Here is a 56,473-nt window from a genome sequence, read left to right on the forward strand (position 1 = left end):
TCCCGTGCCGGGGAGGCATGCATCACCTTGCGCAGCGCTCGTTCCAGTTCGGCGCGCAGCTGGGCAAAGTCGCGCTCGATCCCGCCCGCGCGGCCGATCAGCACATGATCGGCGCCAGCCACACCCAGCGCCGGCAGCGTTTCGCGGGCCAGAACGCGAAAACGACGCTTCATCCGGTTACGGACGACAGCGCCGCCAATCTTCTTGGTCACGGTGATGCCAAAGCGCATCGCCGGATCACCATCGCCCCGATCGCGCACCAGCAGGACAAAGCCGGGCATGGGCGCCCGCCGTCCCCGATTCGCGGCCAGGAAGTCAGCGCGCCGGGCCATGACGGCCGGCGCTGCCGAAAGCGGCTGGCTCAGGCCGACAGGCTCTTGCGGCCACGGGCGCGGCGCGCGCGGATGATGTTGCGGCCGCCCGGCGTCGCCATGCGGGCGCGGTAACCGTGACGGCGCTTCCGAACCAGATTGCTCGGCTGAAAGGTGCGCTTCATCGTTCATTCCTCAAAATGCAAATCAAGAATCGGGCATGACAAAAAAAGGCCGCTTGTGCAGCGACCGCAAGTCAGGGGGCGTCCGATAGGCAAAAGGCGACCGGAAGTCAACGGGCGGTCCCCCTATGCCTTTGCAACGGCCTCTTCGCATAGTGCCGCGAGCTGATCGGCGACTTTGCCCCAGCCTTCGGCAAAGCCCATGTCCGCATGCGCCTTCATCGAATCGGCGTCCCAGTGACGCGCGGCCGCAGTATAGCGGGTGCCGCCGTCTTCGGGTTCGAAGGTGGTGATGGAGGTCATGAAGGGCTTTTGCGGGACCCAGCCGGCGGCATAGGCGTCGGTGCTGACGATCCTGCGGCCCGGCACCACCTCCAGAAACACGCCTTCGTTCGGAAAATGCTCGCCGCCGGGGCCGTGCATCGTCAGGGCGGAGCGGCCGCCGGGGCGCAGGTCCATTTCGTCGATCGTCACGGTCCAGGGCCTGGGGCAGAACCAGTCTGCGGTCCGTTCGGTCCAGACCTGCCACACGATGTCCGGCGGCGCGGCGATGTGGCGCGTGACCGACAGTTCCAGATTGCTCTCGTTCATGCCCCGTCTCCATCGAATGCCGCCTGAAGCGCGGCGATGTCCAGTTTCTGCATCGTCATCATCTTTTGCATCATGCGCGCGATGGCCGGCTTGTCGCCGCTCTTGTACCAGGCGATCATCGCTTCGGGCACCAGTTGCCAGGAAAAGCCGAACCTGTCCCTGACCCAGCCGCATTCGACCGGCGCGCCGCCATCGGCGGTCAGCGCGTCGAAATAGCGGTTCAGTTCGGCCTGGTCCCTGCACGCCACCGACAACGACACCGCTTCTGTGAATTTGAACTCCGGGCCGCCGTTCAGTGCCTGATAGGATTGGCCGAACAGGGTGAATTCGACCAGCAGCACCGCGCCCCCTTCGAACCGGGCGGGCGAATCATGACCTTCGGGATAATGGCTGACCATGTCGACCGAGCCGCCAAAGACCGAGACGTAGAAATTGGCGGCTGCTTCGGCCTGGCCGTCGAACCACAGGCAGGGGGAAATCTTGCTCATCGGCCTGCTTCCTTGTTCGACCTCATGCCGACGACGGCGAACATGGCGCCTTGCGGGTCGGTCGCCTGCACGATCCAGGCGCCGCCCGGCACTTCCATCGGGCCGTGGAGGACAGTGCCGCCGCCGGCCGTGATCCTGTCATGCGCCGCGTCGATGTCAGCGACGGAGAAATAGAAGAGCCAGCCGGGCATGGGCATTTCGGCGGGCTTGGGCATGATCGCGCCGGTCATGCCGTCAAAGCTCGCCACCCGTTCCTGCGAAAGCAACTGGTAGCTGCCCATCGGCCCCATATCCATGGCGTCGCCCGTGACCCAGCCGAACTGGCCAGTGTAGAACGCCAGGTCGGCGTCGAAATCGCCGCTGTGCAGTTCGTGCCAGCCGACATGGCCGGGAGTCATCGGCGGCGGTGGCGTCATCCCTTCGGGGCTGGAGCCGTTGAGCAGCATGAAGGTCGCGCCACCCGGATCGCCCATCACCGCGAAGCGACCTACGCCCGGAATATCCTGCGGCGCGCGGCGGATGCTCGCGCCCGCCGCGCTCAGCCGTGCCGCGTCGGCATCGACATCGGCCGAGCCGATATAGCCGCCCCACCAGGACGACATGCCGCAAGTCGCCGCTTCCGCCGGGATCGCCATGATCCCGCCCACGCCACCATGCGCGCTGCTGACGACATGATAGACGTCGCCGTTGGGGTCACCGCCGCCGAACGGGGTGACGCTCCAGCCCACGACATCGCCGTAAAAGGCGATTGCGGCGTCGGGATCGCTGGTCATCAGTTCATACCAGAAGAATTTCCCTGCACGATCGGTCATCGTCCGTCTCCTGAGCGAGAGCCATCAGCCCTTTTGATCGAGCAGCACGGAAAAACCGCCATAGATCATGCGTGCGCCCGAAAAGGGCATGCCCTGTCCTTCGGGCGGCTTCATCCGCTCGTCGGCCATGACCTTTTCATTGCCGGCGTCGCGCGTCGCCTTGTCGGGCCATTCGATCCAGGAAAAGACGATCTCCTCGCCTTCCTCGGCGATGACGCAGGTGCGGAAGTCGTTGGTCTTGCCTTCCTTGACGTCGTCGCCCCAGCATTCGACCACGCGGAGCGCGCCATATTCCAGGAAGATCGGCGCGGCCATCGCCGCCATGTCGATATAGGCCTGCTTCTTGTCCCTCGGCACGGGGATCACAAAACCGTCCATATAGCTCATCGTGACTCTCCTTTCATTGGTCCGGGCGAGGGGCGGTCCAAGGGGGCGGCATTTACGCTAGCGTCCAGCGACTCACCGACTTGAACTTTTTGCACTCGATCATTATTTCATGCAACATAGAAGTTATAAAATATAACTAGGGACGCGCAGTTGAAGAAACGAGCCTATCAGGATGGATGCGCGACCGCCCATGCGCTCGACATCGTGGGCGATCGCTGGGCGATGCCGATCATGCGCGAATTGCTGCTGGGACCCAAGCGGTTCACCGATTTGCGCGCCGCGCTGCCCGGAATCAGCGCCAATGTGCTGACGCAAAGGCTGGACGAGCTGGAAGCCACCGCGATTCTGGCCCGCCGCCGGCTGCCGCCGCCCGCCGCGAGCCAGATTTACGAGCTGACGGCGTGGGGCCGCGAGTCGGAAATCCTGTTCCAGGTGCTTGGCCGCTGGGCCGCCCGCTCGCCGACGATGGCGCCGGGGATGCCGATGAGCGTGTCGTCGCTGATATTGTCGATGCGCACGATGATCGATCGCCCGGCGCTGGGTGATCTGCGCGCGACATTGGGCTTTCGCTTTGGCGAGGAAATGTTCCGGGCGGAGATCGCGCAGGGCGACTTCGTCATCGACCGCGCGCCGGTGGACGGCGCGGACGTGATCTTTGCCGGGGATCAGAACGGCCTCGCGGCGGTCATCTATGGCGGCGCATCGTTCGAGGCGGTGGCCGACCGGCTGGAGGTGAAGGGCGACCGCGCGCTGGCCGATCGGTTCGTGACGCTGTTCCCGCTGCCGCCCAAGGCGCCGCCGGCCGGGGCGCGTTAGGCTGCCCGCCTATCTGCCGCGATAATAGCGTTCGCGGCTGTTGCTCCAGACAATCTGGCAGACGCCGGTTATCGCCAGCAACAGCCCCCACAGCGCCCAGCGCTTGTCGTTGGCCATGAAGCTTTCAAGGAAGGCGATGTTGAGTCCCTGGAGAATCCAGACGCCGCCCATGAGGACCATGAGCAGGCCGAGCAGGGTGCTGACCGCGCGCATCACGCCGTTGAAGAGTTCGCTCATCCCGTCCTGCTCCCGTCGTTCGGGCCGCTGCGGCCCCGTGCCTATTTCGTTCGCGCCGCCGCTACCGCCGCCTTGAGCGCGTCATAACCCACCGCGCCGCTCAGCACCTGTCCGCCGATGACGAAGGTCGGGGTGCCGGTGGCCTGCAATTTCTGTGCGAGCGCGATATTCGACTGGATTTCGCCGTCGTAGCGGCTGGCCGTCATCGCCGCTTCGGCAGCCTTGCGGTCTATGCCGACGCTGGCGGCGGCGGCGAAGATGGTGTCGCGAGTCACGCGGCCGGCGCCGTAAAGCGCCTTGTGGAAGGGCATATATTTTCCCCGCTCCGCCGCCAGCAGCGAGACCTTGGCCGCGTCGCTGCTATGTTCGGACAGGATCGGCAGTTCGCGATAGACGACCTTGACGCCCTTGTCCTCGCCCACCAGCCGGGACAGATCGGGAAGCGAGGCGCGACAATAGCTGCAGGCATAATCGAAAAATTCGGCGACGACGACGTCCCCCCGCGCCGCACCTTCCCACGCGCCGGCAAAGGGCGTTTCGATCGCCTGACGATTGGCGTCGATGGTGCCGCTCATCCGCTTGGCTTGCAGCTTTTCCACCGCCTGCGGGATGATTTCGGGATGGTCGAGGATATAGTCGTGGACGATCCTTTCGATCGCAGCCCTGTCCGTGGCGTTGATCGACGCGGGGGCCTGTACGGCGACCGCGGTGCCGGCCGCCGCGGCGGAGAAGGCGAGGAAACCCAGGAGCATCTGCATCTTTCTGTTGGAGAGGGCGGCGGCGAAGCCCGGCCGGGCAGGATCGGTCATTTCTTCTTCCGCTGCTGTTCGACGGCGGCACGCGATACCATGGCGATGTCCTGCGCGCGCAGATAATCGACGGTGCCGGTCTTGAGACCCTGCATCGCCGCATCGGCGCTGCGCAGCGCCATCTGGTCCTGGCCCATCATCTGGTAGCGTTCGGCCGTCGCCAGCGCGGCGCGGGGAATGTCGCCGCGCCGTTCATAGACGACGCCCAGTTGATACCAGGCGAACGGGTTTTCCCGATCGCGCGCGACCGCGTTGCGCAACACCGCTTCGGCCTCGGCGAAATTCTTCTCGTCCTCGCTGGCGATCAGCGCATGGCCCAGCAGCACAGCGATCAACGGCTGGTTGGTCGCGGCGACCGCCCGGCGCAGCGGTGCGATGGCATCGACCGGGCGACCGCTTTCCAGCAGGATCTGGCCCTTGAGTTCCAGGAAATAGGGGTCGGCAGGCGCGGCGGCGAGCAGCGCATCGACTTCTTCCAGCGCCTTTTGCGGGTAGGCGCTTTTATGCCAGGCATAGGCGCGGGCATAGCGGGCGGGCACCGACTGGTCGGTTTCGGGATATTTGATCAGCGTCTGGGTGGGTTCGGACGCGAAGCCGACCAGCTTGGCCTTGATCCGTTCGAACCGCGCTTCGAGCGCCGGGTCGATCGGCTTGTCCCAGGCGGGATCGACGACATAGACTTCGCGCAGCACCGAAATGCGCTCGCCCGACAGCGGATGGGTGCGGCCATAGCTGTCGTCCTGGGGAATGGCGAGGCGATATTCCTGATTCTGGAGCTTCTTGAAGAATTCGAGGCTGCCCTTGCCGGACAGCCCGGCCGCGCTCAGATAGCGCGCGCCCGCGAGGTCGGCGGAGCTTTCCTGCGCGCGGGAAAAGGCCAGGAACTTGCCCATCGCCGCCTGTTGCCCGGCGGCCAGGATGCCCATGCCGGCTTCGGCCCCGCCCGCCGCCATGGCCGCGGCGCCCAGAACGAGGCTGAGCAGGGTGATGCCGGTCGCGGTCTTGATCCCTTCGGACGAGCGGATGATATGTCCGCCCTCGATATGGCCTAGCTCGTGCGCGACGACGCCCTGAAGCTGGTTCACATTGTCGGCCTGCGCGATCAGGCCGCTATGCACCCAGACATATTGGCCGCCGGCAACGAAGGCGTTGATTTCCGGGTCGTTGATGACGAGGACCTGGACGTTGCGCGGCTCCATGCCCGCCGCCTTCACCAGCGGCGCGGACATGTCGTTCATGAAGGCTTCGGTTTCAGCGTCGCGCAGGATCTGCTGCGCGACCGCGGGACGCGCCAGCATGGCCAGCGCCGCGATCAGGACGGCGCACCATCGCAGGGCGCGGCCCTTCATCGGCGGCCCGCCACGGGGAAAGCATGTCCGGTCACGGGCGAGGGCAGTGCCACCGCGCCGATGAACGCACGGTGAAAGCTGGGCAGGGAAAGCGGAGCAGGGGACACGCCGCCGATCGCCGGCGGAGCCGGGCAAGCGACGGCGCGTCCATCCTGTTCATCCTATTCGCCGAAGGTGCGCTGCCACCAGCCGCGACGGGGCGCGCCGGCCTCTTCCTCACTTTCGGCTTGGGCGGCGTTGCCATCGGCATTGTCGCCGGCCTGGACCAGCATCGGCGCCTGGGGCGCGGTCTCGGCGACAGGCTCGGCGGCCTCCGCCTGGGCCGTGGGGGCGGCCTCGGCTTCGCTCTGGGCAGGCCCTTCGACGTCGCTCGCGGCTGCCTTCTTGCGACGGGTGCGCTTGGGCTTGGCCTCGGATGCAGGCTCGGGCGCCTGCGGTTCGACCGCTTCGGCTTGGGTTGCGTCCTCGACGTCGCTCGCGACCGCCTTCTTACGACGGGTGCGCTTGGGCTTGACCGCTTCCTCCGCCACCGGATCGGCGCTGGCGTCGCCAGCATCGGTTTCGGCCACGAGCGGTGCGGGCGCTTCGACTGCGTCCGCCTCGACCGGCGCGGCCTTGCGGGCGCGCGGACGGCGGCGGGTCTTGGGCGCTTCCTCTGCGACGGGTTCGCCAGGGCCATCGGCTTCGGCACTTTGCGCTACCGGTTCGGCCGCTTCGGCGGGCGCATCCGCGCCGTCGCCGCCTTCGTCGGCAACGTCGCCGCCGGTTGCGGCATCGCCGCCACCTTCGCGCCGGCGGCGTCCGCCGCGACGACCGCGACGGCTGCGGCGACGGCCTTCCTCGGCATCGCCTTCACCTTCCGCGGTGACGTCGGCGGGGCGCTCGTCGCCCGCGTCGCCATCGGCCAGCACATCTTCAGCTTCGTCAGCCTCTTCGCCATTGTCTGACGGCGCATCGGCGCCTTCCTCGCGACCGCCCTCGCGCGGGCCGCGCCGACCGCGCCGACGACGGCGCTTGCGCCGACCGCCGTCGCGATCCTCACGCTCGCCCGTGCGCTCGGGGCGCTCCTCGCGCTCGACGGCTTCTGCTTCCTCGATTTCCTCGATCTCGTCCTCTTCCTCGGGCAGATCGTCATCGTCATCCTCGATGACGACCGGCGCATAGGTTACCACGCGCTCGGGCCGGGGCCCGCTGGCCTCCACCGACATGCGCGCGCCCTCAACCTCGCCATCGGGAAGGATGACGATGCGGACGCCGTAGCGCTGCTCGATCTCGTCCAGTTCGCGGCGCTTGTTGTTGAGGACGTAGAAGGCCGCTTCCTGGCTGGCGCGCAGGGTGATGACATTGCCACGGCCGCGCGCGGCTTCTTCCTCCAGCATCCGCAGCGCGGACAGGCCGGCGGACGAAGCGGTGCGCACGAGGCCCGTCCCTTCGCAATGCGGACATTCGCGGGTGGACGCTTCGAGGACGCCGGTGCGCAAGCGCTGGCGGCTCATTTCCATCAGCCCGAAACCGGAGATGCGACCGACCTGGATGCGGGCGCGATCGTCCTTGAGCGCCTCCTTCATCGCCTTCTCGACCTTGCGGATGTTGGAGTTCACCTCCATGTCGATGAAGTCGATCACGACGAGGCCAGCCATGTCGCGCAGGCGCAATTGGCGCGCGATTTCGCGCGCGGCCTCCAGATTGGTGGCGACGGCGGTCTGTTCGATGCCATGTTCGCGGGTGGAGCGGCCCGAGTTGATGTCGATCGATACCAGCGCTTCGGTCGGGTTGATGACCAGATAGCCACCCGATTTGAGCTGAACCACCGGGTTGTACATCGCGGCGAGCTGGTCCTCGACGCCGGCGCGCTGGAACAGCGAGACCGGATCGGCATAGCTTTGCACGCGCCGGGCGTGGCTCGGCATCAGCAGCTTCATGAAATCCTTGGCCGCGCGATAGCCGAATTCGCCCTCGACGATCACTTCCTCGATATCCTTGTTATAGATATCGCGGATGGCGCGCTTGATGAGGTCGCTGTCATTGTGGATCAGCGCGGGCGCGGCGGATTTGAGCGTATTTTCGCGGATCTCGTCCCACAGGCGAGCGAGATAGTCGAAGTCCCGCTTGATTTCCGGCTTGGTGCGCTGAAGCCCGGCGGTACGGACGATGCAGCCCATGGTGGAGGGCAACTGCATTTCGGCGATGATGGATTTCAGACGCTTGCGATCGGCCGCGTTGCTGATCTTGCGGCTGATGCCGCCGCCGTGCGACGTGTTGGGCATCAGCACGCAATAGCGGCCCGCGAGGCTGAGATAGGTGGTCAGCGCCGCGCCCTTGTTGCCGCGCTCTTCCTTGACGACCTGGACCAGCAGCACCTGGCGGCGCTTGATGACGTCCTGGATCTTGTAGCGGCGGCGCAGCGCCATGCGCTTGCGGCGCAATTCCTCGGCCGCATCGTCGCCGCGACCGCGACCGCGCCGCTGGGGCCTGCCGCCTTCGCTGCTTGCGCCTTCGCCGGCTTCGCCGCCCTCTGCCTCGCCGCCGTCCTCATCGTCATGATGGTGCGACGCGTCGATATCCTCGACATCGTTGCCGGTGGCGTCGCCGTCGTCTTCATCCTCATCGTCATAGTCGGCGCGCAGCGCGGCCTCTTCCTCGGCATGCGCGCGTTCTTCGCGCAGCAACGCCTCGCGGTCTTCGCGCGGTATCTGGTAATAATCGGGGTGGATTTCGCTGAAGGCCAGGAAGCCGTGGCGATTGCCGCCATAATCGACGAACGCCGCCTGAAGCGACGGTTCGACCCGCGTGACCTTGGCTAGATAGATATTGCCCTTGAGTTGTTTGTGTTCGGCGGATTCGAAGTCAAATTCCTCGATCCGGTTTCCCTTGACGACCGCGACCCGGGTTTCTTCCCGGTGGCGCGCATCGATCAGCATACGCATTGTCATTTATGTTTCTCCGGCGCGGGCGGCCAGCGGCACTGGGCCGGGTCGCCACGCGATCATGACGGGACGACGGGCAGACATGCGTCTCTACAGGCGCGCATTGCGCCATCGTCCACGATTGTTGTTGGGTGGGTAGCGCGTCTGCTGCCTTGGCACGGCCGGGCGACATGCCGGCTCCAAAAACGCCCATCCACGCCGCCGCACCCGAAGACGGGTGGCAGTGGAGATGGGAAAAATGCCTCATTGCAGCGTCAACCTGGTTTTTCCTTGCGCCGGCAACGCACCGGTCGGGGAATATTAAGACCCGCTCGGCCGCTGCCCAATGGGGCGGGCCGCGCAGGAATGTGAATGGCTAGCAGTCAAAGGCCGGCGGAGCAACGCCCCTGCGAAATATTGTTGCTCGATTTCGGGTGCGCTTTTCCGGCCTGTCGCGGCCTGGATAAATATCCTCAAGCCCATGTTAACCGCATCCGTTGAGCGGCGGACAAGGGGTGGATGCTTAATCCGGGATTCAGCGTGGGGATGCGCTAGAACGGGTTAGCCCTTATGGAATTTGGCTGGACGGCCAAGGCCTCTGCGTTGCACAAGCGGCGCATGCTGAACAGCTTTGCTTTGGCAGGCGCGCTTGCGGTGTCGACGCCCGGAACGGCAGGTGGCATCGCCGCTGTCGACCTGGCCGGCGACCGGGTGACCTTGCGGTTCGACGAAGCGGTGGACGGCGCGTCCGCCTTCCTGCTCGATGGCCCCCAGCGCATCGCCCTCGACATCCACGGCGCGCAGGCAAGCGCCCGCGGCCTTGGCGGCGGGGAATCGGCGATCGCCGCCGTGCGTCAGGGGCAATTGAACGATGAGACGGCGCGCGTCGTGCTCGACCTCAGCAGTCCGGTCGTGCCCGCCGACGCACGCTTTGCCGCCGATGGCAAGTCGTTGAGCTTTTCACTCAAGAGCGTGTCGGACGCGGGCTTTCGCAGCGCCATCGGCAAGGGGCGCTCGATCATCGAGGCTCCCGACACCATGGCCGCCCGCCCGCCGCGGCGCGTCCACAGCATCACCGTGCCGATCCCCCCCGCCGCCAAGGGCGTGGCGCTGCCCCCGATCGAAGGGCCGCGCGACGCGAGCCGTCCGCTGGTGGTGATCGACGCTGGCCATGGCGGCCATGATCCGGGCGCGCTCAACAAGGATCTGGCCCGGCGCGAGAAGGATGTGACGCTCGCCATCGCCAGGGCCATCCGCGACCAGTTGGTCAGGACAGGTCGGGTGCGCGTGGCGCTGACCCGCGATGACGACCGCTTCCTGGTTTTGCAGGAGCGCTATGGCATCGCTCGCCGGCTGAGTGCCGATCTGTTCATTTCGATCCATGCCGATGCCGCCGAAAATATCGAGGCGCAGGGCGCGACTGTCTATACCCTGTCCGAAACCGCGTCGGACCGTGAAGCCGCGCGACTTGCCGCGCGCGAAAACAAGGCCGACATCATAAACGGCGTCAATCTGGGCGGCCAGTCGGGCGATGTGTCTTCGATCCTGATCGACCTGACGCAGCGCGAATCGATGAACATCTCGTCCAGCTTCGCGCAACTGCTCCAGCGCGAGGCGTCGCCCTATGTGCCGTTCCGCAGCGCCTATCACCGCTTTGCCTCGCTAATGGTGCTCAAAGCCCCCGACATCCCATCGGTCCTGTTCGAAACCGGCTATATCAGCAATGCCGCCGACGCCGAATTTCTGAGTTCGCGCGAAGGGCAGGGGAAAATCGCCCGCGGCGTCGCGCGCGCGATCGAAGTGCATTTCGCGCGCAAACTGGCGATGCGGGGCAGCGACGTCGGCGGGTGATCCGGTCCGGCATGGGGAGGGGAGCCGCGTCGCGGTGGTGGACGTCCATTGTTTCCCCCTGCTGCAGGCGCCAGCGGCGCATAGGCCCGCCAGCCTCCTCCCGATGCCGGGGAAGATTCGATAGTGCCACGCATCGAGCGATCCCCACTGGCCTTGCCCGTCATTTGCCCTTAGAGCCTCTGCCACGATGGAAGAGGCTGGATCGACCCCCCCTGAAAAGCAGTTCGCCTTTCGCCTGCGCCGTGACGATGCCGGCGCCGGCAGCGGGTTGCGCACATTGTGGCAGCGCCGTCCGTTTCGCTGGGCTGTCATCGCGCTCGGCGGCTTGCTGGTCGTTATTGCGCTGTTCTGGCTGATCTTCGCGCGCGGCCTGCCCGATGCCGCGACGCTGCTCGAATATGAACCGCCGCTGCCGACCATGGTGCGCGACGTCAACGGCCATCCGGTCCACAGCTATGCGCGCGAGCGACGGGTCCAGCTGCAATATAGCGATTATCCGCCGTTACTGATCCGCGCCTATCTGGCGGCGGAGGACAAGACCTTCTTTGAACATCATGGCGTCGATATTCCCGGCTTTGCCGGTGCGGTAATCGATTATGCCAGCAAGATCGGATCGGGCGAGCGCGCCAAGGGCGGGTCCACCATCACCCAGCAGGTCGCCAAGAACCTGCTGATCGGCGATGCCTATTCCCCCACCCGAAAGGTCAAGGAGATGATCCTGGCCTATCGCATGGAAAATGTGCTCTCCAAGCAGCAGATCCTCGAACTCTACCTCAACCAGATATTCCTTGGCCGCAATGCCTATGGCGTGCAGGCGGCGGCGCGCGCCTATTTCGACAAGGACGTGGCCGACCTGCAACTGCACGAGATGGCCTATCTGGCGATCCTGCCCAAAGGCCCGGCCAATTATCGCCCGGAAAGCGAAAGCGGCCATGCCCGCGCGGTCGACCGGCGCAACTGGGCGCTGGGCGAGATGGTGAAAAGCGGCTGGATCACGGCGGCGCAGCGCGATGCCGCGGTGGCCATGCCGCTTGGCACCGTGGCGATGCACAGCTCGGGCTTCGACGCGCGCGCGGGCGGCTATTATATGGAAGAGGTGCGACGCCGCCTGATCGAACGCTTCGGTGAAAAGGCGGAGGATGGCCCCAACAGCGTCTATGCCGGCGGCCTGTGGGTGCGCAGCCCCTATGACCCCGTCATCCAGGAAGGCACGACCACGGCGCTGCGCAACGGCCTGTTGCGGTTCGACGCGGGCAAGGGCTGGTCCGGGCCGGTGGGTCGGATCAACCTCGCCAATGGCTGGCGGCGCGAGCTGGCGGCAAGCTATATCGGCGTCGATTATGCGGAATGGCAGGTGGCGGCGGTGCTCGACAAGGCCGGCGGCGCAGCGACCATCGGCCTGACCGACGGCACCACCGGCATCCTGCCCGAAAGCGCCGCGCAGATGGCCTATCGCAAGATGGGCGTTCCGGCCTTTACCGCGATGAAGCCAGGCGACCTGATCGTCGTCGCCCGAAACGGATCGAGCTGGGCGCTGCGCTCCATTCCCGAAGTGTCGGGCGGCATGGTTGTGGAAGACACGCATGCCGGCCGCATCCATGCGCTTCAGGGTGGGTTCGATTCGCGGCTGTCATCCTATAATCGAGCGACCCAGGCGCTGCGCCAGCCGGGGTCGACGATCAAGCCGTTCGTCTATGCCTCGGCGCTCGACAATGGCATGACCCCGGCCTCGATCATCGTCGATGGTCCGCTGTGCGTCTATCAGGGCGCTGGACTGGGGCAGAAATGCTTCCGCAATTTTTCGGGCGGCAGCGCCGGGCCGCAGACGATGCGCTGGGGCGTCGAACAGTCGCGCAACCTGATGACCGTGCGCGCGGCGTCGCAAACCGGCATGGAGCGGGTGGTCCGCACCATCAAGGCGATGGGGATCGGCGATTATCAGCCCTATCTGTCCTTCGCGCTGGGCGCGGGCGAGACCACGGTGGAAAAGATGACCAACGCCTATGCGACACTGGTCAATCACGGCAAGCTGCTCAGCCCCAAGGTCATGGACTATGTCCAGGACCGGCGGGGCCAGGTGATCTGGCCCGAACGCTGGCGCCCGTGCGAGGGCTGCAACATGGCCAATTGGGATGGCAAGCCGATGCCGCGCTTCGGCTTTGAAGGGCGGCAGGTGATGAACCCGATGACCGCCTATCAGGTCGTGCATATCGCCGAGGGCGTCGTCCTGCGCGGCACCGCGACGGTGCTGGCGGACCTCAAGCGCCCGCTGTTCGGCAAGACCGGCACCACCAACGGCCCGACCAACGTGTGGTTCGTCGGCGGGTCGCCCGATCTCGTCGCCGGCGTCTATATCGGCTATGATCAGCCGCGCAGCCTTGGCGGATGGGCGCAGGGCGGGCGCATCGCCGCGCCGATCTGGAAGGCGGCGATGGCGCCGATCCTGGAAGATATGCCGATCACGCCCTTTATCGCGCCGGCGGGCGTCCGCATGGTCGCAATCGACCGGCGCTCGGGCCGCAGGGTCTATGGCGCCTGGCCGACCCACGAGCCAAAGGCGGCGGTGATATGGGAAGCGTTCAAACCGGAAACCGAACCGCGCCGGACCATCCGCAAGGAAGAAGCCGAAGCCCAGGCCAAGGTCGCCGACCGCCGCGCCGACCGCATCGTGCGCCAGCGCACGGACAGCGATTTCCTGTCCGACCAGGGCGGAATTTATTGAGGTTAGGGTGGCATCGCAACCGATGATCGTCTTGCGTCGACGGCATATGATCTTTGCATAGAAGTGCGAGAGGCTGTCTCTCAGCTTCTGTCAGACGAGGACTCACGCTGATGTCAGTTGGCGCGGCGAGCTACCCCTCCGACGGCCCTTCGATCCGCCACCTCCCCCGTCAGGGGAGGATTGATCTTCCCAAATTGACAGGCCTCGGATAGGGGCAGGCGTTTAAGGCGTTCCTCAGTCGACGCATCTGCATCTGGAGACCTCCCATGCGCGCCGAAGCGCTGCAATATATTGATCGCATCGACGCCGCGCTCGCTCTGCTGCGCCAGTCGCTCGACTGGGACCGCGCGCTGCGTCGCCTCGACGAGTTGAACGCCCGCGTCGAGGACCCGACTTTGTGGGACAATGCGAAGCTGGCGCAGGAGGTGATGCGCGAGCGGACCCGGCTGGACAGCGCCATCGGCGCGACCCGCGCGATTGAGACCGAAAAGTCCGACACCGCCGAACTCATCGAAATGGCCGAGGCCGAAAATGACGAAGCGATGGTGACCGAAGCCATCGTATCATTGAAGGCGCTCGCCGACCGCGCCGACGAGGACAAGATCAAGGCCCTGCTGGCGGGCGAGGCCGATGCGAGCGACACCTATCTGGAAATCCACGCTGGCGCGGGCGGCACCGAGAGCCAGGATTGGGCCGAAATGCTGAGCCGCATGTACCGCCGTTGGGCGGAGCGACGCGGCTATAAGGTGGAACTGGTCGATTATCAGGCCGGCGACCAGGCGGGCATCAAGTCGGCGACTTTCCTGGTCAAGGGCGAGAATGCCTATGGCTATGCCAAGACCGAAAGCGGCGTGCACCGGCTGGTGCGCATCAGTCCCTATGACAGCAGCGCGCGACGGCATACCAGCTTTTCGTCGGTGTGGGTCTATCCGGTGATCGATGACGATATCGACATCGAGGTCAAGGAAAGCGACCTCAAGATCGACACCTATCGCGCGTCGGGCGCGGGCGGGCAGCACGTCAACACCACCGATTCCGCCGTACGCATCACGCACGTTCCGTCCGGGATCATCGTCGCGTCGCAGAACGACCGGTCGCAGCACAAGAATCGCGCGACGGCGATGAACATGCTCAAGGCCCGGCTGTACGAAGCGGAACTGCGCAAGCGGGAGGAAGTGGCGAACAGCGATTATCAGGCGAAGACCGAGATCGGCTGGGGCCACCAGATCCGCTCCTATGTGCTTCAGCCCTATCAGTTGGTGAAGGACCTGCGCACCGGCGTCACCTCGACCGCGCCCGACGACGTGCTCGACGGTGCGCTCGATCCGTTCATGGCCGCTGCCCTGTCGCAGAAGGTGACGGGCGAGAAGGTCGACGTGGAGGATGTCGATTGATGATCCGGGCGGGGATTGGCGTCACGCTGGTCCTGCTCGCGGCCTGCGACCTGGTGACAGACAGCAATGAGCCGAAGCGTTCGGCCGCCGCGACAGCCTTTCCCCGCGCCGACCGGCCGGTTGCGCCCATCGTTTCGACCCGCTGGTCGACCGAGGAAGCGCGCGATCGCGTCAACGAGGCGGAAGACATCATGACCCGCGCGGGCATAGGCCCCGGCATGACCGTCGCCGACATCGGCGCGGGCGAAGGCTATTACACGGTGCGACTGGCGAAGCGGGTCGGCCCCGAGGGCCGTGTGCTGGCCGAAGATATTCTGCCCGAGGTGATCGACGCGCTCGGCCGCCGCATCACGCGCGAGGACTGGACCAACGTGTCGGTGAAGCTCGGCACGGCCTATGATCCGCGATTGCCGGCCAACAGCTTCGACCGCATCCTGATGGTCCACATGTACCATGAGATTGCCGAACCCTATGCGTTCCTGTGGCATCTAAGCCCTGCATTGAAGCGCGATGGCGAGGTGATCGTCGTCGATGCGGACCGGCCGACCGACCAGCATGGCACGCCGCCGCGCCTGCTCGCCTGCGAATTTGCGGCTATGGGGTTCCGGCTGGAGGAGCTGGTGGCCAAGCCGACCGCCGGCGGCTATTTCGCGCGCTTCCGCCGCGCCGCCGCCCGACCCGATCCCGCGTCGATCGTGCCGTGCGAAATCCGCTGATGCCATAGCTGCCAAGGCCGCGTTCAGCGGTTGCGCCGCCACCGCCTGAACAGCCACAGGCCCGCAAATCCGCCGCCCAGCATGCCGGCGATGGCGCCCCCGGCGCCGAGCAGCGCCCACGCGCCCGCTGCCAGCAGCCCGGTCAGGAAATCGACGATGATCAGCGTCAGATGGATCATGCCGCGAAGGCACCAGCGCGCGCTATTGGCCCAGATCCTTGGCTTCCTGATATTTAAGTTCCAGGAACCGGTTCTGAACCGCGAGCTGATCTATATGTCCCGCCGCCAGTTCGCCGCTCACCCGGTCGATCTCGCCCTCGATCACCGCCAGCCCCTCGATCAGCTGTTTTTCGGGCACGCGCCCATTGCGCTCCTCGCGTCGCAGCGGTTCGGGGATCGACTGATAGCCGGTCACAAGTTCCGGCAGGTGATCCGACAGCAGCCGTCGTATCTCCAGCGCGGCGGGCGCGTTGGGATCAAGCTGGGCCAGCTGAGGCGCCAGCCCCTCCAGCTTCATGCCGATGCTGTCGGCCAGCGTAAGCGCAGGCGCGGGCAGAGCCTTGCGCTGATTGTCGAGCCAGATTTCGGCCTGGAGGGGGAGGGCGGCGAGGTCGGCCTGCGCCAGGCTGTGCGTCGCCACCTGGCGCTCGCCCGGCACCATCGCGATCAAGAGCAGCGCGGCGATCATCAGCCCGAGCGCGACCATGACGCCGGTGGTGCCAAGCGGCATGACGAAGCCGGCGACCGCGCTGGCGATCAGGATGGCGAGGATCGCGCCGAACGCCAGCTTCACCTTGCGGATGACCGCTGCGTTGCGCCGCTGGCGCGCGCGCGACGACAGCGAACTGCGCCTGTCCCGCGATCGATCAAGCACCTGTGCGGAGCGTGCGATCTGGCGATCGACATCGGTCACGATGAGATCACTCCTCGATCGCGCTCAACAGGGGATTGTCGGCGCGCCCCTCCTTGGCCGCCTGCGCCTGTCCCTGCGCGCGAGCGATATAGCCCTTGGACTTTTCGACCTCGCTCGACAGCGTGCCCACCGTCGTCTTCATATTTTCCAGCGCCTTCAGTTTGAAGGCGTCGATATTGTCCATCGTGTCGTAGATATTCTGGAACGCTCGCTGGAGCGTTTCGATGGGAATGGTGCTCGACGCGGCCTGTTCGTGGATCAGTGCGGTCTGGCTCTTGAGCAACTCGCCGGTCGTGTCGATCATGTTGGCGGTGGTGGTGTTGAGCGCGCTGATCTGTTGCAGCACGAGCCGCTGCCCGGCCAGCGCCTGCGCCACCGTCACCGCGGTGCGCAGCGCCGCGACGGTGGTAGTGCTGGCGCGATCGACGCCCTTGACCAGTTCGACATTATTCTTCTTCACCAGATCGAGCGCCAGATAGCCCTGCACCGTCACCGCCATCTGGGTCAGCAGGTCCTGCGTGCGCTGGCGAATGTAGAACAGCGCGCTTTCGCGGATCGCCTTGGCCTTGGCCGGGTCGGTCGCGTCCAGTTCCAGCGCCTTGGCTTCCAGCCGCGCGTCCATGGTCTTGCTGATGTGGATCATCTGTTCGAGACGACCCATGGTGGCCCACATATTCTGCCGCTCGACATCGATCGCGGCATTATCCTTGATCAGCGTATCCTTGCCGCTGGCCAGCGAGCCCAGGATCGCATTGATGTGGCTCTGCGCGCTTTTATAGCTGTCGAAATAATCGCGCATCCTGTTGCCGAACGGGATGAGGCCGAACAGCTTCCTGGGCGCCATCAGGTTGCCGCGCTTGCCGGGGTCGAGATCCTCGACCGTGCGGCGCAGTTCGGCAAGATCGGCTCCGACCTTGGTATCGCTGTCCATCGCGCGGACAGGGCGGTCGAGGAAACGGTTGCTGTGGCCGGCGGCCTCGGCGATTTCCTTGCGCCCCATATTGGTCAGCTGGTCGACCCGCGCGCCGAATTCAGGGCTGTTGGCGTCCTGCGCCACCAGGTCGGCAATGAAGGTGTCGACCTTTTCGTCCAGCTTCGACCGCTTTTCCTCGTCGATCGGCACCAGACCGGCCGCCTTTTCCGGCGCGACCGCCGGCACCGGATCGGGCGCGGTCAGGGTCAGGGGATCGGCTGTGATGGTGGGCGCGCTCGTGGCCATGTCGTCTCCCGTGTCGCCGTTGGCGTGTCGGTGTCATATGACTATAAAACACCTAGGCTGCAAGATATCGCATATAAGGCTGCCCCCCGGTGCAATGCAATCGCGCCGCCCTTGCCGCACCGCGGCATTTCCTGTAGGGGCGCGCCCGAAGCCTCTGCGCGGCCTTGTGTCGGCTTGGGTGAACCCATATCCCGAAGGCAAGACATGTCCCTGCGTAATATCGCCATCATCGCGCACGTCGATCACGGCAAAACCACCCTCGTCGACCAGCTTTTCCGCCAGTCCGGCACGTTCCGCGACAACCAGCGCGTCGAGGAACGCGCGATGGACAGCAACGACCTCGAAAAAGAGCGCGGCATCACCATTTTGGCCAAGCCGACCTCGGTCGAGTGGGAAGGCACCCGCATCAACATCGTCGACACGCCTGGCCACGCCGATTTCGGCGGTGAAGTCGAACGCATCCTGTCGATGGTCGACGGCGTCGTCCTGCTGGTCGATTCGTCCGAAGGCGCGATGCCGCAGACCAAGTTCGTGACCGGCAAGGCGCTGGCGCTGGGCCTGCGTCCGATCGTCGTGGTCAACAAGGTCGATCGTCCCGACGAGCGTATCCAGGAAGTGCTGGACGAAGTGTTCGACCTGTTCGTGTCGCTCGACGCGACCGACGAGCAGCTCGACTTTCCCGTCCTCTATGCGTCGGGCCGCAACGGCTATGCCAATGAAGATCCCACGCTGCGGTCGGGCACGTTGAAGCCGCTGTTCCAGAAGATCGTCGATCATGTGCCCGCGCCCGCGGTGGAAGTCGAAGGCGTGCCCTTCACCTTCCTGGTGACGCTGCTCGACCGCGACAATTTCCTGGGCCGCATCCTCACCGGCCGCGTGACCAGCGGTTCGGTGAAGGTCAACCAGGCGATCCACGCGCTCGACATGGATGGCAAGGTCATCGAAACCGGGCGCGCGTCCAAGATCATGGCCTTCCACGGCCTCGATCGCGTGCCCGTAGACGAAGCCAAGGCCGGCGACATCATCTCGCTGGCTGGTCTGGCGGTCGCGACCGTCGCCAACACCATTTGCGACACGTCGGTCACCGTGCCGATCCAGGCGCAGCCGATCGACCCGCCGACGCTGTCGATGCGCTTTGCGGTGAATGATTCGCCGATGGCCGGCCGCGAAGGCACCAAGGTCACCAGCCGCATGATCCGCGACCGCCTGGCCCGCGAAGCCGAATCGAACGTCGCGGTCAAGGTGACCGAAAGCGCCGACAAGGACAGTTTCGAAGTCGCGGGCCGCGGTGAATTGCAGCTGGGCGTGCTCATTGAAACCATGCGTCGCGAAGGCTTCGAACTGTCGATCAGCCGGCCGCGCGTGCTGTTCGGCACCGATGAGAACGGCAACAAGACCGAGCCGTATGAAACGGTCATGATCGACGTCGATGACGAATTTTCGGGCACGGTTGTCGAGAAGATGAACATGCGCAAGGCGGAAATGACCGACATGCGTCCGTCGGGCGGCGGCAAGACCCGCATCACCTTTTCCGCACCCTCGCGCGGTCTGATCGGCTATCATGGCGAATTCCTGTCCGACACGCGCGGCACCGGCATCATGAACCGCCTGTTCGAGAAATATGGCCCGCACAAGGGCACCATCGAAGGGCGCAAGAACGGCGTCCTCATCTCCAACGGTTCGGGAGAAGCCAATGCCTATGCGCTTGGCCCGCTGGAAGAACGCGGCATCCTGATGGTCGGCGTGGGCGAAGCGCTGTATGAAGGCATGATCATCGGCCAGAACGCCAAGCCCGATGACCTCGAAGTCAATCCGATGAAGAGCAAGGCGCTGACCAACTTCCGCGCGTCGGGCAAGGACGATGCCGTTCGCCTGACCCCGCCGTGGAAGCTGACGCTGGAGCAGGCCATCGCCTATATCGACGACGATGAACTGGTCGAGGTAACCCCCAAGACGATCCGGCTGCGCAAGCGCTGGCTCGATCCCAACGAGCGCAAGCGCATGAGCCGGTCCAAGGCGGCCTGACATGAAAACCTGACATGAAAAAGGGCGGGTGTCACGAGACACCGGCCCTTTTTCATAGCCGTCGCAATGCAGTCAGCAACGGGTCAGGCAGGGGCGGGGATCAATCCTCGCCATTGTCCTTCACGCCCACCGTGGGCACCTCGACGGTTTCCTGCTTGGTGCCGACGACGACTTCCTTGGAATCGACATCGACCTTGGGCAGTGCGCCGCCCTCGACGCTGACTTCGGGCATGTCGCCACCGGCCACGTCGGCTTTCCAGAATCCGGTCGCGAACAGCAGGCCGACAATTGCCAGAATGACAATGGCCACTATGGCCAATGTTCGTCCGCCGCTGCTCTTGCGGACCACGATCCGATCGGGGTCATAAGGATCTCTATGAACATCGGCCATTGTGCTCTCCTAATTAGCTGGTGGTGGCAGAACGGACCGCGCCGGTGATGGTTCCAGCCAGATGAGGGGGGATATTCTATGCGAATCGCCGCGCCTTCATCGCTCCCGCCATCGACCGGGTGGCTTTGTCGCGAGTCGTTTTGAGGCCCCAGGACGGTGGCCTGATCGGCGCGGGGGTTGATCGGCGATTGCGCAGTCCCGCTCCATCGTGTCAATTCAGGACGTCGCATTAACCGAATCGGCGCTGACGAGGCGGACGGTTCATCGGCCGGCTCTGTATTTTGCAGCGTCGTCCGAACGAGGAGGATTTTGGGTGCAGGAGAGCTTGCCGGCTCTTAGCGAAGGTGAGAAGCAATGCCTGCGGCTGGTCGCGCAGGGCTTCAATTCCAAGGAAATCGCGCGGAAGCTCCTGATTTCGGAGCATACCGTCGACCAGCGCGTGCGCACTGTGCTGCGTAAGCTTCACGTTCCTTCCCGCCAGGAAGCCGCTCGGCTGTTCATTATGGCCGAAAGGGAATCGCCTCATCCTGGTACATATCAGCCATTGATATATCAGCCAGACAGGCTTGCCCCGACCCACGATCCCGCGCCATCCAGCATTCAGCCGGAAAAGCCGGGATCGCAATCAAGGTGGCTAAAGCTGCTGCGCTCGATCCTCGCTTTCGGCCCGCCGCTAGGGGGATCGACCAATGAACTGAGTGTTGACGGCCGCATATTGGCGATGATCCGTGCAGCGGTTCTGACCGCGGTTGGCGTCGTTACTCTGCTGCTGCTTATTGCCGGCGTATTCAAGACGCTGGCCTGATCCTCTCACCATCGTTCAGCAGATAGCGTGCCGCTTGCAGCGGCGCGAAGGAGATGACTTGTGCTTAACCTTGACCCTGTAAAGACCCAGGCCGTTGCCGCGCATACCACGCAGGCTTTTGCCAGCTTCGATTCCGCGCTGGGCGACGCTGCACGCCTCACCACCGCCTTTCTGAACGCTGCGCAGGATTCGGGCCTGACCGCCAGCGAGAGCCAGCGTATCATCCAGCGCATTCACGAAAGCGCCGCCAAGCTGATCGAAGGGCGCAGCGACATGGTTCGCGCCACGGCGTTGCTGACCCGCTGCATCGAGCATAGCAATATCGATGTCACGGCGGTCGGCTGTCCGATCGGCATGACGCTGAAGGACGAACAGGAAGCGCCGCGCCATCTGACGCTGGTCGCCTGAAACAGCCGTCGGCACGTCCAGAAGGCTGTCGGCATCGTCTTGACGCTTGAACCCGGATTTGTTCGAGGGAACAGATGATTACGGTTACCTTCTGGCTGCTGACCCTGTTCACGTGCGGCTTTGCCACACTGTGCGGGGGACGGGACGGCCGCATGTTCGCGATCTTCCTGATCGTCAGCGTCCTCCTCACCATCCCGGCCTGGCTCGCTGGCTCCTGGCAGGGGACCCAGATCTGGTTGCTGATGGTGGACGGGCTGTTCTTCGTCAGCCTCGTATGGCTGATGCTGCGCAGCCCCAGCTATTGGCCGATCTGGGCAGCAGCCAGCCAGATGATGACGGTGCTAACCCATGTGGTGACCTTGATCATCGAGACCTTTTCCGACCGCATCTACGAAGGTCTCAGCACGGTCTGGGTCATTCCACTGCTGCTTTTCACCCTCATAGGCATCGAACAGGACCGGAAACATTCCCATGACCGCCCATATCCCGCCTGATCGCGAATTACCCAGTCAGGACGCGGTCGACCTGGTGATCGCCCTCCAGCGATGCTTGAGCAGCTTTCACGGGCAGCGCGCGGAGACGGCGATCCTGGATGCGGGCGACGATGATCGCCTGGTCATGCTCAACCGCTATATCAAGGCGCGGCGGACCCGCTACACGCTGTTCGGGCAGGGCCTGTTTTCCGATCCCGCCTGGGATATATTGCTGCTGCTCTATCGCGCCGAGCGGGACGAGCAGCCGATGTCGCTCGACCAGCTGACGGAGGTTTCGCATATCTCGATGACCATCATATTGCGTCATGTCGGGGTGATGGAGCGGCGGGGCCTGCTGCTCGGCGCGTCCGGGTCCCAAGGTGGCGGCGGTCGCCGCCGCGTGCGCCTGTCCCCGCTCGCGATGGACGCCATGACCGCATGGCTGCATCTGGCTTTCGAGGCAGAGCCACAGAAGGGCGGACAGCCGAACGGGTTTTAGCCCGTCCGGGGCCGGTGCGAACGCGCTGGCCTGCGGATACCGCGTCGCTATAGTCGGCGATCCTGCCCATAGTCGCGAAGGCGCCGCATGCATCTGCTCATCGGCCTGGCCGGCATTCTGCTGATCCTTGGTTTTGCCTTTGCCCTGTCGTCCAACCGCCGGGCGATCCGCCCGCGCGTGGTCGGAGCGGCTTTCCTGATGCAGGCGGGAATCGCGCTGCTGGTGCTGTATGTCCCCGCCGGCCGCGCGGCGATCCGGGCGATGTCCCGCGGCGTCACCAATCTGCTGGGCTATGCGCAGGCGGGAACCGATTTCCTGTTCGGCCCGCTGGCAAGGCCCGAAATCGGCGGCGCCAGCTTCGCCATCGCCGCACTGCCGGTCATCATCTTTTTCGCCAGCCTTGTTTCCATCCTCTATCATCTGGGCGTCATGCAACTGGCGGTGCGCTGGATCGGCGGCGCGATCGGCAAGGTGACCGGCGTGTCGCGGGTGGAATCGCTGTGCGTCGCGGCCAACATCTTCGTTGGCCAGAGCGAAAGCCCGCTGGTCATCCGCCCCTATCTCGCCGGCCTTGCCCCGCCGCAATTGTTCACCGTGATGACCAGCGGCATGGCGGGCGTGGCGGGCACCATCCTTGCCGCCTATGCCGCGATGGGCATCCAGATCGATTATCTGCTGGCGGCAAGTTTCATGGCGGCGCCGGGCGGCATCATGATGGCCAAGATCATGATGCCGGACGATCCCCACGCCGTGCAGGCGGAACCGCCGCTGAGCGAGGATGCCGACAGCGGCCGGGATCGAATCCCTTACCGGGATGAGGAACGGCCCGCCAACATCATCATGGCGGCGGCGCAGGGCGCGCAGACCGGCTTGCGGCTGGCGGTTGCGGTGGGAGCGATGGTTCTCGCCTTCGTTGCGCTGGTGGCGCTCGCCAACGGACTGCTGGGCTGGATCGGCGGTTGGTTCGGCTATCCCGCGCTCAGTTTCCAGCAGCTGCTCGGCCATGTCTTTGCTCCCGTCATGTATCTGCTCAACATTCCATGGGACGAAGCGCGGCTCGCCGGCGGCCTGTTCGGGACCAAGATCGTGCTCAACGAATTCGTCGCCTATATCAATCTGGGTGAGGTCCAGGGGGCATTGTCACCCGCGACCGTGGCGATCGTCACCTTCGCGCTGTGCGGGTTCGCCAATTTCAGCTCGATCGCCATCCAGATGGCGGTGACTGGCAGTCTGGCACCCAACCAGCGGCCGGTGATCGCGCGGTTGGGGATCAAGGCGCTGGTCGCGGGCAGCCTCGCCAACCTGATGAGCGCGGCGCTGGCCGGTTTGATGCTCGGCCTGCGCTGACCGCAACTTGGGACGCGGACGTAACAAGCCCTCTACCGCCGGGCAAAAAAATCCATTATGGTTAATCCATGGGGGCATTTCGAACAGTCGCTTTTGCGATCGGGGCCATGCTGGGCTGTAGCGGGGTGGCATCGACCCCACCGGCAGCCGTGCCCAAGCCCGGCCAGCTGGAAACCTATCGCGACTGGACGATCGGCTGCGACAATCGCGCCCGGTGCGAGGCGGTCGCGCTGATGCCCGAAGGGAGCGACTGGTCCGACGAACCGGTGGTGATGGGCGTCGCACGCGATGCCGGAGCGGACGCCGATACGCAGATCTGGGCGGATCATGGCCGGGTCGGACCCCGTGCGACGCTCGAATTCTGGGTCGACGGGCGCAAGATCGCCAGCGCGTCGGCGACCGGCGACAGCACGAAACTGCTGGGTCCCCAGGCTTCGGCACTGGCGATAGCGATGGCGCGGGGCCGGACCATGGAAATTCGCGCAGGCGACCGGGTGATCGCGCGTCCCTCGCTCAGCGGCGCGGCTGCCGCGCTGCGCTACATGGACGCGCGGCAGGGGCGGGCGGGGACGATCACCGCACTGATCGCCACCGGGCCGCTTGGCCGCACCGCCGTCCGTCCTGCGCCTGCCGTTCCGCTCGTGCGGCGCATGGCCATTGCCGCCGCGCCCGCGCCCGCGCCGCTGTGGCGCGAGGAACTGGCCAATCTGGGCATCGTCACCGGCTGCGCCGAGGAAATGAAGGACGGCCCCGCGCCGGAGCAGCATCGCCTGTCGAAGACCGAAACGCTGGTGATCGTCCACTGCGGATCGGGCGCCTATAATTTCACGTCCGTCCCGATGATCGCCACCGGCGTTCCGGGCCGCCGCGTCTTTCGCCACGCATCGTTCGATTTCCAGCCGGGGTGGAGCGAAGACCCGAAAAAGCCGATGCTGGTCAATGCCGGCTGGCAGCCCGACCAGTCGCGCCTGACGAGCTTTGCCAAGGGCAGGGGACTGGGCGATTGTGGCGGCGCCGAGGATTATGTCTGGGACGGCGTCACCTTCCGCCTGGTCGAGGCGCAGGCGATGGGCGAATGCCGGGGCTCGTCGCACTGGATCATAACCTGGTCAGCGCGGGTGGAGGGTTAGGACCGGGGCTTGTAGCCGAACGCCTGCCGGGCCAGCCTGACCACTGCCGGGTCCGCCTTGGGCATGTCCATCGGCACCAGCTGTTCGAGCCGGTCGGCGACATGGGTCAGCGCCGCGATCCGCCCCGCCTTGCGATTATTGTTGTCGATGACGTGCCAGGGCGCCTTGCCGGTGTCGGTATGTTTGAACATCGCCTTCATCGCCTTGAGATATTCGTCGCGGCGCGCGCGGTTGCGATAATCCTCCGCCCCGGTTTTCCAACGCTTCCAGGGCGTGTCCAGCCGCTGGGTCAGCTGCTCATCCTGGGTATCCTGGGTGATATGGACGAACAGCTTGATCAGGTTGGTCCCGGCGTCGACCTGCTGCCGTTCAAAGGCGTTGATTTCGCCATAGGCGCGCTTCCAGTCGGCCTTGCTGCAAAAGCCCTCGACCCGCTCCACCAGCACCCGGCCATACCAGCTGCGGTCGAAGATCGCGATGTTGCGTGCGGCAGGCAGGCGCGTCCAGAAGCGCCACATATAATGATGGTCCCGTTCGGCGTCGCTCGGTGCGGCGATCGGGTGGACCTGATAGTAGCGCGGGTCCCACTGCGCCGTCATCCGCTTGATGATCCCGCCCTTACCGGCGGCATCCCATCCTTCCAGCAGGATCACCGACCGCCGGTGATGGATGATGTGAGCGACCTGGATCTTCGCCAGCCGGAGCTGAAGGTCCGCCATCGCGGCGTCATAATCGCCTTCGAATTTCGTGCCGGATTCATAGTCGCCAAGGTCGATGGTCATATCGCATCCGTTCGGTTCGAGCGTGTCGACGATCATTGTCGATGCGCACTTTCGCTTGCGTTCGCAGGCTAAGCAAGCCGAACGGTTGGGGAGAGGATCACCTCATGCCTTCGCCTGCGGTTCCACCACCCGCACGTGCAATTCGCGCAACTGTTTGAATTCGGCGGCGCTCGGTGCGCCCATCAGCAGGTCTTCGGCGCGTTGGTTCATCGGGAACAGCGTCACCTCGCGCAGATTCTGCGCACCCACGAGCAGCATGACGATGCGATCGACGCCCGCCGCCATGCCGCCATGGGGCGGCGCGCCATATTGGAAGGCGCGGTAGAGGCCGCCGAATCGGTCTTCCACGTCCTGCTGCGAAAGGCCGACCAGCTCAAACGCCTTGACCATGAGGTCGGGCGACTGGTTGCGGATCGACCCCGATGCGATCTCATAGCCGTTGCAGACCATGTCATACTGATAGGCTTTGATCGTCAACGGATCCTGGCTATTCAACGCCTCCAGCCCGCCCTGCGGCATCGAAAAGGGGTTGTGGGCGAAGTCGATCGACTTGCTGTCTTCGTCATATTCGTAGAAGGGAAAGTCCACGATCCAGCACAGGTCGAATCGGTCCTTGTCGATCAGGTCCAGCGTTTCGCCGACGCGGATGCGAGCGAGACCCGCCAGCTTCGCCGCCTGCGATTCCTTGCCCGCCGCGAAGAACACGCCGTCATTGGGGCCAAGGCCGAGTTCGGCGATCAGCCTGGCGGTCGCTTCCTCGCCATGGTTCTTGGCGATGGGGCCGCCGGGCACGCCATCCTTGATGTTGATATAGCCAAGGCCCGAATAGCCCTCGCCCCGCGCCCAATTGTTCATGTCATCGAAGAATTTGCGGCTGCCCGCGCCCGCGCCCGGCGCCGGGATCGCGCGAATGACGCTGCCGCTTTCGACCAGCGACGCGAAGATGCCAAAGCCTGACCCATGAAAATGCTCGGTCACGTCCTGGATGATGATGGGGTTGCGCAGGTCGGGCTTGTCGCTGCCATATTTAAGCAGCGCTTCGGCATGCGGAATGCGCGGGAAGCTGCCCGCGGGCGTCACCGGCTTGCCGTCGGCGAAGGCCTCGAACACCTGGGCGATCACCGGCTCCATCGTGTTCCAGACATCTTCCTGCGTGACGAAGCTCATTTCGAGGTCGAGCTGGTAGAATTCGCCCGGCAGCCGGTCGGCGCGCGGATCCTCATCGCGGAAACAGGGGGCGATCTGGAAATAGCGGTCGAAGCCCGCGACCATCAGCAACTGCTTATATTGCTGCGGCGCCTGCGGCAGGGCGTAGAATTTGCCGGGATGGATGCGACTGGGCACCAGAAAGTCGCGCGCGCCTTCCGGGCTGCTGGCGGTCAGGATCGGCGTCGAATATTCGGTGAAGCCCGCCCCTTCCATGCGGCGGCGCATGTCCGAAATGATCTTCGTGCGGGAAACGATATTGGCATGCAGCGTGTCGCGCCGCAGGTCGAGGAAGCGGTAGCGCAGGCGAATGTCTTCGGGATAGTCCTGCTCGCCCGCCACCGGCAGCGGCAATTCGGCGGCGGCGGAGAGGATCGTCACGCTGTCGGCGACCACTTCGATCGCGCCGGTCACCATCTTGGAATTGATCGCCTCGGCCGCGCGAGCGACGACCGTACCCTCGATTGTCACCACCGATTCCAGCCGCAGCCCTTCGAGCGCGCGCAGCGGGTCGCTATCGGCCTTCGCGACGATCTGGGTAAGGCCATAATGGTCGCGCAGATCGGCGAACAGCACGCCGCCATGGTCGCGCTTGCGATGCACCCAGCCCGACAGGCGGACGGTCGCGCCGACATCGGCCTCACCAAGGGCGGCGCAAGTGTGAGTGCGATAGGCATGCATGGCGTTCTGTTCTTTCGGGCCGTTTTACGGAAATGACAAAGCCCTGACGGCAGGCTATGGGCATAAAGGTCATTACGACCAGCCCGCCAGGGAGCGGGCCAGCCCATAATAAGATCGAAGACCATATGCAAATTCATCCGCTGATTACCGACAGCAAGACGCTTGCAGATTTTTGCGCCCGCATCGCCCAATCCCCCTACATCGCCGTCGATACCGAATTCATGCGCGAAAACAGCTATTGGCCGGACCTGTGCCTGGTGCAGGTTGCCGACGCCAATGAAGCCGCCGCGATCGACCCCAAGGCGCCCGGCCTGGATTTGAAGCCGCTGCTGGACCTGATGACCGACAATGAGGATGTGCTGAAGGTTTTCCATGCCGGCGGGCAAGACCTGGAAATCATCTACAACCTGACCGGCCGCACCCCGCACCCGATGTTCGATACCCAGATCGCGGCGATGGCGTTGGGGCTTGGCGAGCAGATCGGTTATGGCAACCTGGTCGAAGCGTGGCTTGGCGTCCAGCTGGACAAGGGCGCGCGCTTTACCGATTGGGGCCGGCGTCCGCTCGACAAGCGCCAGATCGACTATGCGATCGGCGACGTCACCTATCTGATCCAGATATTCCCGATGATGCTGGACGAGCTGAAAAAGACCGGTCGCGGTGGCTGGCTCGATCAGGAGATGGAGCGGATCAGCGACGCGGGAAATTACGTCAACGAGCCGGCCGAGGCATGGAAGCGCGTTCGTATCGCCAGCCGCAAGGCCGACGTGCTGGGCAGGCTGAAGGCGCTGGCCGCCTGGCGCGAGATGGAGGCCCAGGACAAGAACCTGCCGCGCGGCCGCATCGTGAAGGACGAGACGCTGGCCGACATTGCCAGCCACCCGCCCCGCACGCAGGATGATCTGGGCAAGGTGCGCGGCTTGTCGGCGACCTGGAAAAGCAACGATATCGGCGCGCGCCTGATGGCGGCGCTCGGCAATCATGAGCCGCTCGCGCGCGAGGAACTGCCCGATCGCGATCCCAAGCGCCCGGGCCTGGGCAAGGATGGCGCGCTGGTCGCGGACCTGCTCAAGCTGCTGCTCAAGATCCGCTCGCGCGATATCAACGTCGCTTCGCGCCTGCTCGCCCGTTCCGACGACATAGAGGCGCTGGCCGCCGGGGTGCGTGACGGTCTGTCGATCCTGGAAGGCTGGCGCTACGAGCAATTCGGTCGTGACGCGGTCGACCTGGTCGAAGGGCGCATGGCATTCGCCGTCAAGAATGGTCGTCTGCGCATGACGCGCACGATGGCGACGGAATGACGGCAGGGGAGGCGAGGGCGATGCGAAACACCCCATGGTTTGCGATATTGTCCCCGCTCCTCATCATCGGCTGCGCGCCGGTGGACGGCGCTTCGGCGCGGCGCGGGGTTGTCGATGGCTCTTGCAGCGACGATGGCCTCGATCGCTTCGTCGGACAAAAGGTGACGGCGCAACTGGGCGCGACGCTTCTCGACATTTCCGGCGCGAAAACCTTGCGCTGGGGCGGGCCGGGCATGGCGATGACGATGGACTTTCGTGCCGACCGGCTGACCGTGGGCTATGACGAGGGGATGCGCCTGACCTCTGCCCGCTGCGGTTGAGCGCGGTTCGCGCGGGCCGAGGCTCTATGCCGTTTCAACCAGAGACGAAATGCGGCTGGCGATCAGGCGCGTCTGCTCCATCAGTTCGTCGGCGCTGCCGGCGATAGGCAGGAGGACGAATTTGGACATCCCGGCCGCGACATAGAGGCGTATGCGATCGACAATGTCGTCTTCCGATCCGGTAACCAGGCCTTCGAATGCGGAATCGCGTTCCTGTGCGGTTGATTGTGCGGCAAAGCGGCTGCGGGCGGCGATGACCGCGGGATCGTCCGGGCGTCCGATCCGCACCGGCAGGGTGACGCCGTAGTGATCGGAATCGATGGTCCGTCCGGTGGCGACCAGCGCCGCTTCGATGGCGCGCCTGGCGGCGCCGGCGGCTTCGGGTCCCATCAGGCCGCCGAGCCAGCCGTCCCCCAGTCGGGCGGTGCGCCGAATGGCGGCCGGCGAATGGCCGCCGGTCCATAGCGGCATCGGCCGCGCCGGGCGTGGATGCATCCCTGGCCCGTGATAGCGGAAATGGACGCCGTCGAAATGCACGTCCTGCTCTTCCAGCAGTTGGCGGACCAGCATGATCGCTTCATCGGCTCTTTGCCCTCGCGCCGCCGGCGGAGCGCCAGTCGCCGCCCAATAGGGGTCTCCTGCCGCGCCGACGCCGAATATCGGCAACAGTCGCCCGCCGCTCATATAGCCGATCGACGCGAACTGTTTTGCCATGACGATCGGGTCGCGGAAGGGAACCACGACGGCGTTGGTGCCAAAGCGCATCCGCGTCGTCCGCGCGGCCAGGGCGGCCAGCATGGTCACCGGTTCCAGCGAAGCGCCAAGCAACTGGTCCGAATGCCAGATGCTGTCGACCCCGGCATCTTCGCAATAGGCGATCCAGTCCCAATATTCGCGAGGAGAGAGCAGCGGTCCCAGACCATTGCCGAGGCCAATCCTGATACTCATGTACGCTGCCAGGGCTAGAGTGATGCGGCAAAGCATGGCCGCGACCGATGACCTACAGGATCGATGCGGGGCGCACAATGTCGCCGGGGGTGATTCGTTGGACGATGTCGCGACCCGATCGGCGTGCGGGCGCTGAATCCATCGACCGGTCCGTTCGATCAAAAGGCGCCGGTCAACTATTCATATGTGCCGACATCTATATGGATATATTGGGTTGTATCCTCGGCCAGCTTCCAGCACGGTCGCGAAATGACCAGCGATCTTCCCAATCGAAATATAACGACCCAGCCTGGCATAACCGGGGTGCGGCGGTATCCGAGCACGCGGCCCCCGCCGTCGCGGGGCGTGTCGACGGTCAGCGCGATCATCGAAGCGGCGGAGCGGCTCTGGGGCGCACGCGGCGTCGAGGGCGCGTCGCTGCGAGAGATCAGCATAGCCGCGGGATCGGCCAACAAATCGTCCATCGGCTATCATTTCGGCGACAAGCATGGCCTGATCGAGGCGGTGTTCAGGGTGCGCATACCCGTGCTGGAAGCGCGCCGGCAGCCAATGTTCGCGGCGGCCGAAGCGCAAGGTGCGCTGGGCGATCCGCTGACCCTGCTGCGGATCGCGTTTCAGCCGGTCTTCGATGAAATCGACGGTCAGGGCCGTCACAGCTTTGCGGCCTTCTTGCGCGCGGTGAACCGGTATCCGCAATGGGATAGCGGGGCAGGAATCGAGAAGCTGGCCCCGGTCGCCCATCGCGCCCTTGCCATGCTGCGACAGCAGGTCAGCGACCTGCCGCAGCAACTGTTCGATGCCCGGCTGAGGCTGGTCTACGAAATCTGCTATGGGGCGATCACCGACCAGGATGACAATCCGCCCGCCGCCGGACCCGATATCGCTCTGGCGAGGAAAATGTTCGACGATGCGCTCAGAACCTGCGTGCATCTGCTATTCATAGAGCCATAGATGCACGCTTGCGCCATGCCGCGAGCGCCATGGGATTGCTCATTGACTCAGGCCCGAATCGGGCCTAGGCGAAATTTAGGGCATATGCCTTAATCGAGTTGAACAGAGCCGTCGCCAGCGGCCGGAAGCATATGTCGTCGGGAGAGGTTATGGACGGGTTGAAAGGCAAGAGCGCGCTGGTAACGGGCGGAAGCCGCGGCATCGGCAAGGCCATCCTGTTCGCATTGGCGGCCAAGGGCGCCGATGTGGCGTTCAGCTATCGATCGTCCGTAGCCGAGGCCGAGGCGATCGTCGCGGAGCTGGAACAACGCGGCGTGCGCGCCAGGGCGTTTCGTTCGGATCAGGCCGATCCGGCCGCGGCGGCCAGGCTCGTCGATGCCGTCATGGACGCGTTCGGTCGGCTCGACATATTGGTCAACAATGCCGGCGTCGCCAATCTGGGGCGTCTGGGCGAGGTCCATGATTATGCGCCGCTCGACCAGGTGTGGGCGGTCAACACGATGGGGGTGGTCGCCACCATCAGGGCAGCGGCGCATGTCATGGCGGACAATGGCCGCATCATCACCATAGGATCGGTCAGCGGAAGCAAATCCAGCGCGCCAGGGGCAGCGGACTATTGCGGTTCCAAGGCGGCGGTGGCGGGATATACGCGCGGCGCGGCGCATGATCTCGCCCCGCGCGGGATTACCGTCAACATCATCGAATCGGGCATGATGCAATCGGAAATGGCGCTGTCCATGGACCCGGCCGATCAGGCCCGGATCAAATCTGGCATCCCGCTCGCGCGTTATGGCGAACTAAGCGAGATCAGCGGCCTGGTCACTTTCCTCGTCAGCGAGGAGGCGGCCTATATCAGCGGCGCGACATTGACGATCGATGGGGGCTTTTCGGCCTAGACGCGCTTGGGGCGGCGTCCGGGCGAGCAACGATAACGGAGAATGACGGGTGGTCTATACCCATGTCGACAAGCCTATCCGGCTTGGCAATGTCGAAATCAAGAACCGCACGTTCCGGCCGGCGCATGGCACGGGCATCGGCTGGGGCGCGATGACCGAACCGCTGATCGCCTATCATGAGGAGCGCGCGCGCGGCGGCATTGGCCTCATCATCAACGAAATCGGCTCCGTGCATGAATCGACCGCGTTCAACCTCGATATCTTCAAGCCCGAGATAGAGGATGGGATGCGCGCCTTTGCGGAGCGTCTCCAGCGGCACGGCACCAAGGTTTTCCAGCAGCTCTGGCACGCAGGCGCGGCTTTCGGACCGCGCGACGGTTCGCCGCCGTGGAGCGCATCGGACATCGCCAATGTCGCGAACGGCATCGTGCCCACGCCGATGACCAAAGGCATGATCGACGAAATCATCGGCGCTTATGCACAATGCGCGCAGCGCATGGAGCAATATGGGCTGGACGGCGTCGATATACATGGCGCGCATGGCTATCTCCCTGCTCAATTCTTCTCTCCCAACAGCAACAAGCGGGAAGATGAATATGGCGGCAGCTTCGAGAATCGCGCGCGCTTCATCATGGAACTGATGCGCGCGGTTCGCGGCGCCGTATCGAAGGATTTCGTGGTCGGCATCCGGGTAGGCACGGACCTGATAGAGAACGGCCTCAGCATCGACGATTATCTCAAGCTGACGCATATGCTCGAAGCCGAAGGGTTGATCGACTATGTCAACCTGTCGGTGGGCAGCTACAACCGCAACGACAAGATGATCGGCGGCATGAACGAGCCGGTGGGTTATGAATTGCCCACGAGCATTCCGATCACCCATAATGTGAACGTGCCTACTCTCGTCACGGGCCGGTTCCGCACCCTGGAGGAATGCGATCAGGTCATCCGGGCGGGTGACGCGGACATGGTCGGCCTGGTCCGCGCGACGATCGCCGATCCGCAGCTGGTGGCCAAGAGCCTCGCCGGTCAGGCGGACCGCGTGCGCCCCTGCATCGCCTGTAACCAATCCTGCGTGACCCGGCAGATGTTCGGGCTGCCGATCGAATGCGCGGTCAATGCCGGGGCGGGTCATGAGCTGGAGCGGGGCGACCATCTGCTGGTGGCCGCGCCCGAGGCGCGCAAGCTGTTGGTGGTGGGCGGTGGACCCGCGGGCCTGGAAGCGGCCCGGGTGGCGGCGTTGCGCGGTCACAAGGTCACGCTGGTCGAAGCCAATTCCCATCTCGGCGGCTCCATGGTCGCGGCGGCCAAGGCGCCGACCCGGCACCAGTTGATCGACATCGTCACCTGGCTGGAGGAAGAAGTCTATCGCCTGGGCGTCGACGTGCAACTGAGCACCTATGTCGATGCCGACGATGTGCTTGCCATGGGCGCGGACGCCATCATCGTCGCAACCGGGTCGATGGAACGGATGGACGGTATGCAGGTGTCGCATCCGGGCGAGCCGATCAGCGGCGTCGACCGCAAGGGCGTGATTTCGTCGACCGAACTTTTCCTGATGACCCCGGCCGATCTTGGCCAAAGCGCGGTGATCATTGACGATGTCGGTCATTATGAAGGGCTGGGTTCGGCGGAGTTCCTGATCAACCAGGGGCTGAGCGTCACCTACGTCACGCCCAAGCGGGAGATTGCGCCGCATATCTGGCCGACCTTGATGCTCGATCCGTTTTTGCAGCGGATGCAGGGCAAGCCGTTCCGATACATGGACCGGACGCGCGGCATAGCGATCGAGGATGGCCAGGTCGTCGTGGGTCCCGCCCATCTGCAGGGCACGTTGCAGGATTCTACCATTTTGCCGGCCGATAGTGTGGTGCTGGTGTCGGGCAATCGCCAGATCCGCGACGTCTTCGATGGGCTGCGCGATCGGATGCCGGAAATCCGCATCGTAGGCGACGCAAGTTCGCCGCGGTTCGTCCAAACCGCAATCCGCGAGGGGCATGTCGCGGGCGCGGCCGTCTGATTACAAAGGAGAGATGCATAATGTCAGGTCAGAAAACCATAGCCGTTCTGTGCGCCAGCAGCCGCATGGGCCAGGCTCAGGTGCGCGAAGTGCTCGCCAAGGGTCATACGCCGCGTGCCATTTCGCGAAGCGGCGACATCTTCGAACGTGACGAGTTTCGCGGCACGACCGTCGTGAGCGCGGACTTTTCCGATGTCGACGCGCTCGCCGAAGCCTTCACCGGTGTCGACGCGATATTCAGCGCCATTCCGTCGCTGGCGGGCGACAAATCGGCGCAATATGCACAGAATCTGGTCGATGCCGCAAAGAAGGCGGGCGTCCGCCGGATCGTCCATAATTCGATGATGTGGGCGCCCGACGAGCCGTGCGGCGAATATTATTATGACGGCATTCTGGCACTGGAAAACATCGTCGCGGGATCGGGCCTCGATGTCACCATCATCCGTCCGGTGCTGTTCATGGACAATATGCTGACCCGCTTCGCCAAGCCCAATATGGTCAATCACGGTCTTTACAAATATTGCCAGCGTCCGGGCATGCTGGCCAACTGGATCGCCATGGACGATGTCGCGAAATTCGTGATGGCCGTCCTCACCCGCGACGACCTGATCGGTCGGCGCATCGCCGTCGGCGGGCCTGAAACGCTGGCGGTCGAGGAAGTCGTCGAGATCATGTCGGAAGCGATCGGCCGTCCGATCACCTATGAATATGAAGATCCCTATAAATGGGGTGCGCGGGTTCATGAGGAAGTCGGGCTGGAAGCGTTGATGCCGCGCGACGTCTATGCCGACGCGATGGGCAGCTTCTATACGTTCAACAACACGTCGCCGCTGCGCCCGTTCGAAGTGGACGCCAAGGCGCTGCTGGCGGAAATTCCCGTTCCGCTGATCACCTTGCGCGAATGGGTCGCGAAGCAGGATTGGTCGCCCGACCGGCAGGAGGGCGTGGCGATCGGTTCGCTGTCCGGCTGATCCGTCGACCTTTGCGCGCATGAAGATGAGGAAATTATCATGAAAAAAATGATCCTGTTCATCAAGAAAAAGGAAGGCATGTCCTTCGAGGATTTTCGTAATCATTATGAAAATGTCCACGTACCGCTGTGCGGCGAAAGGATCGGGCATCTGATCCAGGATTTCAGGCGCTATTATCCGCAGGATCTCAACAATCTTTATCATGGCCGGCCAGATGCCGATGCCGGCCATGACAGTGGGATGCGCTACGATGCCGTAGCCATTTACACGATCAAGGACGAGAAGGCGCTGGAGGAGCTGATCAAGATCGGTCAGGATCCCGAATTTCAGCGGATCATCACCGAGGATGAAGAGCGTTTCTGTGATCGCGCTGCGACAATCGAAGGCGTTGCAGACGAATTCTTCGGGCCAGGCATCAACGGGTAGGATTTAGACACCGCATATTTTATGGACAGATCGCAATTGTTCGCGACTGTCCAGATGCCGATTGGGAAGGTTGCCCTGTGAACGAGGCGCGGCGATCGGCGGAGAGGATCATGTCGGCGTCGTGAACGACGCCGTGATCGAACAATGTAAAGGGATGTCATGAACACGAAATTCAAGGTCGCACTGTCGTGCGGCGTTTCCGGCCTGCTGTATATGGCCGCACCTGCTTTCGCGCAGGATGAGCAGGCGGCCGAAGCCGCGCCGGTCATGGGCGACATCATCGTCACCGCGCAGCGCCGTTCCGAGCGTCTTCAGGACGTTCCGCTCGCGATCACGGCCGTATCGCCCGAAGCGGCGACCCAGCTTGGCCTGCGCAACATGCGCGATATCCAGCTGGCGATGCCGGGCACCGACTTCACGCAGGCCAGCGGCTTTCTGTCGCTGTTCATTCGCGGCGTGGGCATTCAATATTCGACCCCTGGCCTTGAATCGCCGGTCGCGATCTACATGGACGGCGCCTATATTCCGCGCGCGGGCGGCCTGAACTCGCTGCTCGACCTAGTCGATCCCGGCACGATAGAAGTGCTGCGCGGCCCGCAAGGTACGCTCTATGGCCGCAACGCCACCGGCGGTGTGGTCCGCATCAACAGCGCCGCGCCCACCGACAAGTTCGAAGGCAAGATCCTGGCCGAATATGGCCGTTTCGACCATCGTCAGATCGACGGCATGCTGAATGTTCCGATTTCCGACACGCTGAGCGTTCGTTTCGCGGGCCGTTTCCGCAAGGACGACGGTTATGTCACCAATATCGACGGCAAGAAGCTGGCCGCGCAGAATAATTACACCGCGCGCGGTCGCTTCAAATGGGACCCGACCGACAATTTCAGCCTGACCGGCGGCGTCGAATGGCAGCGCAGCAATGCGCGCACCTATAACGACGTGATCGGCGAGGGCGTGCCGACCTGCTATGTCTGCCAGACCAGCGGCGAGACCCCTCCGGGCTTCTACAGGGCGATTCAGACCGACACAGGCCCCTATTATAACCGGGCGTTCCGTGCCGACCTGCGCGCCAGCATGGAGCTGGGCGATTTCGACCTGAGCAGCACGACCACCTATTTCACCAATCTGTCCCGGCAGTTCGCGGACAATGATTTCGTGGCCGCTGACGTCTTCCGATTCAACGTCCCCCGCAACGGTGGCAAGTCCTACTCGCAGGAAATCCAGCTGACATCGAATCTGGATGGCCCCTTCAACTATCTGTTCGGCGTCAACTATTTTTACGACAAGAGCTTCCTCAACATCGAACTGGCCGGGACCGCGTATGACTTCGCGCTGCTGGGCGCGGGCTCTTATCCCCGCAACAACGCCAATGTGAAGACGGAGTCGGTATCGGCGTTCGTCGAGGGCACCTACGAACTGACCGACCAGATCAAGGTGACTGCGGGCGGCCGCTACACCTATGACAAGCGCAACCTGTCGGTGAACAACTCCACCGGCTTCCAGCTGTTCGGCGCGCCCGCCAGCTTCACCGACGCTGCGTCCTTCCGCGCCTTCACGCCGCGCTTCGTGATCGCGTGGGACAATGGCCCGGTCAACATCTTCTACAGCTATACCCGCGGCTTCAAGGCTGGCGGTTTTTCGACCCCCGCGCCGTTCCCTGGCAATGCGATCGATCCTGAAAAGGTGTTCAACCACGAGGTCGGGATCAAGAACTCGGCACTGGGCGGCAAGCTGCGCAGCAGCCTTGCGGTGTTCTATTACAAGAACAAGGGGCTTCAGCAGCAGATCATCGACGCGACCGGCGCGGGCACACGTACCGAAAATGTCGGTGCCGCCGAAGGCTATGGCGCCGAACTGGAATTGAACGGCGATCCGATGCCCGGCCTGGTCCTGGGTGCGTCGCTGGCCTATCTGCACGCGGAATATGAAAGCTATCCCAACGCGTCGCAGATCTGTTTCGACCCGACCGGGTCGTCCAACCCCACCGCGCCGGGGGCCACGCTTTACCCCTGCGCGATTGACCTGTCCGGCTCGCGGGTGGCGCACGCGCCCCGCATCACCGCGTCGCTCAACGGCAGCTATACGTTCGATATCGGCAGCTGGAGCGCGAACCTTGCGGGTGTCGCGCAATATCGCTCGCGCTTCCTGTTCTGGCCGGGTGCCGGCGGGCCGCTGGGCTATGACCAGCAAAAGGGCTATGTCGTGGCCAACTTCTCAGGCTATGTCAGCCCTCCGGGCGAACAGTTGCGGCTGGGCTTCTACCTAGATAACGCGTTCGACAAGCAATATACCACCAACCGCACGACCGGCGCGCCCTATGGCGTGAACTTCAACGCTGCCCGGCCGCGCACATACGGCGTTCGCGCCGAATACCGCTTCTGATGATGGCGGGGCGGCCGACAGCCAGTACAGGGTGTCGCCGCCCCGTTGCATTTCGAAAAGGTCGGACCTAACTCTCCTTGCGCTGTCGTCGCGCGGCACCCCGCTTCGTGACGCGCGTCCCTGTAATCAATGCAAGCGGTCTCAGAGACGTTGGATCGCAAGCAGCCGCATCATTTTTATCGCCTGACCATCACCCAGAATCTATCGGAGCCAGCCATGCCAAATATCGGAGTTCTCCTCAGCCAACGTGCCTATAACCTGGACGCAAACGCGCTGTCGGCGCTGGCGAAGTCGGTTGAGTCTCTGGGATTTGAAAGTGTCTGGCTGCTCGATTCCTTCAGCCGCGATCCGTTCCTTGCCGCGTCCTTCATTCTGGGCAGCACAACGACGCTAAAGGTCGGCACCGGCGTCGCCACCGTCTATAGCCGCGATGCGATGGCCGCGACGCAGGCGCGCGAGACATTGTCGGAATATTATCCCGGCCGCTTCATCATGGGTCTGGGCGCGTCGAACGAGTTCATCGTGCAGATGCGCAAGGGGCAATGGCTGCCGCCGGTGCCCAAGATGACCGCCTATCTCGAAGAGATGGACGCGGTGCAGCTTGCCCATTCCAAGCCCGCCCAGCTCGCGCCGCTTCATCTCGCCGCGCATGCGCCGGGCCTTCAGAACCTGGCGCTCAAGCATGGTCAGGGCATTTTCACGTGGATCCTGCCGGTGGAAAATGTCCGCCAGGCGCGCGCGCATGTCGGCCCGGACTTTGAAGTGAGCGCCAATTTCCCGGTCATACTGATCGAGGACGCCACCGAGGCCCGCAGGATCGCCCGCGCTTTCCTGACATTCTACATTCCCATTCCCTATTATCAGGCAGCCTATTCGAAGATCGGCTTTGGCCCTGAAGATTTCGAGAATGGCGGCAGCGACCGACTGATCGACGCGATCGTCGCGTGGGGCACCCCTGAAAAGATCAAGGCGCGGGCCGACGAATATGCGGCTGCCGGCGCATCGCGCGTCATCATCAATCCGATCCGCGCGGCCCAGGGCGAACCCGTCGGCGGCGAGGCCGACGTCGATGCCGACTGGGATGGATTGAGCCGCCTGACCAACCTGTTGGGCTGAAAGCCCGCCCAAGGACAGGCGCGCTGTTGCCAGGCTGGGGGGAGTGGCGGATCGGTAACGATCCGCTGACCTTTCACACCCGCGGGCGCGCCTGCCGATAGCTGCCCAGCACCCGCACCCATTTGGTATGGAATTCCAGTTCGGCGAGCGCGCGGTCGACCGCGGGATCGCCGGGCATACCTTCGATGTCGCAGTAGAATTCGGTCGCCGCGAAGCTGGCGCCGCGCTGATAGCTTTCCAGCTTGGTCATGTTGACGCCGTTGGTCGCAAAGCCCCCCATCGCCTTGTAGAGCGCGGCGGGCACATTCTTCACCTCGAACAGGAATGTCGTCATGACCGGGCCTATGCCCGCGACCGGCATCGCCGGTTCACGCGCCAGCACGACAAAGCGCGTCATATTGTCGTCGCTATCCTCGATATTTTCCGCGATCAGCCGCAATCCGTATATTTCGGCGGCAAGATACGGCGCTATCGCCCCGTCGCCCGGATTGCGCGTTTCGGCCACCAGCGCAGCCGCGCCCGCGGTATCGGCATAGCTCACGGGCTGAATGCCGCGTTCGCGCAGATAGTGACGGCACTGGCCCAGCGCCTGGGGGTGGCTGATCGCGCTCTTCACCGGCGCATCATCGGTCGCCATCAGGCAATGGCGGATGCGCAGGAAATATTCGTCGACGATCGACAGCCCCGATTCGGGCAGCAGGAAATGCATGTCGGCAACGCGGCCATGCAGGCTGTTTTCGATCGGAATCAGCGCTCGCGCCGCTTGGCCGTTGCGAACCGCGTCGATCGCATCCTGAAAGTCGAAGCAGGGCAGCGGCACGCAATCGGGTGCATAGCCAAGCGCGGCGAGATGCGAGTTCGCGCCGGGCGCGCCCTGATAGGCGATTGCCCGGGAAGGGTCGGCGGCGGCCTTCGCCGCCATTTCGGCCACGAGCGCGCGCGCGGGGAGGGGATAATTTTCCATCGAGGTGCGCGCTTAGGCACTTGGCCCCGCCCACGCAAGCGCCGGGCGCGCAAAAGCGTCGGGCAGCACCTCAACCCCGCTTGCGCGTTCGCACTTGCGCCATTATGGCAGCGCGCTAAAGGAGGCGGCCAATCAGCCTTCGGCACGAGAAATTCAAGGGAAATCGAGCGAATGGACGATCGTTTCAACACCATGGCGGGCTGGGCGTTGTTCGCGGGAATCATTGCGCTCGGCGGTGCGATCGTCAGTTCCCACCTTTTCCATGACGAACGGCCCGAAAAGATGGGCTTTGCGATCGAAGGCGTCGAGGCCGGGGGCGAAGGTGGCGGCGACAGCGGTCCGGGCCTCAATACCCTGCTCGCCACGGCCGACCTGGCGGCGGGCGAAAAGATTTTCGCCAAGTGCGCGTCGTGCCATACGGTCAATTCGGGCGGCGCCAACGGCATCGGCCCCAACCTGTATGGGACGATCGGCAAGGCGCATGGGCATGTCGCCGGTTTTGCCTATTCGGATGCGCTCAAGAGCAAGGGCGGTCAGTGGACCTTCGAAGAGTTGGACCATTGGCTCAAGAGCCCGCGCGAATATGCGCCCGGCACCAAGATGACCTTTGCGGGCCTGGGCAATCCGGCCGATCGCGCCAACCTGATCGCCTGGCTCAACACGCAAGGGTCCAACCTGCCCCTGCCCGCGCCCGATGCGGCTCCCGCCGCCGCGAGCGCGACGCCGGAAGAAGCGGCCGGTAACGCCACCAATGCGGCCGAGAGCGTGAGCGGTACAGCCCCGGCCAATGCCGCGCCGGCAGGCGGCCCGGCCGCACCGACCAGCCACTAAGGCGCACCCGCAAGGGTTTATGAAAAAGGGCGCGGTATTGTCATGCACGCCCTTTTTTGCTGGGACGATGGCCGGTCGCCCGATGTTGAGTGGCGGTCGAAGCGGGCGGGCCGCGCCGATGACATCGCCGCCGCCTGTCCCGTTTCGCGCTTGGGCGCAGCGCCATCCACGGTGAGCGGACGATTCCGTCTGATCGGAACCGCTCCAGCTTGCGATAGCGGCGCATTGGTCCTATGCGCCCGCGCATGACCAGCAAGCATGATCCTCATCCCGCGTTACTCGCCAAGGCGGAAACCCTGACCGAGGCGCTGCCCTACATGCAGCGCTATGCGGGCAAGACCTTCGTCGTGAAATATGGCGGCCACGCGATGGGCGACCCGGAAGCGGCGCGCGACTTTGCCGAGGATGTCGTGCTGATGAAGGCGGTGGGGATCAATGTCATCGTCGTCCATGGCGGCGGCCCGCAGATCGGTGCGATGCTCAAGAAGCTGGGTGTCGAGAGCAGCTTCATCGACGGGCTGCGGGTGACCGATGCGGAAACCGCCAAGGTCGCCGAAATGGTGCTGTCGGGCGCGATCAACAAGGAACTGGTCAACTGGATCGCGCAGGCGGGCGGCCGGGCCGTCGGCATTTCCGGCAAGGATGGCGGCTTTGTCACCGCGACCAAGGTTCGGCGCACGCGCAAGGACCCCGAAAGCAATATCGAACAGGCGGTGGACCTGGGCTATGTCGGCGAACCGTCGCATGTGGACCGCACCATCCTCGACACGATCAGCGCGGCGGGGATGATCCCGGTGATCGCGCCGATCGGCGTCGGCGCCGGCGGCGAAACATATAATATCAACGCCGACACGATGGCCGGCGCGGTGGCCGCGGCGCTGGGCGCATCGCGCCTGTTCCTGCTGACCGATGTTCCGGGCGTGCTCGACAAGGCAGGCGAACTGATGACCGATCTCGACCCCGCGCGCATAGCTGCGTTGCAGGGCGACGGGACGATCTCTGGCGGCATGATCCCCAAGCTTGAAACCTGCGTCACCGCGATCGAAGGCGGGGTGGACGCCGCCGTTATCCTTGATGGCCGGGTCCCGCATGCGATGCTGCTGGAAATCTTCACGCGGCAGGGCGCGGGTACGCTGGTCCGTCGCTGACCGCCGTTGGTGGAAAAGCTTGTCGCGCGGGTGCCCTCTCGGCTAGATGTTTTTCCCGCAGCGCAACAGAAGAGATCGCATGGCTTACGCTCTTTACCAGACACTCGTCATCCTGCTCGATGTGCTGTGGTGGATCATCATAGTCCAGGCGGTGCTCAGCTGGCTGATCGCCTTCAACATCATCAATACCTCCAGCGATTTCGTGCGCACGGTGCTGACCGCGCTCGATCGCATGACCGCGCCGATCTATAATCCGATCCGCCGGATCCTGCCGGATCTGGGTGCGCTCGACCTTTCGCCGATGGTCGTGCTGCTGGCCATTCTGATCCTGCGGCAGGCCATCTTGCCGCCGCTGTTCGCTTCGATGATGTAAGCGCCCGGACCGATGATTTCGCTGGAGTAGCGGGCCGCGAACCGGCTAAACGAAGCGGAGCCTGAGCAGACCGTCATACGCTCGGGCCAAGCATCATTGAACGGGCAGAGCATCATGACCATCGGCAAGATCATCGACGGCAAGGCATTCGCCGCCGACCTGCGCGAACGCGTGGGCGAGGGAGTGGCGGGCTTCGTCGCGGCGGCGGGGCGCAAGCCCGGCCTGGCGGTCGTGCTGGTGGGCGAAGACCCGGCAAGTGCGGTCTATGTCCGCAACAAGGGCAAGATGACGCTTGCGGCCGGCATGGAAAGTTTTGAGTTCAAGCGGCCCGTCAGCATCGGCGAGGAGGATCTGCTCGACCTGATCGAGGAGCTGAACCAAGACGAGCGGGTGGACGGCATCCTCGTCCAGTTGCCCTTGCCCGCCCATATCGACGAAGCGGCGGTGATCGCCGCGATCGACCCGGCCAAGGATGTCGATGGCTTTCATGTCGTCAATTCGGGGCGGCTGGCGACGGGGCAAACGGCCATGGTGCCCTGCACCCCGCTTGGCTGCATCATGCTGCTCAAGGATGAACTGGGCGACCTGTCGGGGCTGGAAGCCGTGGTGGTCGGCCGCTCCAACATTGTCGGCAAGCCGATGGCGCAGCTGCTGCTCGCCGAAAACTGCACGGTGACGCTGGCGCACAGCCGTACGCGCGACATCGCCTCGGTCGTGCATCGCGCCGATATCGTCGTCGCGGCGGTCGGGCGGCCCGAAATGATCAAGGGCGAATGGATCAGGCCGGGTGCGACGGTGATCGACGTCGGCATCAACCGTATCGCCGATACCGATGACGGCAAGAGCCGGATCGTCGGCGATGTCGCCACCGCCGAAGCGCTGGCCCATGTCCGCGCGATCACGCCGGTGCCGGGCGGCGTCGGGCCGATGACGATCGCGGTGCTGTTGCGCAATACGCTGGTCGCCGCGCATGCCCGCGCCGGCCTGGCCGCGCCCGAGGGGCTGTGATCGGCCGCGCGGCGCTGCTGGCGACGGCGGCGCTGGCGCTGGTCGCCGCGCGCCCGCCGATGCGGGTGCAGCCTAACCCCAGCGCGGTGATCGCGGCGGAAATCGCTCTCAATCGCGCGGCGCAGGACAAGGGCGAGTGGACCGCCTTTCGCGCCGCCGCCGCGAAGGACGCCATCATGTTCGTGCCGCAGCAGGTGTCGGCGATGGCGTGGCTGAAGGGCCGCGCCGATCCGCCGGTGGCGCGCGTCCGTTCACCGCATCGCGTCTATGTCGCGTGCGGCGGCCGGTTGGCGGCGAGCGCCGGCAACTGGACCAGGCCCGACGGGTCGGCAGGCTATTTCACAACCATCTGGCGGCGCGACGACAAGGGCCGTTGGCAATGGATCATGGATCATGCCGACGCCCTCGCCAGCCCGCGGGCAGCACCCGAATTCCTGGTCGGTAAAGTCGCGACCTGCAAGCGGACGGAATCGCCCGCGCATGCGTCGCCGACCTTCACGGATGCGCCGCCTTCCGCCGATGAAAGCCTGGTATGGACCGCGCAGGTGACGCCCGATGGCGGCCGGCATGTCATGATCAGAATGTGGACGGGCGACGCCTATGAGACGGTGATCGACGACCAGGTCGCCGCACCATGACAGAATTGTTCATCTCCGCCTTCGTCACGCTGTTCGTGGTGATCGACCCGTCCGGTTGCGCGCCGATCTACGCCAGCCTGACGTCGAGCGCGAGCGCGGCGCATCGCCGGGCCATGGCGGTGCGTGCGGTGGGGATCGCCGCCGTCATCCTGCTGATATTCGCGCTGTGGGGCAAGCAACTGCTTGGCCTATTGGGGATTGCGCTGGACAGCTTCCGTATCGCCGGCGGGATCATGCTGTTCATGATCGCGATGGACATGGTGTTCGAAAAGCGCACCCAGCGCCGCGAGGATCGCGCCCAGCAGATCAGCGCCGAGGCACCGCCGGTCGAGGATGTATCGGTTTTCCCGATGGCGATGCCGATGATCGCCGGGCCGGGATCGATCGCGACGGTGATGCTGCTCATGTCCCGCGCCCAGGGGCTTCCCGAACGGCTGGTTGTGATGGCGGCGGTGACGCTGACCCTGGTCATCATGCTGGCTGCCCTGCTGGCGGCGGGGCCGTTGATGACGCTGCTTGGCAAGAAGATCGAAGCGGTGATCACGCGCCTGCTTGGCGTTTTGCTGGCGGCGTTGGCGGCCCAGTTCGTGATCGACGGGCTTCGCGCGAGCTTTTGATCTATTCGCTGCGGGTGAAGCGATATACCTGCGCCCAGTGCGAATTGTCTTCGGTGAACATTTCGCCCTTGAAGCCCGCGCGTTCGAACATGTGGTAAAGATAGGGCTGCTGGAATCCCAGTTCCATCCAGCCGCGCTGTCGCATCACCGCGATATTTTCCCAGTCGATGCGGAAGCCCCAGGGAAAGGGGATTTCAGGAATAGGCGAGGTCGATATCGGTTCGCCGGCAAGCAATATGGCGCCGCCGGGCTTGAGATAAGACTTCATCTGCTCGATCAGGGCAGCCGCATCCAGGCAGTGATGAAAGCTTTCATAGAACAGGATCACGTCATAGGCGTGGGGCACGCCCGCCGGATTGACGCCGAACGTCCCCTGATAGGATGTCAGATCGGTACGCAGGAATTCCGAAGCGCTGTTGACGCCGCGCACGAAGGCGGGATTGACGTCGACGACATCGACCTTGGCGCCCAGCCGCGCAAAGTTGAAGGCGGTCTGGCCAAAGCCCGCGCCATATTCCAGTACGCGGCCATTTTTGGGAAGGTTGCTGCGCAGCAGGATATGGCCGATGGCGATCAGGTGCGCGCCCGCCATCGCCGCATCGCCATTGGCATAGAAGCCGGGACGATACAGGAAATCATGCTCTGCGACTTCCGGCGTATCCTCATCGACCAGGGGATCATAGCTGGCACGCCCGGTGATGGCGGACCACAGCTTCAGCATCTGGTCGCGATAGGCCGGGCCGTCCGGGTCCAGAAAGCGGTCGAACCAGTCCGGCAGGCGCAGCACATGGTCCCGATATTTTTCGATATCGTGGTGGTGAAAGCAATGGACCAGATCGTCGATGTCCTCGATCGAAAAGGTCGGTCGATCGTGCGGATAAAGCAGGTCGAAACGATCGCGGCTTTCCTGCGATTCTTCGAGCGCCGCGCACAACCTGTCCCAGGTGCGGAAATGATCGAGATGAAAGTCGATCACCGCGTCATTTTCCGGAGGACGACCCAGATATATGAGATAGGCGCGCGTGATGTCGGCCGCGTCGATCTCCAGCGGCACATCCGACCCGGCATGGGTGGCGGCGGGTGCCGCTGGCCGTTTCTTGCCGATATATTTCAGAATTTTCCGCATGACGAAAATTTGAAAACTTTCCAGATGCCGGGCCGGCTGGTCAGGCCCCGACTGCGCGATCCGACTTCAGCTTGCGCTGATTGTAATTATGGACTTCGATCGCTTCGTCGATCGTGTCGTAGAAGGTGATCTGTCCGCCATAGAGAACCGCACCGGACGAACAATAGCTGCGCAGCGATTCAGGAACGTGCGACACCATGACCAGCGCAGCTTTTGCATGTCTTTTCGTCAGCGCCTCCTGCGTGCGGCGCTGGAATCGCTCATCGCCCGCGGCGGTCGCTTCGTCGATCAGATAGCATTCGAAATCGATGGCAAGCGAAATGCCGAACGCCAGCCGGCCGGACATACCCGCCGAATAGGTATTGAGCGGCTGGCGGAAATAGGACCCGAGTTGCGCATAATCCTCGACGAAATCGAGGACGGATTGAACATCCTTGCCATAGATGCGGGCGATGAAGCGCGCATTATCGGCACCGCTCAGGCTCGATTGGAAAGCGCTGGAATAGCCAAGCGGCCATGATGTGCTCATCGTCCGGATCACGCGACCGGTGGTGGGTGCTTCGGCGCCGCTCAACAGGCGCATCAAGGTCGATTTGCCAGCGCCATTGGCGCCGCAGATGCCCAGCCGGGCATGCCGCGCAATCGTGAAGTTCAAATCGAATAGCACAAGATTATGATGCCCTTGGGTCTCATAAACCTTGCTGACATTTTCGAACCGAATCATTGCGGCGCAACATAGGGTCGGGTGGCAACATGGCAACCGCAAACTATGGCCTTTGCCGCCATCGGCGGGTTCAGCCAGCGCTCTTGCGGCGAGAATCTTCGCCAGGAGTGTCGTGCATGAGGCCAATCGCCTGCCACCATTCGCGGGCCGCCGGAACGAGCGTGGCGATATCGGGGTGGCGCGGAACCGCATGCCACCGATCATCGACGCGCACATAGCGCCAGCGCGCGTCGGCATTGATCGGTTGCTGGACAAAGCGCAGGCCCCGACCGGTCGCAACCGAAAGAACGCGCAGTTCGGCGGAGACGTCGCGGCGCAAGCCATCGGGGAACAGCACTGAAACCGCCATGATCGTCTCCATCGCCTTGCACTGGGGGTATCAACGTGCAATGGCCATGAAAGTTCACGGCTGGGTCAGCATAAGTATCTGAAAGCTATTCTCTATTCGACGGTTGCAGCTGCCTGCTCACCAGGGGTGTGACTTTTGCCACGATCGCCCGAACCCCCTGTGCATTGGGGTGGATGCCGTCGGCCAGCATCAACGCAGGCCGACCCAGGACACCGTCCAGGAAAAAGGGATAAAGCGGCGCATCATGGCGTCTGGCGAGTGCAGGATACAGCGCATTGAAGGACGCAGCATAGTCGGCGCCCAGATTGGGCGCGGCCAGCATGCCGGTCAGCATCGCGTCGATCCCGCGACGGTCGAGTTCGGTCAGGATCGCGTCGATGTTCGCACGCGTCGTTTCGGGCTGAAACCCGCGCAGCATGTCGTTCCCGCCCAGGCCGACCAGCACGAGGTCAGGTTTGCGCGGCAGGCCATCGAGCGTGAAGGCAAGTCGCGCGAGTGCCGCCGCGCTGGTGTCGCCCGATACGCCGCCATTGATCACGCGCGCAGGCAAGCTGCCCTCCGCCAGCGCGCGTTCGAGCGCCGGCGCAAATCCCCTGCCCTGATCGAGCCCGTAACCGGCATAAAGGCTGTCGCCGAAGACCAGCACCAGGGGGGCATCGGTCGCTTTCGCTGGCTTGCCTACTGCGTCTTTTGGCTGGTCTCTCGTTTCGGATGGGGAGGGGGCGGGACGGTCGCATCCGCTCGTCAGGTGGAAAAGCAGCGCCAGCGCCCCATATTGCAACAATCTTCGGCCCAAGGACCATCCTTTCATGCATGCATCGATCGATCAGGCGGTTATCGCCATCCGTGCGCGCGATGTCACGCTTTCGCTTGGGGCGGCTAGCGCGCCGGTCGCGATATTGAAGGGCGTCACGCTCGACATCGCACGGGGCGAGAGCATGGCGATTCTGGGGGCGTCGGGATCGGGCAAGTCGTCGCTGATGGCCGTCCTGTCCGGACTGGAAAGAGCGAGCGGCGGCGCAGTGACGGTCGACGGGCTCGATTTCCGTGCGCTTGACGAAGATGCGCTGGCGCGCGCGCGGCGGGGGCGGATCGGCATCGTGCTGCAATCCTTCCATCTGTTGCCGACGATGACGGCGCTGGAAAATGTCGCGGTTCCGCTGGAACTGGCAGGGGAAGGCGACGCTTTCGCGCGCGCCGAGGTCGAACTGGCGGCGGTGGGCCTGGGCCACCGGCTGCACCATTATCCCGCGCAGCTTTCGGGCGGCGAGCAGCAGCGCGTGGCGATTGCCCGCGCGATGGCGCCGCGCCCCGCCATCCTGTTCGCCGACGAGCCGACCGGCAATCTCGACGCGGCAACGGGCGCGACGATCGCGGATCTGCTGTTCGCGCGGCGTGCGGCGGCGGGGACGACATTGGTGATCATCACCCATGATCGCGTACTGGCGCAGCGGTGCGAACGGATCGTCGAAATGCGCGACGGACAGATCGTCGCGGATCGCCGCGCATGAACGGCCCTGGCTGGCGCGCGAGCTGGCGCATAGCCCGGCGCGATCTGCATCGCGGCTTTCGGGGCCTGCGCCTGCTGTTCATCTGCCTGTTCCTGGGCGTCGCGACGCTGGCCGCGATCGGCAGCCTGACCGCCGCGATCACGCAGGAAATCGCGGCGCGCGGTCAGGTCATCCTGGGCGGCGACGTCGAGGTGGCGCTGACGCAGCGCGAAGCTGCCGCGCCCGACAAGCGTGCTCTGGCGCGACTGGGCGCGCTCAGCGAATCGATCCGGATGCGCGCGATGGCGCAGCCGCTCGCCGCTGGCGGCTCGCCGATTCTCGTCGAACTCAAGGGCGTCGACACCGCTTATCCGCTCTATGGCGCGCTGACGCTCGAACGCGGCCGCTATGCGCCGTTGCCGCCCGACCATGTGATCGTCGGCCCGGCGCTGGTCGAGCGCATGGGTGTCAAACCCGGGGACCGCCTCCGCTTCGGGTCCGCCAGCTTCACCGTCGCTGCGATCATCGCGGACGAGCCCGACAGGCTGGGCGAAGGCTTTACCTTGGGACCGGTCGCGATCGTTTCGATGGGCGGCCTGCGACGCACCGGCCTCATTCAACCGGGTAGCCTGTATGAAAGCAAATATCGCCTTCGCTTGCCCGCTGGTGAGGATGCGAGCGCGGTGCGTAAGTCACTGGAAACGCGTTTTTCCGCGCAGAGCTGGGAATATAAGGATCGTGACCGGGCAGCGCCGGGCGCCAATCGCTTCTTTGACCGGATGGGACAGTTTCTGGCGCTCATCGGCCTTGCCGCGCTCGTTATCGCGGGCATTGGCGTGGGCAACGGCGTGGGTTCCTATCTCGCGCAGAAGCGCGGCGGCATCGCGATCTTGAAGGTGCTGGGCGCAAGCGCAGCGGACATCGAGCGTATCTATCTGTTGCAGCTGGGTGCTGTCGCGCTGCTGGCGGTAAGCTGCGGCCTTGTCGCTGGCGCGCTGCTGCCCCCGGTGCTGGTGGTGCTGGCGGGCGACATGCTGCCGGTCGCACCCGGATTTCGCCTGCATCCCCTGCCGTTGGCGACGAGCGCGCTTTACGGCTTGCTGATCGGCTTCATCTTCATCCTGCCACCGCTCAGCCGCGCGCGCACCTTGCCTGCCGCGGCGATCCTGCGTGGCCTCGTCGATCCCCGATTGGGGATGGATCGGCGCGCGGGAATCCGGATTGCGCTGGCGGCAACGCTGTTGGTCGCGCTTGCGCTTGGCACCGCGCGCGATCCGCTATTTTCTGCCGCCGTGCTGGGGGCGACGGCTGGCGTGCTTATATTGCTGCTGGGGCTTGGCGCGGGGATTGGCAGGATCGCAAGCGCCTTGCCCCGCCCGCGCCGTCCGCTGTTGCGGCTGGCGATCGCCAACCTCTATCCGCCAGGCGCGCAGACCGCCGCGCTGGTGGTTGCGCTCGGGCTGGCGCTTACCCTGTTCGTTACGCTGGCGGCGGTGGAAACCAGCCTCGACGCGGAAATCAGGCGAACGGTGCCGCAGACCGCGCCCAACCTGTTCGTGCTCGACATCCCGGCGGCGCAGCAAGACCGCTTTCGCGCTGCCGTCGCGGCGCAGGCGCCGACCGCGCGCCTGAACGTCGTTCCCGCGCTGCGCGGCACGATCACGGCCTATGGCGACCAGCGCGTCGCCGATCTTGAATCGATACCCGATGGCGCATGGTTCCTGCGCGGCGAACGCGGCGTCACATATAGCGCTAACCTGCCCGAGGGCAGCGATCTTGTCGCGGGCAAGTGGTGGCCCGCCGATTATGCCGGCCCGCCGCTGATCTCGCTCGATGCCGAAGCCGCCGAGACATTGGGGGTGGGGGTAGGCGACAGCATGACCGTGAGCATATTGGGGCGCGAGATCGACGCGCGCATCGCGTCGCTTCGCAAGGTCAACTGGGACACGATGGGCTTCAACTATGTGCTGGTGTTTTCGCCCGACACGTTGTCCGCCGCCCCCCATAGCCTGGCCGCGACGATCGCCCTGCCGTCGGCCCGCGAGGGCGCGGTGACGCGCGCCCTGCTCGCTAGCTTTCCCGCGGTGTCGGTGATCGAGGTCGGCGAAGTGATAGGGCAGGTCAGCGCCATCCTGGGTCAGATGTCGCGGGCAATCGTGGCGGCGGCGTCGGTCGCGATCCTGGCGGGCATAGCCGTGCTGGTGGGTGCGATTGCAGCGTCGCGGCAGGCGCGCGGCTATGACAGCGTGATCTTGAAGACGCTGGGTGCTACTCGCGCGCAGCTATTGGGCGCGCAGGCGCTGGAATATGGGCTGCTCGCCGGGCTGCTCGCGCTGCTGGCGCTTGGCCTTGGGACGAGTGCGGCCTGGTATGTGATCGTCCAGGTCTTCGATTTCGGCTGGGCGCCCGATTGGGGTCGAATATTGGCAACGCTAAGCGCTGGCGCGCTGCTGACCCTGGGGATCGGCTTGATCGGGTCATTGCCGCTACTGGCGGTGCGTCCCGCCAGCGCGCTGCGTCAGCTATAGCGCCGATCGTCCGCGCCCTTCACCCCATCATCGACAGCATCGTGTCGATCGGCACGAAGGCAAAGGCGACCGAACTGTCGGCAACGCCGTAGGGCATAAAGATACGGTCGCCGATCCGGGTCGCGCCGCAGGTGTAGACGACATTGGGCACATAACCTTCGCGATCATCCTCGGACGCGGCCAGGATCGGTTCGACCGACCGGCACAGCACGCGGGTCGGATCCTTCTTGTCGAGCAGGACCGCACCGATCGCATATTTGCGCATCGCGCCGACGCCGTGGGTGAGCAACAGCCAGCCTTCGTCCAGTTCGATCGGCGCGCCGCAATTGCCGATCTGAACGAGTTCCCACGGATATTTGGGGGCAAGGATCAAATCGCCCTCGCCCCAGTCGAGCAGATTGTCCGACTGGATCAGGTAGAGATTTTCTCCGTCCTGCCGGCCGATCATCATATATTTGCCGTTCACCTTGCGCGGGAACAGCGCCATCCCCTTGTTGCGCGCGGCCGCGCCGGTCAGGGGGCACAGGTCGAACGTGCGGAAGTCGCTTGTACGCATCATTTCCGACTGGATCTGGCGGCCATTATAGGCAGTGTAGGTGCCAAGCCATTCCTGCCTGCCATCTTCATGAGTGAAGCGCACGAGGCGCAAATCCTCAAGCCCGTTGGCCTGGGCGGCTGTGATCGGGAAGATGACCGTGCCTGACAAGGTGCTGTCGGGATGGCGAAAGATAGTGACGGCGCCCTGCTGTTCCAGCTCCTCGTCCCCCAGTGCGTCGGTGGCGGTGGCGAAGGGCGGCTCCGGCGCCAGCGTCAGTTCGCCGTCCTGGGTGATGACTCCCTCGCGAAAGGCAATCGAACTGATATGCCCTTCGCCGACCGCGCGCAGCGACAGGACGATCCGCTGGCTGCCCGGCAGCATGCCGCTCTGGTCAGGGTGAGGAACAACGCTGGGGTTCATCAGCGCCGCTGCGGCATAGCTGTATTCGTGGCAGAAATACGCGCCGATCAACTGGCAGCGAGCATCGCTCAGTTCACGGTGCGGGATGTCGAGCTGGCGCGCGACCTCCTCGAACCGCGTCATGAAGATGCGCCGCGTCTGCCAGTGACGCGCCTCGAAATCTATGATCACATAGGCGAGCTGGTCGACAACGTCGCGCTCGCTCATCTCCAGCACCGCGCTCGCTATGCGCTGGGCTCGGCTGGGGCCATGGCCGTTGCTGGACCAGCCAAGATGGAAAGGGCGGACCACCACACGAGCCGGGTCTGCTTTCAGACGCAGCGGCAATGCTTCGATTTTCGCCAAAAATTGCTTCCCATGCCGCCGATGATTCAGGCGGACAGCACAGGCGCTTCCGCGTCCTGCCCTTCTGCCACGGCGGGCATGGTGCGCGAAAGTCGGTTCATTGCGCAAGAGGCGAGTTGAAGTGCGAGCAACGATTCAGCACCCTGGTTGCGATTGGGGCCGAAGGGGGTAAGGCCATCATAGCATCCGCTGTTGGCCGGGGTCGCCAATGGTGTGTCCAGATCGTTGTCGCCCAAAAACCACCGATAGGCTGATTGCGCCAGCGCCAGCCAGGCCGGGTCGGGATCAACCGCCAGCGCGGAGATGGCGGCGTCGATCGTCGCCTGTGCTTCCAGGGGTTGCTGATCGAACGGCAGGGGGCAATGATGGGGGCGGCCGAAACTTTCGGTGCCCACGGCGCGGAAATGCCCTTCGGGCGCGCGTTGCTGTTCCGCGATCCATGCCAGCGTCTGCAGGCCAAGGTCGACCAGATCCTGGCGTCGAAGGTGGCGCCCGGCGATCAGCAGCGCTTGCGGCAGGCGCGCATTGTCATAGGCCAGAACGGCTTCGAACCACGTCCAATCGGGTTGGCAGGCGCGGGTCAGAAACATGGCAAGGTGATCAGCGCAGTGGGCAAGCGCTTCACTGGCCAGGGCGTGGTCGGGCTCTGCGTCCAGCATGGCGCCACAGGCCAGAACGATGAAGGCGTTCGCGCGGGGAGAGGTCATTGCGCTGAGCGGCGGCAGGGCGATGTTGAACAGGTGCGCGGCCCATTCCCGATGGCGGCGTGCATGAGCATCGCGACGCGTCACGCCGAGCGCCCACAAGGCGCGACCGCAGCTGTCCTCGGACCCTTCCTCCTCCAGCCAGCGCCGGTCGAAACTCATGAAGTTGCGGAAGCGACCGCGTTCGGGATTCCACCCATGCTGAAGGAAACTGGCATAGGTGGTCGTCCACTGATCGCGCAGATCGTCCGACATTTCCGGCATCTGGGTCATCAGGATCAGCGCGCGCGCATTGTCGTCGATGCAATAGCCGTGATTGCGGTCGGGGATGGAGAGGATGCTGTGCTGCAACATGCCCGTCGCGTCGCTCATGCGCAGGATAGCGGTAGGATCGGGCGGCAGGACGGCGTAGCTGCGGCGCGGGATAAAGCGCGATGGCTGGGTGGCGACGGCCATGCCCAGCAGGGCGCCAACGCGGCGGGCCAGCTCGCTCCATATCATCTGGCGACCATAGCCATAGGCGCGTTTCGCGTAACCGCCCAGCATCGCCCGATCCGACAGCAGCCGGTCGATGGCGGCCGCCATCGCGGCATCATCGCGAAACGGCACCAGCACCCCTCGATCATCGGCCAATATTTCCTGGGCCTGGACATAGGGGGTGGAAATGACCGGCTTGCCCATGCCCACGGCATAGCTGAGCGTGCCCGAGGTGATCTGCGCGGGATTGAGATAGGGCGTCACATAGATGTCGGCAGCCTGCAGATAGTCGATCAACTGTTCCTGTTCGACAAACTGGTCGATGAAGCGGACATGCTGGCCAACGCCCAGTTCCTGTGCCAGCGCCATCAAGCCGGTGCGCAGCGTCTCCCCCTGTTCGCGGACCAGATTGGGATGGGTTGCGCCCAGCACAACATAGAGTGCGTCGGGGTGGCGCGCGGCGATGGCCGGCATCGCGCGAATTACATGCTCGATCCCCTTGTCCGGGGCGAGCAGCCCGAATGTCAGGATGACACGTCGTCCCGTCCAGCCAAATGGCGCCTTCATGGCGTCGGGTTCGACCAGGGGCCGGTCGGGCACGCCATGGGGGATGACGGAGATGCGCGCGTCATCCATGCCATAACGTTCGAGCAATATGTCGCGTCCACGTTCGGCCATGACCATGATCCGGCCGGCGCGCCTGAGCAGCGCATCCATCACCCGCGCCTCGTCCGCGTTCGGCCGGTCGAGGATGGTGTGCAGCGTCACGACCAGCGGCACGCGGGTACGGTCGAGCAAGTGCAGGATCATGTCGCCGGCGGCGCCGCCGAAAATGCCGAATTCATGCTGTAGCCAGATCGCTTGCGCGCCGCTTTCCTCTATGCGGCGCGCCGCATCGGCATAGGCCAGGACGTCGTTCTGGGCGATGAGGCGGACATCGGAGGGATAGACGGCACCCGCGCCATCGTCCATCGCATAGCTGTCGATCCGCATCGACGGGAAGGCCAGTTGCAACGCATCGCGGCAATGGCCGGTGAAGGTCGCAATGCCACAGCGACGCGGCAGCGAATTGCCGATCAGTGCGATATGTTGGGGCACGGCGTTGCCTGCCAGAGTTCCGAAGGACACATGGTTCATCGACGGGATATTCCTGCTGCCGCTACGCTGCCCGGAGGGACTGCGGATCGGTCGTGGGGTCAACGCTCCGCGCAGACAAAGGTTGCGGCACTGCAACATGGATCAAGCTGTTTGGCGATCGCAGGATGAGGTCGTTACACGCGGCGTGCCCGTGTGATTTATGCCTCACTGCCGAAACAAGCGGTGCAATAGCACATCTGGACGTTGGCGCGCGCGATCTTTTAGCTTAAGGGCGCCGGCGAGGCGGCATCATGTCGCTTCGCCAGATCGTGCCGGTGCCTTTTTCGAAGGGCTTAAAAGGGAATGCGGTGTGGGCGGTCGCTTCCGTCCAAATCCGTAGCTGTCCCTGCAACTGTAAGCGGCGAGCGCGATGCACTGGTGGCCCTTGTTCGAGGGCCGGCCACTGGAGGGCGTTTCTTCCGGGAAGGCTGGTGCATCACGCCCTGACCCGCGAGCCAGGAGACCTGCCGGCGCTTGGTCGCTCTTGCCCTGGTCCAGGGAATGGCCATGGCACGGTTTTGCCCGTCTGAGCGACGAGTTATGCGGCGGGGGCCGCATCGTCGCCCATGCGGCGGGCCTATAGGTGTCCGTCCGTCGCATGCGCGTCGACCGTTCGCGCGGTACGCCCCCGTCCTGTTCGCTCGGGACGCCAAGGGGGCAATATTCATGTTGAAGACCGGAATTTCGTTCATCGCGCTGCTCACCGCCGCGCCCGCCATCGCACAATCACAGGCCGTCGAGGATGACATCGTCGTCACTGCGGCCGGCATCGCCCAGTCGCGCGACGAGGTCGGCCAGGCGATCACCGTCCTCGACGCCGACACCATCCGCACCCGGCAGAACATCAGTGTCACCGACCTGATCGCGACAACGCCCGGCGTCCGCTGGAACCGCAGCGGCAATATTGGTGGCGTCGCCGGCGTGTCGTTGCGCGGCGCGGAAACCACCCAGACGCTGGTGCTGATCGACGGGGTCAAGGTCAATGACCCGAGCGGCATCGGCGACGGCTTCGACTTCGGCAACCTGCTGGTCGGCAACGTCCACCGCATCGAAATCCTGCGCGGTTCCAACTCGGTGGTGCATGGTAGCCAGGCGATCGGCGGGGTCATCAATCTGATGACGCAGACGCCGGCTGAAGGCTTCGCCGCCAACGCTTCGGCCGAATATGGCTATAGCGATACGCTCAACGCCAAGGCGGATATCTCGGGCGGCAGCGGCATGGCCACCGGCGGGATCGGGGCAGCCTATTTCCGCACCGACGGCATATCGTCCTTCGCTCGCTCGCGCGGGGGCAGCGAACGCGACGGCTACGAAAATCTGACGCTTAACGCGCGGCTGAAGCTGGCGCTCAGCGAAGCGCTCAGCATCGACCTGCGCGGCTATTACATCCATTCGGAAAATGACATCGACGGTTTCCCCGCGCCCACCTATGCGCTGGCCGACACGCCCGAATATGTGCGCGGCGACCAATATGTCGGCTATGCCGGCGTCAACCTCGCCATGCTCGACGGTCGCCTGAAGCATCGCGCGGCGGTGACCTGGTTCCGCAACGACCGCAAAAGCTATACGGCGCGCGATACCGATGCCGACTATGGCTATGAGGGCACCACCCTGCGCTTCGATTATGAGGGTGTGTATGCACCGGTCGAATCCGCCAAGCTGCTGTTCGGTTACGAGCATGAACGGCCCGATTACGACTATTTCGATGCGTTCGGCGTGACTGCGGCCAAGGCCAATATCGACAGCGTCCACATCCTCGCCATCGTGCAGCCCTTCGACGGCCTGTCGGTGACCGGCGGCGTGCGCCACGACGACCACAGCCAGTTCGGCGGTGCGACCACTTTTGGCGCGAACGCCAATTACAGCCCCAATGGCGGCGTGACCAATCTGCGCGTCGCTTATGGCGAAGGGTTCAAGGCGCCGTCGCTGTTTCAGCTTTACGACCCGAGCTATGGCAACAGGGACTTAGGCCCCGAACGGTCCAGAAGCTACGACATCGGCATCGACCACAGCCTGATCGACGGCCGGGCGCAGGTGTCGGTGACCGCTTTCCGCCGCGATACGCGCGACCAGATCAACTATGACGTCACTATCGGTCTGTTCGGCGGCTATAACAATATCGACCGCACCCGCGCCAAGGGCGTGGAAGCGACGATGACGCTTCGCCCGGTGGACGCGCTGACGCTGACCGCCAGCTACAGCTATATCGACGCGCGCGACCGGTCCGCAGGATCGTTCAACTATGGCAATCGCCTGCCGCGTCGCGCCGCCGACGC

54 protein-coding genes and 1 riboswitch (2 of these 55 only partly in view) are annotated in these 56,473 nt (G+C 64.3%); of the genes, 30 read left to right on the top strand and 24 right to left on the bottom strand.

Going from position 1 to position 56,473, the window contains the following annotated elements; all coding sequences use genetic code 11:
• The 6 genes from rnpA to WG908_RS04845 all read right to left on the bottom strand — a co-directional run.
• Positions 1-332, bottom strand: the 5' portion of a protein-coding gene (gene rnpA, locus WG908_RS04820; protein WP_340185441.1) for a ribonuclease P protein component. The gene continues 100 nt to the left of window position 1, outside the view; only the first 332 of its 432 coding nucleotides appear in the window; the start codon lies at positions 330-332; the stop codon falls past the left edge of the window.
• 29 nt (positions 333-361) lie between these two features.
• Entirely contained in the window at positions 362-496 is a 135-nt protein-coding gene (gene rpmH / locus WG908_RS04825; protein ID WP_006959075.1) for a 50S ribosomal protein L34, read from the bottom strand.
• Between the two features lie 123 nt (positions 497-619).
• The gene (locus WG908_RS04830) at positions 620-1,084 is read right to left on the bottom strand and encodes an SRPBCC family protein (protein ID WP_340185442.1); all 465 of its coding nucleotides are present in this window, start codon (positions 1,082-1,084) and stop codon (positions 620-622) included.
• Positions 1,081-1,572, bottom strand: a complete 492-nt coding sequence (locus WG908_RS04835; protein ID WP_340185443.1) for a VOC family protein — start codon at positions 1,570-1,572, stop codon at positions 1,081-1,083. Before WG908_RS04835 ends, WG908_RS04830 begins: the two co-directional genes overlap by 4 nt.
• Positions 1,569-2,384, bottom strand: coding sequence for a VOC family protein (locus WG908_RS04840; protein ID WP_340185444.1), 816 nt, complete (start codon positions 2,382-2,384; stop codon positions 1,569-1,571). The genes WG908_RS04835 and WG908_RS04840 overlap by 4 nt, the downstream gene beginning before the upstream one ends.
• A gap of 24 nt (positions 2,385-2,408) precedes the next feature.
• On the bottom strand, positions 2,409-2,771 hold the full coding sequence (locus tag WG908_RS04845) for a DUF1428 domain-containing protein (protein ID WP_340185445.1): 363 nt from the start codon (positions 2,769-2,771) through the stop codon (positions 2,409-2,411).
• Between the two features lie 150 nt (positions 2,772-2,921).
• Between WG908_RS04845 and WG908_RS04850 the strand changes: the two genes are divergently transcribed.
• On the top strand, positions 2,922-3,587 hold the full coding sequence (locus tag WG908_RS04850) for an HxlR-like winged helix-turn-helix transcriptional regulator (protein WP_340185446.1): 666 nt from the start codon (positions 2,922-2,924) through the stop codon (positions 3,585-3,587).
• A 9-nt stretch (positions 3,588-3,596) separates the two neighbouring features.
• On the opposite strand, the gene WG908_RS04855 is transcribed toward WG908_RS04850, so the two are convergent.
• From WG908_RS04855 to WG908_RS04870, 4 genes are all read right to left on the bottom strand, one after another.
• Positions 3,597-3,824 carry a hypothetical protein gene (locus tag WG908_RS04855; RefSeq protein ID WP_340185447.1) on the bottom strand — a complete coding sequence of 76 codons (228 nt, stop codon included), beginning with the start codon at positions 3,822-3,824 and terminating at the stop codon, positions 3,597-3,599.
• A 41-nt stretch (positions 3,825-3,865) separates the two neighbouring features.
• On the bottom strand, positions 3,866-4,633 hold the full coding sequence (locus WG908_RS04860) for a DsbA family protein (RefSeq protein ID WP_340185448.1): 768 nt from the start codon (positions 4,631-4,633) through the stop codon (positions 3,866-3,868).
• On the bottom strand, positions 4,630-5,982 hold the full coding sequence (locus tag WG908_RS04865; RefSeq protein WP_340185449.1) for a M48 family metalloprotease: 1,353 nt from the start codon (positions 5,980-5,982) through the stop codon (positions 4,630-4,632). Before WG908_RS04865 ends, WG908_RS04860 begins: the two co-directional genes overlap by 4 nt.
• A 161-nt stretch (positions 5,983-6,143) precedes the next feature.
• Entirely contained in the window at positions 6,144-8,915 is a 2,772-nt protein-coding gene (locus WG908_RS04870) for an Rne/Rng family ribonuclease (protein ID WP_340185450.1), read from the bottom strand.
• Positions 8,916-9,458: 543 nt separating this feature from the next.
• On the opposite strand from WG908_RS04870, the gene WG908_RS04875 reads away from it, so the two are divergent.
• From WG908_RS04875 to WG908_RS04890, 4 genes are all read left to right on the top strand, one after another.
• The gene (locus tag WG908_RS04875) at positions 9,459-10,739 is read left to right on the top strand and encodes an N-acetylmuramoyl-L-alanine amidase (protein ID WP_340185451.1); all 1,281 of its coding nucleotides are present in this window, start codon (positions 9,459-9,461) and stop codon (positions 10,737-10,739) included.
• A gap of 187 nt (positions 10,740-10,926) precedes the next feature.
• Positions 10,927-13,461 (top strand): penicillin-binding protein 1A, encoded by a 2,535-nt coding sequence (locus tag WG908_RS04880; protein ID WP_340185452.1) that lies wholly within the window; start codon positions 10,927-10,929, stop codon positions 13,459-13,461.
• A 266-nt stretch (positions 13,462-13,727) separates the two neighbouring features.
• Entirely contained in the window at positions 13,728-14,855 is a 1,128-nt protein-coding gene (prfB, locus tag WG908_RS04885; protein ID WP_340185453.1) for a peptide chain release factor 2, read from the top strand.
• Positions 14,855-15,571 (top strand): class I SAM-dependent methyltransferase, encoded by a 717-nt coding sequence (locus WG908_RS04890; RefSeq protein ID WP_340185454.1) that lies wholly within the window; start codon positions 14,855-14,857, stop codon positions 15,569-15,571. Before prfB ends, WG908_RS04890 begins: the two co-directional genes overlap by 1 nt.
• 23 nt (positions 15,572-15,594) lie before the next feature.
• On the opposite strand, the gene WG908_RS04895 is transcribed toward WG908_RS04890, so the two are convergent.
• The 3 genes from WG908_RS04895 to WG908_RS04905 are packed head-to-tail and all read right to left on the bottom strand — an operon-like array spanning position 15,595 to position 17,702.
• Entirely contained in the window at positions 15,595-15,750 is a 156-nt protein-coding gene (locus tag WG908_RS04895) for a hypothetical protein (protein ID WP_340185455.1), read from the bottom strand.
• Positions 15,751-15,772: 22 nt separating this feature from the next.
• Complete coding sequence (locus tag WG908_RS04900) at positions 15,773-16,483, bottom strand: hypothetical protein (RefSeq protein ID WP_340185456.1); 711 nt, start codon at positions 16,481-16,483, stop codon at positions 15,773-15,775.
• A gap of 7 nt (positions 16,484-16,490) precedes the next feature.
• Positions 16,491-17,702, bottom strand: coding sequence for a toxic anion resistance protein (locus WG908_RS04905; protein WP_340185457.1), 1,212 nt, complete (start codon positions 17,700-17,702; stop codon positions 16,491-16,493).
• A 204-nt stretch (positions 17,703-17,906) separates the two neighbouring features.
• On the opposite strand from WG908_RS04905, the gene typA reads away from it, so the two are divergent.
• The gene (gene typA, locus WG908_RS04910; RefSeq protein ID WP_340185458.1) at positions 17,907-19,727 is read left to right on the top strand and encodes a translational GTPase TypA; all 1,821 of its coding nucleotides are present in this window, start codon (positions 17,907-17,909) and stop codon (positions 19,725-19,727) included.
• Positions 19,728-19,827: 100 nt separating this feature from the next.
• On the opposite strand, the gene WG908_RS04915 is transcribed toward typA, so the two are convergent.
• Positions 19,828-20,118, bottom strand: coding sequence for a hypothetical protein (locus WG908_RS04915; protein WP_340185459.1), 291 nt, complete (start codon positions 20,116-20,118; stop codon positions 19,828-19,830).
• Positions 20,119-20,431: 313 nt separating this feature from the next.
• Here WG908_RS04915 and WG908_RS04920 point away from each other — a divergent pair, with 313 nt between their 5' ends.
• The 6 genes from WG908_RS04920 to WG908_RS04945 all read left to right on the top strand — a co-directional run bounded on the left by WG908_RS04920 (position 20,432) and on the right by WG908_RS04945 (position 24,780).
• The gene (locus WG908_RS04920; RefSeq protein WP_340185460.1) at positions 20,432-20,923 is read left to right on the top strand and encodes a helix-turn-helix domain-containing protein; all 492 of its coding nucleotides are present in this window, start codon (positions 20,432-20,434) and stop codon (positions 20,921-20,923) included.
• 60 nt (positions 20,924-20,983) lie between these two features.
• Positions 20,984-21,331, top strand: coding sequence for a hypothetical protein (locus WG908_RS04925; protein WP_340185461.1), 348 nt, complete (start codon positions 20,984-20,986; stop codon positions 21,329-21,331).
• 74 nt (positions 21,332-21,405) lie between these two features.
• The gene (locus WG908_RS04930) at positions 21,406-21,825 is read left to right on the top strand and encodes a hypothetical protein (RefSeq protein WP_340185462.1); all 420 of its coding nucleotides are present in this window, start codon (positions 21,406-21,408) and stop codon (positions 21,823-21,825) included.
• Positions 21,803-22,303, top strand: coding sequence for an ArsR family transcriptional regulator (locus tag WG908_RS04935; protein WP_340185463.1), 501 nt, complete (start codon positions 21,803-21,805; stop codon positions 22,301-22,303). The genes WG908_RS04930 and WG908_RS04935 overlap by 23 nt, the downstream gene beginning before the upstream one ends.
• Before the next feature lie 87 nt (positions 22,304-22,390).
• Positions 22,391-23,650, top strand: a complete 1,260-nt coding sequence (locus tag WG908_RS04940) for a NupC/NupG family nucleoside CNT transporter (protein WP_340185464.1) — start codon at positions 22,391-22,393, stop codon at positions 23,648-23,650.
• 68 nt (positions 23,651-23,718) lie between these two features.
• Positions 23,719-24,780 carry a DUF1176 domain-containing protein gene (locus WG908_RS04945; RefSeq protein ID WP_445326663.1) on the top strand — a complete coding sequence of 354 codons (1,062 nt, stop codon included), beginning with the start codon at positions 23,719-23,721 and terminating at the stop codon, positions 24,778-24,780.
• On the opposite strand, the gene WG908_RS04950 is transcribed toward WG908_RS04945, so the two are convergent.
• Both WG908_RS04950 and aspS read right to left on the bottom strand, forming a co-directional pair.
• On the bottom strand, positions 24,777-25,562 hold the full coding sequence (locus WG908_RS04950) for a polyphosphate kinase 2 family protein (protein ID WP_340185466.1): 786 nt from the start codon (positions 25,560-25,562) through the stop codon (positions 24,777-24,779). The two genes, WG908_RS04945 and WG908_RS04950, sit on opposite strands and share 4 nt — an antisense overlap.
• 102 nt (positions 25,563-25,664) lie before the next feature.
• Positions 25,665-27,449: an aspartate--tRNA ligase gene (gene aspS, locus WG908_RS04955; RefSeq protein WP_340185467.1), complete on the bottom strand. Its 1,785-nt coding sequence runs from the start codon at positions 27,447-27,449 to the stop codon at positions 25,665-25,667.
• 125 nt (positions 27,450-27,574) lie between these two features.
• Here aspS and rnd point away from each other — a divergent pair, with 125 nt between their 5' ends.
• Together rnd and WG908_RS04965 are read left to right on the top strand one after the other, a co-directional pair.
• Complete coding sequence (gene rnd / locus WG908_RS04960; protein ID WP_340185468.1) at positions 27,575-28,750, top strand: ribonuclease D; 1,176 nt, start codon at positions 27,575-27,577, stop codon at positions 28,748-28,750.
• A 20-nt stretch (positions 28,751-28,770) separates the two neighbouring features.
• Positions 28,771-29,070 (top strand): I78 family peptidase inhibitor, encoded by a 300-nt coding sequence (locus WG908_RS04965; RefSeq protein WP_340185469.1) that lies wholly within the window; start codon positions 28,771-28,773, stop codon positions 29,068-29,070.
• A 24-nt stretch (positions 29,071-29,094) separates the two neighbouring features.
• On the opposite strand, the gene WG908_RS04970 is transcribed toward WG908_RS04965, so the two are convergent.
• Positions 29,095-30,018: an LLM class flavin-dependent oxidoreductase gene (locus WG908_RS04970; protein WP_340185470.1), complete on the bottom strand. Its 924-nt coding sequence runs from the start codon at positions 30,016-30,018 to the stop codon at positions 29,095-29,097.
• Positions 30,019-30,267: 249 nt separating this feature from the next.
• Between WG908_RS04970 and WG908_RS04975 the strand changes: the two genes are divergently transcribed.
• The 7 genes from WG908_RS04975 to WG908_RS05005 all read left to right on the top strand — a co-directional run bounded on the left by WG908_RS04975 (position 30,268) and on the right by WG908_RS05005 (position 38,780).
• Positions 30,268-30,969, top strand: coding sequence for a TetR/AcrR family transcriptional regulator (locus tag WG908_RS04975; protein WP_340185471.1), 702 nt, complete (start codon positions 30,268-30,270; stop codon positions 30,967-30,969).
• A gap of 149 nt (positions 30,970-31,118) precedes the next feature.
• On the top strand, positions 31,119-31,865 hold the full coding sequence (locus WG908_RS04980) for an SDR family oxidoreductase (protein WP_340185472.1): 747 nt from the start codon (positions 31,119-31,121) through the stop codon (positions 31,863-31,865).
• A 49-nt stretch (positions 31,866-31,914) separates the two neighbouring features.
• Positions 31,915-33,885 (top strand): oxidoreductase, encoded by a 1,971-nt coding sequence (locus WG908_RS04985; RefSeq protein WP_340185473.1) that lies wholly within the window; start codon positions 31,915-31,917, stop codon positions 33,883-33,885.
• Between the two features lie 20 nt (positions 33,886-33,905).
• Positions 33,906-34,856, top strand: coding sequence for an SDR family oxidoreductase (locus WG908_RS04990; protein ID WP_340185474.1), 951 nt, complete (start codon positions 33,906-33,908; stop codon positions 34,854-34,856).
• Between the two features lie 39 nt (positions 34,857-34,895).
• A complete protein-coding gene (locus tag WG908_RS04995; protein ID WP_340185475.1) occupies positions 34,896-35,282 on the top strand; it encodes an EthD domain-containing protein in 387 nt (128 codons plus the stop codon).
• Between the two features lie 159 nt (positions 35,283-35,441).
• Positions 35,442-37,664: a TonB-dependent receptor gene (locus WG908_RS05000; RefSeq protein ID WP_340185476.1), complete on the top strand. Its 2,223-nt coding sequence runs from the start codon at positions 35,442-35,444 to the stop codon at positions 37,662-37,664.
• A 216-nt stretch (positions 37,665-37,880) separates the two neighbouring features.
• The gene (locus tag WG908_RS05005) at positions 37,881-38,780 is read left to right on the top strand and encodes an LLM class flavin-dependent oxidoreductase (protein WP_340185477.1); all 900 of its coding nucleotides are present in this window, start codon (positions 37,881-37,883) and stop codon (positions 38,778-38,780) included.
• Positions 38,781-38,853: 73 nt separating this feature from the next.
• On the opposite strand, the gene WG908_RS05010 is transcribed toward WG908_RS05005, so the two are convergent.
• Positions 38,854-39,744: a prephenate dehydratase gene (locus tag WG908_RS05010; RefSeq protein WP_340185478.1), complete on the bottom strand. Its 891-nt coding sequence runs from the start codon at positions 39,742-39,744 to the stop codon at positions 38,854-38,856.
• A gap of 171 nt (positions 39,745-39,915) precedes the next feature.
• Between WG908_RS05010 and WG908_RS05015 the strand changes: the two genes are divergently transcribed.
• The 6 genes from WG908_RS05015 (at position 39,916) to WG908_RS05040 (ending at position 44,359) form a co-directional block, all read left to right on the top strand.
• Complete coding sequence (locus tag WG908_RS05015) at positions 39,916-40,575, top strand: c-type cytochrome (protein WP_340185479.1); 660 nt, start codon at positions 39,916-39,918, stop codon at positions 40,573-40,575.
• A 233-nt stretch (positions 40,576-40,808) separates the two neighbouring features.
• Entirely contained in the window at positions 40,809-41,723 is a 915-nt protein-coding gene (gene argB, locus WG908_RS05020; RefSeq protein WP_340185480.1) for an acetylglutamate kinase, read from the top strand.
• A 79-nt stretch (positions 41,724-41,802) separates the two neighbouring features.
• Positions 41,803-42,096: a YggT family protein gene (locus tag WG908_RS05025; protein ID WP_340185481.1), complete on the top strand. Its 294-nt coding sequence runs from the start codon at positions 41,803-41,805 to the stop codon at positions 42,094-42,096.
• A gap of 114 nt (positions 42,097-42,210) precedes the next feature.
• Positions 42,211-43,104 (top strand): bifunctional methylenetetrahydrofolate dehydrogenase/methenyltetrahydrofolate cyclohydrolase FolD, encoded by an 894-nt coding sequence (folD, locus tag WG908_RS05030; RefSeq protein WP_340185482.1) that lies wholly within the window; start codon positions 42,211-42,213, stop codon positions 43,102-43,104.
• Positions 43,101-43,742: a hypothetical protein gene (locus tag WG908_RS05035; RefSeq protein ID WP_340185483.1), complete on the top strand. Its 642-nt coding sequence runs from the start codon at positions 43,101-43,103 to the stop codon at positions 43,740-43,742. Before folD ends, WG908_RS05035 begins: the two co-directional genes overlap by 4 nt.
• On the top strand, positions 43,739-44,359 hold the full coding sequence (locus WG908_RS05040) for a MarC family protein (protein WP_340185484.1): 621 nt from the start codon (positions 43,739-43,741) through the stop codon (positions 44,357-44,359). Before WG908_RS05035 ends, WG908_RS05040 begins: the two co-directional genes overlap by 4 nt.
• A gap of 1 nt (position 44,360) precedes the next feature.
• Here WG908_RS05040 and WG908_RS05045 read toward each other — a convergent pair whose 3' ends face one another.
• The 4 genes from WG908_RS05045 to WG908_RS05060 all read right to left on the bottom strand — a co-directional run bounded on the left by WG908_RS05045 (position 44,361) and on the right by WG908_RS05060 (position 47,369).
• Positions 44,361-45,485, bottom strand: coding sequence for a class I SAM-dependent methyltransferase (locus WG908_RS05045; protein ID WP_340185485.1), 1,125 nt, complete (start codon positions 45,483-45,485; stop codon positions 44,361-44,363).
• A 40-nt stretch (positions 45,486-45,525) separates the two neighbouring features.
• Positions 45,526-46,209: an ABC transporter ATP-binding protein gene (locus WG908_RS05050; RefSeq protein ID WP_340185486.1), complete on the bottom strand. Its 684-nt coding sequence runs from the start codon at positions 46,207-46,209 to the stop codon at positions 45,526-45,528.
• 70 nt (positions 46,210-46,279) lie between these two features.
• Positions 46,280-46,558 (bottom strand): hypothetical protein, encoded by a 279-nt coding sequence (locus WG908_RS05055; protein ID WP_340185487.1) that lies wholly within the window; start codon positions 46,556-46,558, stop codon positions 46,280-46,282.
• Positions 46,559-46,643: 85 nt separating this feature from the next.
• Entirely contained in the window at positions 46,644-47,369 is a 726-nt protein-coding gene (locus WG908_RS05060; protein WP_445326664.1) for an arylesterase, read from the bottom strand.
• Here WG908_RS05060 and WG908_RS05065 point away from each other — a divergent pair.
• Entirely contained in the window at positions 47,368-48,069 is a 702-nt protein-coding gene (locus WG908_RS05065) for an ABC transporter ATP-binding protein (protein WP_340185489.1), read from the top strand. The two genes, WG908_RS05060 and WG908_RS05065, sit on opposite strands and share 2 nt — an antisense overlap.
• Positions 48,066-50,576 carry an ABC transporter permease gene (locus WG908_RS05070; RefSeq protein ID WP_340185490.1) on the top strand — a complete coding sequence of 837 codons (2,511 nt, stop codon included), beginning with the start codon at positions 48,066-48,068 and terminating at the stop codon, positions 50,574-50,576. The genes WG908_RS05065 and WG908_RS05070 overlap by 4 nt, the downstream gene beginning before the upstream one ends.
• 19 nt (positions 50,577-50,595) lie before the next feature.
• Here WG908_RS05070 and WG908_RS05075 read toward each other — a convergent pair whose 3' ends face one another.
• Both WG908_RS05075 and WG908_RS05080 read right to left on the bottom strand, forming a co-directional pair.
• Entirely contained in the window at positions 50,596-51,879 is a 1,284-nt protein-coding gene (locus WG908_RS05075; RefSeq protein ID WP_340185491.1) for a glycoside hydrolase family 130 protein, read from the bottom strand.
• A 26-nt stretch (positions 51,880-51,905) separates the two neighbouring features.
• Positions 51,906-54,197, bottom strand: coding sequence for a glycosyltransferase family 4 protein (locus WG908_RS05080; RefSeq protein ID WP_340185492.1), 2,292 nt, complete (start codon positions 54,195-54,197; stop codon positions 51,906-51,908).
• A 256-nt stretch (positions 54,198-54,453) separates the two neighbouring features.
• A riboswitch (cobalamin riboswitch) is annotated at positions 54,454-54,683 on the top strand.
• Between the two features lie 180 nt (positions 54,684-54,863).
• Here WG908_RS05080 and WG908_RS05085 point away from each other — a divergent pair.
• Positions 54,864-56,473, top strand: the 5' portion of a protein-coding gene (locus WG908_RS05085) for a TonB-dependent receptor plug domain-containing protein (protein ID WP_340185493.1). The gene runs 268 nt beyond the window's last position; only the first 1,610 of its 1,878 coding nucleotides appear in the window; it begins with the start codon at positions 54,864-54,866; its stop codon lies beyond the right edge, outside the window.

Source organism: Sphingobium anseongense (genome assembly GCF_037725245.1).
GTDB lineage: Bacteria > Pseudomonadota > Alphaproteobacteria > Sphingomonadales > Sphingomonadaceae > Sphingobium.

What these genes read in the sequence shown, in the direction of transcription:
- rpmH (WP_006959075.1), bottom strand. Translation starts at nt 496, where the DNA reads ATGAAGCGCACCTTTCAGCCGAGCAATCTGGTTCGGAAGCGCCGTCAC.
- WG908_RS04830 (WP_340185442.1), bottom strand. Translation starts at nt 1,084, where the DNA reads ATGAACGAGAGCAATCTGGAACTGTCGGTCACGCGCCACATCGCCGCG.
- WG908_RS04835 (WP_340185443.1), bottom strand. Translation starts at nt 1,572, where the DNA reads ATGAGCAAGATTTCCCCCTGCCTGTGGTTCGACGGCCAGGCCGAAGCA.
- WG908_RS04840 (WP_340185444.1), bottom strand. Translation starts at nt 2,384, where the DNA reads ATGACCGATCGTGCAGGGAAATTCTTCTGGTATGAACTGATGACCAGC.
- WG908_RS04845 (WP_340185445.1), bottom strand. Translation starts at nt 2,771, where the DNA reads ATGAGCTATATGGACGGTTTTGTGATCCCCGTGCCGAGGGACAAGAAG.
- WG908_RS04855 (WP_340185447.1), bottom strand. Translation starts at nt 3,824, where the DNA reads ATGAGCGAACTCTTCAACGGCGTGATGCGCGCGGTCAGCACCCTGCTC.
- WG908_RS04860 (WP_340185448.1), bottom strand. Translation starts at nt 4,633, where the DNA reads ATGACCGATCCTGCCCGGCCGGGCTTCGCCGCCGCCCTCTCCAACAGA.
- WG908_RS04865 (WP_340185449.1), bottom strand. Translation starts at nt 5,982, where the DNA reads ATGAAGGGCCGCGCCCTGCGATGGTGCGCCGTCCTGATCGCGGCGCTG.
- WG908_RS04870 (WP_340185450.1), bottom strand. Translation starts at nt 8,915, where the DNA reads ATGACAATGCGTATGCTGATCGATGCGCGCCACCGGGAAGAAACCCGG.
- WG908_RS04875 (WP_340185451.1), top strand. Translation starts at nt 9,459, where the DNA reads ATGGAATTTGGCTGGACGGCCAAGGCCTCTGCGTTGCACAAGCGGCGC.
- WG908_RS04880 (WP_340185452.1), top strand. Translation starts at nt 10,927, where the DNA reads ATGGAAGAGGCTGGATCGACCCCCCCTGAAAAGCAGTTCGCCTTTCGC.
- prfB (WP_340185453.1), top strand. Translation starts at nt 13,728, where the DNA reads ATGCGCGCCGAAGCGCTGCAATATATTGATCGCATCGACGCCGCGCTC.
- WG908_RS04890 (WP_340185454.1), top strand. Translation starts at nt 14,855, where the DNA reads ATGATCCGGGCGGGGATTGGCGTCACGCTGGTCCTGCTCGCGGCCTGC.
- WG908_RS04895 (WP_340185455.1), bottom strand. Translation starts at nt 15,750, where the DNA reads ATGATCCATCTGACGCTGATCATCGTCGATTTCCTGACCGGGCTGCTG.
- WG908_RS04905 (WP_340185457.1), bottom strand. Translation starts at nt 17,702, where the DNA reads ATGGCCACGAGCGCGCCCACCATCACAGCCGATCCCCTGACCCTGACC.
- typA (WP_340185458.1), top strand. Translation starts at nt 17,907, where the DNA reads ATGTCCCTGCGTAATATCGCCATCATCGCGCACGTCGATCACGGCAAA.
- WG908_RS04915 (WP_340185459.1), bottom strand. Translation starts at nt 20,118, where the DNA reads ATGGCCGATGTTCATAGAGATCCTTATGACCCCGATCGGATCGTGGTC.
- WG908_RS04930 (WP_340185462.1), top strand. Translation starts at nt 21,406, where the DNA reads ATGATTACGGTTACCTTCTGGCTGCTGACCCTGTTCACGTGCGGCTTT.
- WG908_RS04935 (WP_340185463.1), top strand. Translation starts at nt 21,803, where the DNA reads ATGACCGCCCATATCCCGCCTGATCGCGAATTACCCAGTCAGGACGCG.
- WG908_RS04940 (WP_340185464.1), top strand. Translation starts at nt 22,391, where the DNA reads ATGCATCTGCTCATCGGCCTGGCCGGCATTCTGCTGATCCTTGGTTTT.
- WG908_RS04945 (WP_445326663.1), top strand. Translation starts at nt 23,719, where the DNA reads ATGGGGGCATTTCGAACAGTCGCTTTTGCGATCGGGGCCATGCTGGGC.
- WG908_RS04950 (WP_340185466.1), bottom strand. Translation starts at nt 25,562, where the DNA reads ATGACCATCGACCTTGGCGACTATGAATCCGGCACGAAATTCGAAGGC.
- aspS (WP_340185467.1), bottom strand. Translation starts at nt 27,449, where the DNA reads ATGCATGCCTATCGCACTCACACTTGCGCCGCCCTTGGTGAGGCCGAT.
- rnd (WP_340185468.1), top strand. Translation starts at nt 27,575, where the DNA reads ATGCAAATTCATCCGCTGATTACCGACAGCAAGACGCTTGCAGATTTT.
- WG908_RS04965 (WP_340185469.1), top strand. Translation starts at nt 28,771, where the DNA reads ATGCGAAACACCCCATGGTTTGCGATATTGTCCCCGCTCCTCATCATC.
- WG908_RS04970 (WP_340185470.1), bottom strand. Translation starts at nt 30,018, where the DNA reads ATGAGTATCAGGATTGGCCTCGGCAATGGTCTGGGACCGCTGCTCTCT.
- WG908_RS04975 (WP_340185471.1), top strand. Translation starts at nt 30,268, where the DNA reads ATGACCAGCGATCTTCCCAATCGAAATATAACGACCCAGCCTGGCATA.
- WG908_RS04980 (WP_340185472.1), top strand. Translation starts at nt 31,119, where the DNA reads ATGGACGGGTTGAAAGGCAAGAGCGCGCTGGTAACGGGCGGAAGCCGC.
- WG908_RS04990 (WP_340185474.1), top strand. Translation starts at nt 33,906, where the DNA reads ATGTCAGGTCAGAAAACCATAGCCGTTCTGTGCGCCAGCAGCCGCATG.
- WG908_RS04995 (WP_340185475.1), top strand. Translation starts at nt 34,896, where the DNA reads ATGAAAAAAATGATCCTGTTCATCAAGAAAAAGGAAGGCATGTCCTTC.
- WG908_RS05000 (WP_340185476.1), top strand. Translation starts at nt 35,442, where the DNA reads ATGAACACGAAATTCAAGGTCGCACTGTCGTGCGGCGTTTCCGGCCTG.
- WG908_RS05005 (WP_340185477.1), top strand. Translation starts at nt 37,881, where the DNA reads ATGCCAAATATCGGAGTTCTCCTCAGCCAACGTGCCTATAACCTGGAC.
- WG908_RS05010 (WP_340185478.1), bottom strand. Translation starts at nt 39,744, where the DNA reads ATGGAAAATTATCCCCTCCCCGCGCGCGCGCTCGTGGCCGAAATGGCG.
- WG908_RS05015 (WP_340185479.1), top strand. Translation starts at nt 39,916, where the DNA reads ATGGACGATCGTTTCAACACCATGGCGGGCTGGGCGTTGTTCGCGGGA.
- argB (WP_340185480.1), top strand. Translation starts at nt 40,809, where the DNA reads ATGCGCCCGCGCATGACCAGCAAGCATGATCCTCATCCCGCGTTACTC.
- WG908_RS05025 (WP_340185481.1), top strand. Translation starts at nt 41,803, where the DNA reads ATGGCTTACGCTCTTTACCAGACACTCGTCATCCTGCTCGATGTGCTG.
- folD (WP_340185482.1), top strand. Translation starts at nt 42,211, where the DNA reads ATGACCATCGGCAAGATCATCGACGGCAAGGCATTCGCCGCCGACCTG.
- WG908_RS05040 (WP_340185484.1), top strand. Translation starts at nt 43,739, where the DNA reads ATGACAGAATTGTTCATCTCCGCCTTCGTCACGCTGTTCGTGGTGATC.
- WG908_RS05045 (WP_340185485.1), bottom strand. Translation starts at nt 45,485, where the DNA reads ATGCGGAAAATTCTGAAATATATCGGCAAGAAACGGCCAGCGGCACCC.
- WG908_RS05050 (WP_340185486.1), bottom strand. Translation starts at nt 46,209, where the DNA reads ATGATTCGGTTCGAAAATGTCAGCAAGGTTTATGAGACCCAAGGGCAT.
- WG908_RS05055 (WP_340185487.1), bottom strand. Translation starts at nt 46,558, where the DNA reads ATGGCGGTTTCAGTGCTGTTCCCCGATGGCTTGCGCCGCGACGTCTCC.
- WG908_RS05065 (WP_340185489.1), top strand. Translation starts at nt 47,368, where the DNA reads ATGCATGCATCGATCGATCAGGCGGTTATCGCCATCCGTGCGCGCGAT.
- WG908_RS05060 (WP_445326664.1), bottom strand. Translation starts at nt 47,369, where the DNA reads ATGAAAGGATGGTCCTTGGGCCGAAGATTGTTGCAATATGGGGCGCTG.
- WG908_RS05070 (WP_340185490.1), top strand. Translation starts at nt 48,066, where the DNA reads ATGAACGGCCCTGGCTGGCGCGCGAGCTGGCGCATAGCCCGGCGCGAT.
- WG908_RS05080 (WP_340185492.1), bottom strand. Translation starts at nt 54,197, where the DNA reads ATGAACCATGTGTCCTTCGGAACTCTGGCAGGCAACGCCGTGCCCCAA.